Here is a 57,671-nt window from a genome sequence, read left to right as displayed (position 1 = left end):
GCGAATGGCCTCAGATGGCCACCGTCGAGGCCATCGCCGCCACCGGCTCCGGCGACCGCCAGGTCGTCCTCACCCCCGGCCCCGGCGGCCGGCTGCCCCTGGTCGAGCTCGACAAGCCCGTCTCCGTCCTGCGCGTGGAGGAGAAGGACGGCGGCGTGCACCGCGTCCACGGCCGCCCCTTCGTCCGCGAGCGCGCCGACGGCCGGACCTACCGCGTCGGCATGGGCGGCTTCTGGCAGGTCCACCCCCAGGCCGCCGACACCCTGATCCGCGCCGTCATGCAGGGCCTCATGCCCCGCAAGGGCGAGATGGCCCTCGACCTCTACTGCGGCGTCGGCATCTTCGCCGGGGCCCTCGCCGAGCGCCTCGGCGAGACGGGCGCCGTCCTCGGCATCGAGGCCGGCAAGCGCGCCGTCGAGGACGCCCGCCACAACCTCGCCGACTTCCCGCGCGTCCGCATCGAACAGGGCAAGGTCGAGCAGATCCTGCCGCGGACCCGCATCACCGAATGCGACCTGATCGTCCTGGACCCGCCCCGCGCCGGCGCCGGCAAGCAGACCGTCCGCCACCTCGCCGGCCTCGGCGCCCGCCGCATCGCCTACGTGGCCTGCGACCCGGCCGCCCTCGCCCGCGACCTCGCCTACTTCCGCGAAGCCGGCTACAAGCCCCGCACCCTCCGCGCCTTCGACCTCTTCCCGATGACGCACCACGTGGAGTGCGTGGCGATCCTGGAACCGATCCGCGACGAGGCCTGACCTGGGGTTTGCTGGTACGGAGCCCTGAGCGGCGAGGGCTGCGCGAAAGCCCGCTCGGCAATGCCACCCCGAGCGATCCCGCGACCACCTCGTCGTCCTCGTCGGCCAGGAGGTGGCCGGCCGGGGTCCGCTCGGCGGCCGGCAGCCTCGAGCCGCAGGCGAGGCCGATGCAATGCAGCCCTGGCCGCCCGACGGTAGTCTCGCCGGGCGGCGCAATCGGTGACTCCTCGGACACCGTCCAGGGGCATCAGGAAGCCGTCCGCTTCACGGACCGCCCCCTTCGCGACGAGCTCGTCCACGTCGCTCGTGAGCGCATCCCTGATATCAGGGCCCAGCCTTGTCCAAGCGAAGAAGCGTGCGACCTCGCGGAGCAGCTCCTCCCGGTGGACGCCCGGGCCTTGCTCGACCACGTGCCGCACGACGAGCCACCGCTCGACCGACGGACCTGCCCGACCTTGCGGGCCACAGTCGGCGGACGCCGCCGTCAACGACGCGGTTTTCATGCCCGGGCGCACACCGGGGGCCGCATCAGGAGGCGAGGAACGGGCTCGGTGCGCCGTGCCAGGAGACCCGCAGGACCTCACGTGCGCGAGTGCAGGCGACGAAGAGGAGGCTCAATTCGCCAAGCATGTCTTCCCGGTGCTGCTGAGCGTCCACTTCTGCGGGGGTCAGGGCTGAGGTCAGAGGGACGACGCTGTCGCTTACGCCGGCGACAGCGACGAATCGGAACTCCAGGCCCTTCATGCGGTGCATGGTTCCGATGGAGACGCCGTCGCCGGCCGCCTGAGCCGTGCCGAGGAGGCGAACGGGCAGATCTGCCTGTTCGAGGGCGTGTGCGATTTCCTTGCCCAGCTGGAGGTAGCGAACGGCCACCCCGATCTCGCTCGGTACCACCCCGCCGTCCACCCACTGGGCGATGTGCTTCACGAGGTCCGCGATCTCTTCGGCCCTGTCGGCAGACTCCTTCAACTCGGGTTCCCCACCGGTCAGTACAGACCGGTACCCGGCCAGGGTCTCCGTTCCGCCGTCCATGTCGTCCAGGCTCTGCCCGCTGAGCAGGGAGGCCGACCACTGCAGGATCTCGTGAGTGGTCCGGTAGTTGATGCGCAGCCGGTGGGACCTGCCTGTCACGTTCACACCGAGGCTCCGCAGGGACACCTTGTTGGCGTAGATGCGCTGGTGGGTGTCTCCGGCGATGAACAGGTCGTCGGGTCCGGGCGCGACCGCTGCCCGCAGCAGGCGCCACTGCGCCGGATGGAGGTCCTGGGCCTCGTCGATCACCACATGGCGGAACGGGCGGTCGGTGCGCGGCTCCAGCAGCCGTGCGGCCTCGGCGCACACCTGGAGGAAGGTCCACTCCCCGGCCTGGCGCAGTTCCCGTGTGAACGCCTCGACGGCGCGCCAGACCTGGGCGCGCCGCAGCGGACTCAGCGCGGTGCCCCGGCCGCTGCGCGATGCCTTGAGATACGCCTCGGGCGAGCGCAGGTCCTGGGCCAGGACGACCTGTCGCCACTCCTGGTCGAGGAAGGCGTCGCTGTAGTCGAGCCCGAGTCGGCGGGCGAGTCCGTTCCAGCGGGAGTTGATTTCCTTCTGGCTGGTCAAAATGGTCAACGGGCTGCCCCGGTCCTCGCGTACGAGCTGATTCGCGAGGGCATCGACATTGACGACGCGGATCTTCGCGCGCAGCGCCTCGTCCGGAATGAGCAGTTCGAGTCCGTGGTGCAGATCGGCTGCGAGGTTCCTGGTGAAGGTCGTCAGCAGCACCGATTCGTCGGGCGCATCGGCCGGCAACTGCCGGGCCAGGTGGAGAGCGCGGTGCAGGGCGACCACGGTCTTGCCGGTGCCGGGACCTCCTGTCACCCGGGCGGGCCCGTTGTAGGAGGGGTGGTACGCGATGCGCCGCTGACTGGGGTGCAGGAAGATCCGCCACGCGTCGAACGGCCGGGTCAGTACGTCCAGCAGTTCCTCGGGGCCGGACAGCACGGCGATGCGCCCCTGCGAGCGGGCCATGGCGGCGGCGAGTTCGTCCTCGGCGGGCGCATGCAGTGCTTCGGCGGCGGCGCGCTCGGCGTGCACGGCGACGACCTCGCGCCAGACGTCCTCCGGGGTCAGCCCCGCGGCCAGACCGGCGAGCACGTCGTACTGCTGCTCGGGAAGGATCTTGCGGAGCGCGTCGAGATGAGCCTCGGTGCTGAGGTTGCGCACGAGCGGGAGCAGGTCGGGGTCGATGCCGAGGCGCGTGAGTTCCTTGTCCGCGACGTCGGTGAAGAGCCGGCTTTCCACTGCGGTCGGCGCATGGTGCACGTCGGCGGCGGCTCGCTCCAGGGCGATGTCGTCCCGGAGTTCGATGCCCTGGGTGGCGGAGTTCACCGTCGCCCGGTGGCTCAGGGCCCAGGCGATGGCGTCGTCGTGCGCCATGACCTTCAGGAGGAGGAAGCTGTCTCCGGAGTCCGGGGCGAGGACGACACCGCGCATGAACTTGCTGATGCGGATGGTGCGGATCCGGGAGTCCCGGGGGTTCTCCAGTTTTTCCAGGTGGAGCCCGGCATGGCGGTGCTCGCGGAACTTGTCGAAGACCTCGTGGACCCGCTTCTGGATAGGCTTCTCCAGCTTGGCGAATTCCAGGAGGAAGTCCTTGTGGATTCCCAGTGTCGCCATGTGTGCCCCCGGGCCGTGCGTGATCCGACGTTTCGGCTGATCACCGTACGGTATGGGGCGACAATGGCAAGCCGGCGCCGGGGATTTGGGGAGAGGACGCGCGTGCACGCTCAGGAGACCACGTTCAGCAAGCTGGTGCAGGGGGAGCAGCAGTTCCAGGTACCGCTCTACCAGCGCACCTACAGTTGGCAGCGCGACGAGCTGCGGCAGCTGTGGGACGACGTGCAGGAGCTGGTCGAGGACCGTCAGGAGGGGCGGCCCGGCTCGGGGCACTTCCTCGGCTCGGTCGTGCTGGCGCCCGAGCGGGTCGCCGCGGGCGGGATGCAGCGCTGGCTCGTCGTCGACGGCCAGCAGCGGATGACCACCCTGATGCTCGCGTTCACGGCGCTGCGGGACCACCACCGGGACCGGGGCTCGGCGAAGAAGGCCGCCCGGATCAACGACCTCATCCTGGTCAACACGTACCAGGACGGCCACGACAGCTACCGGCTGCTGCCGACGCAGGCGGACCGCGAGGCCTACACGGCCTGCGTGGACAGCCTCCCGAAGGCCGGCGGCGCCGGGAACGTGGGCGCCGCCTACCGCTTCTTCGTCGCCGCCCTGGCGGACGGGGCCGAGAGCGGTGGTGAGACCTGGGTGGACGCCGTGGAGTCCGTGCTGGGGGAGTGCCTGTCGATCGTCGCGATCACTGCGGCCGAGGACGACAACGTCTACCGCATCTTCGAGTCCATCAACAACACCGGTGTCGGGCTCAGCCAGAGCGACCTGCTGCGCAACTACCTCTTCATGTGCCTGCCGAGCAGGGGCGAGGACGTCTACCGCAAGCGGTGGCTCCCCATGCAGGAGCTGCTCGGCCCCGCCCATCTGGAGCTGCTGGTCTGGCTGGACCTCGTCGTCGGAGGGAACAGCCGGGCCAGGCAGAGCGAGATCTACCGGGACCAGAAGAAGCGTCTGGAGCCGCTGAGCGGGGACGAGGCCGCGCTGGAGGCCGAGATCGCCCGGTTCTCCCTGCGCGCCGACCGCCTCATGCGGATCCTGGAGCCCGCGAGGGAAGCCGACCCCGGGCTGCGGGTGGTACTGGAGCGCCTGTCGCAGTGGGGCGGCCAGACCCACTACCCGCTGGCCCTGCACCTCCTCGACCTCGTGGACGAGGACAGGACCACGGCCTCGGAGGCTGCGGAGGCGCTCGGGTTCGCGGAGAGCTACATGGTGCGGCGCCTGTTCGCGGGCCTGTCCACGACGGGTAGCAACCGGGTGTTCATGGAACTCCCCAAGGAGCTGGACAAGGACGGCTCCCCGGCCGAGGCGGTGCGCCGGTTCCTTTCACGCCCGCGCACGGGCGCCCGCGTATGGCCCGGCGACGAAGCGGTCCGTGAAGCCGTCCGCACCCGCCCCTTCTACAAGACCGGCCGCAGCAACCAGCGTTTCCAGATCCTGCGCCGGCTGGAGGAGAGCTACGGGTCGAGCGAGCCCGTCGACTACGACAAGGCGCCGCTCACCGTCGAACACGTCCTGCCCCAGAGCCCGGCCCAGCAGTGGTTCGACCTGCTGGCCGAGGAGGCCGAGGACGGCGAGAGCCCCCAGGAGATCCACAACCTGCTCGTCCACACCCTGGGAAACCTCACTCTCTCGGGTGAGAACGCACGCCTTTCCAACCACCCCTTCCACCGGAAGCAGGAACTGCTCGACTCCAGTGCGCTGCGGATGAACCAGCACATTGCCGCACAGGCACGCTGGGGCCGCCGGGAGATCCTCGCCAGGGCCGACGAACTGGCCGACCGGGCCGTGGGGCTGTGGCCCGGACCGCTGGAGGAGGCCGTGCAGGCGGACGACGAGTGGGCGGGCTGGCGGGAGTTGAGGGAGATCCTGCTCGCCGTGCCGGCCGGGACCTGGACATCGTACGGTGAGCTCGCCGCCCTCATCGGCACCAGCGCCATCGCGGTCGGCAACCACATGGCGGCCAGGACCGGACTGCACTGCGCCTACCGCGTGCTGACCGCCGACGGCCGGATCGCGGGCGGGTTCCGGTGGACCGACGACCGGCACTCCGGAGACCCGAAGGACGTCCTGGCAGCCGAGGGCGTGCCCTTCGACGAGAACGACCGCGCCTCGAAGGCCCACCGGCTGAGCAGCGCCGACCTGGCGGTCCTGGTGGGCAGGGAGCTGCCGGAGGAGACCCCGGCGGGGCCGGCCGCACCGCAGGCCGGTGCCGACGAGGCCGGGACCCGCTTCGAGGCCCTGCTGCGCGCCAACCAGACACCGGAGGTCGTCGAAGGCGTCCTGGCGGCACTCCGCTTCTGGGAGGAGCAGGGCGGCCACCACGTCTACGGGAAGGCGAACGAGACCAGTTGCTTCCCGACCGTGGACGCCGGCGGGCCGGGTGCCCCGCGGGCTCTGTGGCCGATCGGCATCTACCCGGTGACGGGGACGGCGGAGGTCGTCTTCCAGTACCTCAAGCGGCGCCCGCCGTTCGACGACGAGCCGCTGCGCCGCGCCCTGATGGAGCGGTTCAACGCCATCGACGGCGTCGACCTCGCCGAGGCGAAGCTCGACCTGCGCCCTTCCTTCCCGCTGGAGGTCTTCGCCGCGCACGCCGAGGAGATCCGGTCCGTACTGGAGTGGTTCATCCACGAAGTCGCCTTGGCGGAAGCACGCCGTCCGATCGACGACGGCCCGGCGGTGTTCTGACCGGTGGCGGCCGGAGTGCCCCACCTGGCCGGATTCCGCCCTTAACGGAAGATCACTGCTCGGGTAGCCTGCCCGGGCAGTGATCGGTGTCACTCCGGACGTGGGTGCGTGGCGGGTGGCCTGCGACCGGAGCACGGGGGCGCATGGAGCACAACAACCACCAGGGCTGGTACGGAGAGACCTTCGTGGCCGCGATCGCCGCGGCGGCCGGATTCCAGGTGGCTGTCCCGTATCCGGACATCGGCAAGGACCTGATCCTGGGCCGGGACCACGAGGAGCCCGAGCTCGATGTCCAGATCGCCCTCCAGGTGAAGACGCACCGGGTGGAGAGCATCCTGGACGGGGTGACCGGGTTCAAGATCACACTGTCGGTGTCGCAGTTCAAGAGGCTTCGCGGCAAGCGGCAGGTGCCCGTCTACCTGGTCGTCGTGCTCGTGCCGAAGGACCCGGCGGACTACATCCGCACGGACGAGGACGCCCTCGTGCTGCGCCGCTGCGCGTACTGGGTCTCGCTCGAGCATCACGTCCCCGCACAAGCCGGCCGGGAGAGCGTCACTGTCACTGTTCCGCGCGACAATCTGCTCACGGTCGACGCTCTGCACGAGTTCTTCGCCCGGGCGTGTGAGGAGGTGCCCGCACCATGACCACGATCGGCGTACCCGAGGACGAGCTGGAGCGGCTGCGACCGCATGACGTCGCGCACTACCTCCGCAGCAGGGGCTGGCAGGAAGCCGGCCGAGTCCGCTACAGCCGCCGCTGGGAGAGGGACTGGGCCGGCCGGGCGCGGCGACTGCTTCTCCCCATGGACACCGACCTCGCGGACTTCGCGGACCGCATGGCGGATCTGGTCGGAGCATTGGCCGAGCTGGAGGCCCGACCGCCGACCGCCGTTCTCCAAGACCTGCGGGCGACCGGTCTCGACGTGCAGTACATCAGGACCATGCCGAGCACACCGTCCGGCACGATCCCCGTACCGGCGGGAGTGCTCGCCGTGACCAGCGCCAGGGACCTGCTGATGGCGGCGGCCTGCCACACCATCGAGCCGCGGCTCGTCCAGCCGCGCCGGAAGCCGCGCGCCGCGCGCGACTTCGTGGACAGCGCCCGATTCGGCCCCACCGTGCCGGGCAGCTACATCCTGAGCGTGCAGGTGCCGCTGCCGGAACGGGACCTGCAGCCGTCACTCTTCGGAGACGACCCGGAACCCTTCGCGCGGAGCGTCTCGCGCAGGATGTACCGGGCCGTGGCGGCGGCCCGCACGGCAGCCGAGGACGCGATGGACGCCGACGACTCGGCCCCCTTCGCGGATGCCATGGGGCAGGGCGTCTCCGCGGACCTGTGCGAGGCGCTCGCGGGCATCGGCGGGCACGACGACCGGGGCGCGGGCACAGCACACGCCTTCTCGATCGACTTCGCCTGGTCGCCGAGATGGCAGGTGCCGCCCATGGAATCCGTGGCGCCCTTCTCGCCACGCCTGGTGCACGCCCTGCGCGACGGGGCCCAGGACCTGCGCCGGCAGGAGCCGGAGCCCGGAGTGACGGTCATCGGCCGCTCGACCAAGCTCAAACGTGCCGCGGAGTACGGCCCCGGCGAGGTGACCGTGGAGGCGGTCGTGCTCGGAGTCGAGGGCGAGGTGGGCCCGAAGCGCCAGATCCACGTGAGCTTGGCGGAGGACGAGTACACCCGTGCCACCGATGCCCATGCGCAGGGCCGGACGCTCAAGATCGAGGGCGACCTCGCGCGCCGGGGCACCTACTACGAGCTGACTCGCATCACCGCCTTCGACGTGCTGTGACGGCCCGGCCGCATCCGGTGCACCGAAGTTCGACGAGCGTGGTCTGGCGGGCTTTCGTACGTGTTTGAATGACTGTGATTGACGTGCAAATCGCCCTCACGGGGCGGTATGGAGGGGCGGAGACCCGATGACGACGCCGACCACCGACCTGGCGGGGGTGGCGCAGCGGGCGGTACGCCGCCGCGCCGACGCGCAGGACCACACCGCCGTACCCGAGATCAGCGATCTCGTCGAGGTCCGCGGGCAGCGCTGGGTCGTGGCCGACGTCGATCACGGCACGGGTTCCGCGGCGATCAGCGCGCCCGGCACCCTCGTCACGCTCAACAGCGTCGAGGACGGCCGCTACAACGACACCCTCTCCGTCATCTGGGAGATCGAACCCGGCCGCCGCCGTCTCTTCGCCGGCTCCCTCCCCGAGGTCACTGCTGAGCGCTTCGACCCGCCGGAGCGCCTGGCCGCCTTCCTGGACGCCGTCCGGTGGTCCGCTGTCACCTCGGCCGACGTGCGTACCCTCCAGGCGCCCTTCCGTTCCGGTGTCGCTGTCGAGCCGTACCAGCTCGAACCCGTCTCCCGGGCCGTGGCCGCGCCCCGCGTGAACCTGCTCCTCGCGGACGACGTCGGCCTCGGCAAGACCATCGAGGCGGGCCTGGTCGCACTGGAGCTGATCCTCCGCAACCGCGCCCACAAGATCATGATCGTCTGTCCGGCCGGCCTCACCGTGAAGTGGCGTGACGAGATGGCCGAGAAGTTCGGCCTCGACTTCACGATCATCGACTCCGAGCGGGCCGCCGCGGTCCGGCGCACCCACGGCAGCGCCGCGAACCCCTTCAACATCCACCCGCGGTGCATCGTGAGCCTGCCCTGGCTGCGCGGCCCGAAGGCCCAGCGGCTGCTCGCCGAGGTGCTCCCCGCCCAGGACGCCGAAGCGGTCGTCCCCGGCAAGCGCGCCTTCGACCTGCTCATCCTCGACGAGGCCCACCACGTGGCGCCCTCCGCGCCCAAGCAGTACTACCCCGTCGACTCCCAGCAGACGAAGCTGATCCGCCGGCTCGCCCCGCACTTCGAGCACCGGCTATTCCTGTCGGCGACCCCGCACAACGGCTACCAGCAGTCGTACACGGCCCTCCTGGAGATCATCGACAACCAGCGCTTCGCACGCGGCGTCGAGCCGGACCCGGTGGCCGTCGAGGACACCGTCGTCCGCCGCCTCAAGACCGACATCCGTGATCCGAAGACCGGCAAGCGGCGCTTCCTGGAACGCGCGACCATGTCGCTGCCCGTCGAGTACACCGAGGACGAGCGCCGCATCCACGCCCTGCTCAAGGAGTATGCCCAGCTCCGCCGGGCCAAGCTCGGCACCCGCTTCAAGGGCGGCCGCAAGGCGGCCGACCTGGTCACCCTGCTGCTCAAGAAGCGGCTGTTCTCCTCGCCCGACGCCTTCGCCCGCACCATCGAGGTCTACCTGGAGACCCTGCGGAGCAAGAAGCAGCAGGCGGCCGAGGAGGTCGAGGACTGGCAGGAGACCTTCTTCGACGACTACGCGGACTACGACGACGAGCCCCTCGCCGAGGCCGAGGACGACGCCATCGCCCGCGCCACCACCCTCCAGCCCGGCACCGACGGCGACGAGTCGGCCCTGCTGGAGCAGATGCGCGACTGGGCCCAGCGCCACCAGGCGCAGGCCGACTCCAAGGCCCGCGAACTGATCACCTACCTGAAGGCCAACTGCCTGGCCGAGGGCGGGCATTGGCTCAACGAGCGCGTCGTCGTCTTCACCGAGTACCGCGACACCCAGATCTGGCTCCAGAACCTGCTGCGCGACCACGGACTCGGCGGCGACCGCGTCGCCCTCCTGCACGGCGGTCTGAACGCCGAGGACCGGGAGCAGCTCCGCCTGGCCTTCCAGGCCGAGCCCACCGAGAACCCGGTACGCATCCTGCTGGCCACCGACGCGGCCAGCGAGGGCATCGACCTCCAGCGGCACTGCCACCGGCTGGTCAACTACGACATCCCCTTCAACCCCAACAAGCTCGAACAGCGCATCGGCCGCATCGACCGCTACGGCCAGCTCACCGCCCCCGAGGTCGTGCACTTCGTCGGCAGCGGCTACGAGGAGAGCACCGACACCTACGAGGCCGACCTCGAATTCCTGGCCCGGGTGGCGGTGAAGGTCGCCCGCATGGAAGAGGACCTCGGCAAGGTCAACGCCGTCCTCGCCGACGCCGTGCAGCGCCGGATGACCGGCGACCTCGGCACCGACTTCGACGTGGAGCGCGCCGAGGTCTACGCCAGCCGCAAGGCCAGGAAGGGCGGCGGGAACGTCGCCGCCGAGCGCGACGCCCAGGCCCAGGCCCAGCGCCTGAGCGAGCAGGTCGCGGGCACGGTGGACTCCCTCGGCATCACCCCCGAACGGATCGCCCGCGTGGTCTCCACCGCGCTGCCGCTCGCCCGCCAGCAGGACATCCGGCCCGTCCTCGACGAAAAGGACGGCGCCGACGGCTTCTACGAGGTCCCCACCCTCACCGGTTCCTGGGAGCGGGCCTCCCACGGCCTCGCCGACAAGCTGCGCCCCGAGATCCGGCGCCCGGTCACCTTCGAGGCGGCCAAGCTCAAGGACAGCCATGGCAAGGACCGCGACGACGTCGTCCTCGCCCACCTCGGGCACCCCCTCGTCGCCATGTCCACCCGGCTGCTGCGCGCCGCTGTGTGGAACAAGGACCAGATCGACCTCGCCCGCGTCAGCGCAGTGATCAGCGACCACCCGGAGCTGGAGACGACCCTCGTCGGCGCCTTCGCCCGGTTCGTCCTCGTCGGCGCCGACGGCGTACGCCTGCACGAGGAGATCCTCCAGGCGGGCGGCTGGCTCCGCGAGGCCGAGGATGCGGGCCAGCCCCGCTTCAGCCGCCTGGAGAAGACCACCACGGTCCGCGACATCCTCGACGATGCCTTCGCCGACCACGCCACCCAGGCCGCCCCGGTCCTGCGCGGCAAGCTCGCGGATGCCTGGCCGCACGTGAGCGAGGGTCTTGTCTCGGCCCTGGAATGGCGGGCCCGCAACCGCCAGACCGCGCTGGAGACCCGTCTGGAGACCCGCCGCCGCGTCGAGGCCGAGCGGATCACCGCCCAGATCGACCGCTTCCGCGAGTCCCTGCGCCGGGCCATCGGCAACCCCGCGGAGCAGGAGGAGGAAGGGCAGCTGGAGCTGGCCTTCGACGAGGTCGAACAGCAGCGCCGCGACCGGGAGAACTGGGAACAGCGCCGGGACGCGCTGGAGAGCGAGAAGCAGCGCGAGCTCGCCGCCATCGCCGCCCGGTACGAGCGGCCCAAGGCCCTGCTGTTCCCCGTCGCCGTCGTCTTCGTCGTTCCCCGCCGGGAGGCCGTGAAGTGAGCACCACCCACCGTACGAACACGGGCCGCGGCAAGACCTGGAGCGGAGCCCCCGCCCCCGACGGCCGGCAGGACCACCTGGACTGGCTCAGCCTGGTCGACGTGTCCGGCCCCTTCCTGACCCTGCCCGTCCTGCTCAAGACCTGGCCGCAGCTCGACTCGATCGACAAGCCGCTGCGAGCCCGGCTACGCTACGAGCACGGCGTCTGGCAGTCGGATCCGGCGGCCGGGCAGGGGGCCTGGACGGACTTCGTCCTGAACGAACTCCTGGGCTGGGGCGACGCGCTGCGCGAGGGCACGGAGTTCTCCGAGGCACTCGCCGTGGACGTCCCCGAGCACGAAGAGCGCATCGCCCCCACCTTCGCCCTCCTCGAACCGGGCAGCACCGCCGAGGACCCGGCCGGACTCGTCGCCGACTGCGCCATCCTCGGCATGACCGTCCCCGCGGGCCGCCACCCGGCCCAGCGCATTCCGGGATCGGCCTGGGCGGCGACCCCGGTCGACCGCATGGCGCACCTGTGCCGCCACCACGGCGTGGAGCTCGGCCTGGTGACGGACGGCCGCTGGTGGACCCTGGTGTGGGCTCCGCGCGGTGGCGTCACGACGTCGGCGCTCTTCGACACGGTCGCCTGGACCGAGCCGGTCGAACGGGTCGTCGTACGCGCCTTCCTTTCGCTGCTGAGCCGGCGCCGCTTCTTCGCCGTCGAGGACGCGGAGATGCTGCTGCCGCTGCTGAAGGAGTCCCTGGACAGCCAGGAGGACGTCACCGACGCCCTTGGCGTGCAGGTCCGCCAGGCGGTGGAACTGCTGGTGGAGGCCATCGGCCGCGCCGACGTCACCGAGCGCGCGCGGGGTGGCAAGGGTCTGGCCGACGTACCAGCCCAGGACGTCTACCGGGGCGCCGTCGCCGTCATGATGCGGGTGGTCTTCCTGCTCTTCGCGGAGGAACGCGGGCTGCTGCCGAGCGACAACGAGCTGTACGTCCAGGCGTATTCGGCCGGTCGGCTGTGCCAGGAGCTGGAGGACCGGGCGCGGGAGACCACCGAGGACGACCTGGAACAGACGGGGGTGGGCTGGCACCGGCTCATCGCGCTGTTCAACGCGGTGTACGGGGGAGTGGACCATCCGGCGCTGCGGATGCACGCGTACGACGGCTCGATCTTCGACCCGAACTCCTTCCCGTGGCTGGAGGGTCGCGGCACGGCGGACGGTGACCCGACGGACCCGCTGCCCATCGACGACCGGACCGTCCTGCACATGCTCCAGTCGGTGCAGCACGTCTGGATCGGCACGGGCAAGAAGCGGGAACGGCGCCGGCTGACCTTCCGCACGCTGGACGTCGAGCAGATCGGCTACGTGTACGAGGGCCTCCTCTCGTACCGGGGCCGCCGCGCCGAGGACACCATCGTCGGACTCGTTGGCAAGGCGGGCATGGAGGCGGAGGTACTGCTGACCCGGCTGGAGGCGCTGGCCCGTACGGAGGGCGAGCGGCTGGGGGCGGCTCTGGCCGAGGAGTACAACAAGGCGACGGGGCTGGGCAGCCCGGCCAAGGTGACGAAGCTGCTGGAGCCGCTGTCGGATGTGGACCGGGCGGCGGCGCGGAGCAAGCTGCTGGCCGCGACGGGCAGCGACGCCGAACTGACGGAGCGGCTGCTGCCGTTCTACCGACTTATCCGGCGCGACCTGCGGGACTTGCCGGTGGTGATCGGCGCGGGCGGGCTGTACGTGACGGAGTCCTCGCTCCGGAAGAACACCGGTACGCACTACACCCCGAAGTCCCTTGCGCAGCAGGTCGCGGACGGCGCGCTGGAGCCGCTGGTCTACGAGTACGGCCCGCTTCAGACGGCGGACCGGACCCAGTGGCGGCCCAAGTCCTCGACGGACATTCTGAAGCTGAAGGTCGCGGACATCGCGATGGGCTCGGCGGCGTTCCTGGTGGCGGCCTGCCGCTACCTGGCGGGCGCGCTGGTGGAGGCGTGGAGCCGCGAGGGCGATGCGCGGGCCCTGGCCTACCTGGAGGCGGCGGACTCGTTGTCCGCGTCGGCGGTGGAGGCCGAGGCCGAGCCGGTGATGGTGGAGGCGCGTCGGCAGATCATCGAGCACTGCCTGTACGGCGTGGACATCAACCCGATGGCCGTGGAGATGGCGAAGCTGTCCCTGTGGCTGGTGTCGATGGACCGGGACCGTCCGTTCACGTTCCTGGACGACAGGCTTGTGGCGGGCGACTCCCTGCTGGGCATCACGTCGGTTGAGCAGCTGGAGGCCATGCACCTGGATCCGGTGCGGGGTCGGCGCATTCACGGCGACGGCATCGACTTCACGGGTGGTGTGCGGCGGGTCATCGCGGAGGTAGCGGAGGAGCGCCGCAAGCTGTCCGGCATCCCGGGCACGGGCTTGGAAGAGCTGGAGCGGAAGCGCGCCATGCTTGCGTCGGTGCGGGAGAAGACCCGCCAGGCGAGCGTCTTCGCGGATTTGGTGGTGGGCGCGGCGCTGGCTGGCGCGGGCCGGGCGGAGAAGGACCAGGACCAGCTGTCGTTCGCGGCGGTGACGGCGGCGCACGCGGTGTCCGACGTAGTAGATGACGAGGAGTTGGCGGCTGCCGAGCTCCGGCGCGCGGAAACGCTGGCGCGGGGGTGGCTGGCCACCGGCAAGCCGGCGGCCGCATTTGAGCGCGAGCCGGTGCATTTGCCGCTGGTGTTCCCGGAGGTCTGGGAAGAGCGGGGTGGGTTCGACGCCGTGGTGGGCAATCCGCCGTTCTTGGGCGGAACGATGATTAGTGGCGCCTCCGGCTCGGTCTATCAAAAATTCATCGGACAATATGTGGCACGGCGTGTTGCCAACCGGTGCGACCTGGTCGGCTATTTTGTATTGAGGGCTCATGAAATCGGTAATGCTGAGTGTCGAATCGGTTTCGTGGCAACAAACTCACTCTCACAAGGGGATACTCGCGAAGTAGCGCTGGATCAGCTCCTTGAGCGAGGGGTGGAGATTCAGCACGCAGTGAGCGGAGAGCCGTGGCCCTCCCGTTCCGCAGCGCTCGTGTATTGCGTGGTCTGGCTGTCTGTTGCGTCAGTAGGACCCGATGCCCGCAGGACGTTGGACGGTAAGCCTGTCCGCGGCATTGCCTCCACTCTTGATGAAGCGTCACGTATTCAAGGTGGAGCTGGTCAGCTGATCGGGAACTCGAAGATCTGCTACGAGGGAGTGAAGCTTGCCGGAACCGGGTTCATCCTAACAAAAAGCGAAGCTGACGAAATGATCCGCATGGACGGGCGGAATCGGGATGTCGTACTACCCTATCTGGCTGGCGAAGACCTCAACGGGAAGCCTGACCTATCGAGTGAGCGTTGGGTAATCGATTTCCGTGAGCGATCCGAAGAGGATGCGCGGTCATATCTGGCCCCCTTTGCTCATGTTCTTAAGTATGTCCGCCCCGATCGCGAGAAGCGGAACGATCTCACAGGGCGGAAATTTTGGTGGCGTTTTCTGCGATCGAGGCCAGCCCTCTTTGAGGCAATCTCCGGCCTTGATCGGATAATTATCATTACGAGGCATAGTAAGTCGGTGATGCCGGCCAGGGTTGCAACCGGTCAGGTTCCCAGTGAGGCGACCGTCATTTTTGCTTCTGATGACGCGGCCATGCTGGCCTGGCTCAGTAGTGCCCAGCACTACTGGTGGGCGACGACCTGGGCATCGACGATGAAGGGTGACCTGCGCTATACGCCCTCAGATATTTTGGAGACTCTGCCGCGTCCTGAAATGACGGATGACCTCCGCGGGCTTGGCAACCACCTCGATTCCTACAGAGGTGAACGCATGTTGACCCGCGGGATTGGCCTGACAGCAACATACAACCTCGTCCACGATGAGAAGTGTGCGGAGGAGGACATCGTTGAACTCCGCGAGATTCATCGCGCCATCGATGATGAGGTTGCCCGTGCCTACGGTTGGGACGATCTCCTGAGCCAGCCCGGCGCGCTCGACCACGGGTTCCATGACACCCGGCAGGGGCCCCGCTACACCGTCGGGCCGGTCGTGCGGCAGGAGATTCTTGATCGGCTGCTCGAAGAGAACCAGCGGCGCTACGCGGCCGAAGTCGCCGCTGGTCTGCACGACAAGAAGAGCGCCAAGAAGAAGGCGGCCCCTGCTCAGCGGAAGTCGAAGCCTCCGGAAGAGGAGCCGCCGAGCCTGTTCTGAGAACGGCGGCGGGGGAGCGGTGGGTCGGTCAGCGCCAGTGGCGTGCCGGTCCCCCGTCGGCGTTCCGGTCGCGGGCCACCTTGACCGCGACCCACGGGCCCAGAACGAAGACGTTCCCGTCCTCGAACTCCAACCGTTTCCGCCGCCCCCGCAACTCCCGTACATCCCGCACCCGGTGCGGGATACCGCCCACGGTGATCACATCGCCTCGGCGCACCCCGTCGGGCATGACCTCCAGGGTCTGCATCACGCGCTGCATGTCCGGACCTCCTAACGCCGAGGCGCAAGGCTTCGCTTGTTGGCCTCACGGACCTTGGCCAGGAGCGCCTCATGGCAGGCGACACCAACAGCCGCGATTTCGGACGAGTCGGTCTGCTCCTCCGGCTCGGGCGCCGCTGACTCCTCGGTCACTGGACGCTCTTCCTCAGAGCCGCCGCCAACTTCCACGCCACATCAGCCCGGCAGCACCCGAGTTCCACCAGAGGCGACAGGTAGTCGCTCGTCAGGGACACCAGATCGACCCCGAGCGACGGCAGTACCACGTCCACCCCCGCCAGCGCCTCGCGCAACTCGTCCCGTGCCGCCTCCGCCTCCCGCGTCTTCTCCGCCGAGCGCCCGCTCTTGCCCGCGTCCATGTCTGCTTGCCTCCTTGCCGATCACTGTCTTTCAGCGATGAGCATGGAGGCGTAGCGCTACGCTCACCAGGGGTAACGGTTTTCGGAGCAACGGAACGAAAACGGGAGTCGCCAGTGCCCGCACCAAAGGAACTCGACCCGAGCGCCTCCCTCGCCGCGCTCTACGGTGCGAAGCTGCGCAAGCTCCGCATCCGCGCCGGCCTCACGCAGCGACAGTTGGGCGACAAGATCCCGATCGCTCACAGTCGGATCGCCCAGTTCGAGCTGGGCAACGAGGTGCCTCCGGAGGACGTCAACCGCCGCCTGGATGAGTTGCTTGCCGCAGATGGCGACCTCGTCGACTTGTGGAGTCACGTCAAGCCGATGCCGCATCCGCAGTATGCGCGCAGATTCATGGACCTTGAGCCCAAGGCCGTCAAGATGCTGAAGTTCCTGTCGCAGGTCGTGCCGGGTCTGTTGCAGACGGAGGCGTACGCGCGGGCACAGATGCGCATCGGTGATCCCCGCGAGTCCGACGTGCGGATTGAAGAGCGAGTGCACGCGCGGCTGGCGCGGCAGTCGGTCCTCCACGGCGACAGCCCGCCGTTGCTCTGGTGCATCCTGGACGAAGCGGTTCTACGGCGGCCGATTGGGGGCCCGCTGGTGATGGCCGAGCAGCTGGACCGCCTGGTCGCCTGGGCCCAGACGCCGCATGTGGTCTTGCAGGTTCTGCCGTTCGCCGCAGCAGGTAGCCACCCCATGCTGTCGGGGTCGCTGACGATCATGAGCTTCAGGCGCGGACCGGATGTGGTCTACATCGAGGGCGTCCGCAGTGGAGAACTCCTGAAGGACGCGGGTGAAGTCGCTGAATATGCCCTTGCCTACGATTTGTTGCAGGCCAGTGCTTTGCCGCCGGACAAGTCACTAGCCGTCGTCCATGACTTCCTGGAGGAGTACCGAGCATGCGCACCACTCGAAGTGAGCTGAGCAAAGCCAGGTGGCGCAAGAGCACGTACAGCAACGAAGAAGGCGGCGACTGCCTGGAGGTTGCTGACCACATCCCCGGCGTCGTCCCCGTCCGGGACAGCAAGATCCCCGCCGGGCCGGTGATCCTCGTCGGGGACGTGGCCTGGAGTGCCTTCGTGCGGCACGTCCGAGAGGCGTAGGGCGGGCTGCTGCCGGGGCGCGGAATCCTGGACCCCGGTGCGGCGCGGCGCCCTTCAAAGGAACGGGAGAGAGCCCACCCAACCAAACCCGGGGCCCAACTCCGCTCGCCACACGATCGGGTGAAGGGCGCGACGCGCACCCTGACCGGTGGGGTACGGTCGGCCGCAGCAACCCCATACACGCAGACGGCCCCCGACAGGATTGCAGTCCTGACGAGGGCCTGACCGATCCGGAAGAGTAGAGCTTCCCGATAGCTGATCCGCAGTCTAACGCGGTCGCGCCCGCGCGCCCCGCGGATCCGATCCCCGCAGCCGCCCCCAGCGCCGGCGTGATCCACTTCCGTCACCGCCACACCGACCGGTTCACGGTCGTCGGCAACCACCTGGCCCAGCACGCGCACCTCTCCGCCGTTGCGATCGGGCTCGCCGTCTACATCCAGTCCGTTCCGGACGGCGTCAGCGTGACCGCCAAGGCCCTCACCCTCCGCTTCCGCGAGGGCGAGATCACCATCCGGCGCGCTCTCAACGAGCTTGAGCAAGCCGGGTATCTGGAGCGGCGGCGGATTCCGCTCGGCGGCGGCCGGTTCGCGACCCGCACCCTTGCGTACGACAAGCCCGGCTGTGCCGTAGTTCCCGAAGCCGCGCCAGTTCCGCAGCCACCCACTGTGCCCTGCACTGACCCCGAGCCCGCCCCGCCCGCCCCCACAGGACCGGCGGCGGGACCTCCTGGCCCGACTGCGGATGGTCGACGCCCGCCTGATCCTCTCGGTGCGGGACGTCCAGCGGCTGAGCCCCGCCGTCGAGGAGTGGCTCGCCCGGCATGCGACCACCGAGCAGATCACCCGCACCCTCACCGCCAACCTGCCTCCCGCACCGATCCCCATCCACCACCCGCCCCGCTTCCTGGAGCACCGGCTCACCACCCTCCTGCCGCCGCCCCTCCCCACCTCTGTGCCCAAGCCGCAGCGTCCACGGCCCGCGCCCCTCATCACGTGCGACGGCTGCGAACGCGCTTTCCGCAGCAACGTTCCTGAGGCCCGGTGCGGGGACTGCGGGCCCACGCCGGACCGGTCCGTCGCGTGAGTACGGGCGCCCGCTCCTGCCGGATCCGGGCTTTGCCCTGGTCAGGACAGGGGAGAACGGTGATCATGAAGTCACTGTCAGTGGGGGCCCGTAACGTCGAGCGAGTCAGTCACCGACCGTGGCCGCCCGCCCCCGTCTCTGGAGTGTCGCCCGACCATGACGTCCCCCGTGCCGTACGCCTCCACCTCCCTCGCCGACCTCCTGCCCGCCGTCCGCTACGCCGATCCGCAACTCCTCGCCGCCCGGCTGGAAGACGTACGGCTTCCGCTCGGCTGGTGGCACGCAACACCGTTGATGGAGATCGAGCGCGTCATCGGCGCCGAGGCGCTCAGCCACCAGGTGGCGCAGGCGCTGCGGTCCCTGTGGCCGCACGTGGAGCTCGGGGACGTGGTTCCCATACTGCGACTGCTCGGGAGCCCGGGAGTCGAGCCGGGCAAGACGGTGGCGCAGGTCGCCCGGGAGGCCGGGCCCGGGGTCGTGGACGGGGACCGGGTGCTCGCGGCGGTGTTCGGCTCGGTCCTCGACCGGCTGCACCAGCGCGGCGTACCTCGGGAGGAGAGCGAGGGAGCACGCGTACGGGACGCCGTGTCCGTGATCGCCCGGTGGCTGCCGGCGGACGCACCGGCCGAGGTGCGTACCGCGCTCGCCGTGCTCCAGGGGTTGGAGGAGCAGCCCGAGGACGAGCCGGTGCCGCAACCGGTGGCGGTGCCGGTGGCGGTCCCCGAGGCCGTCGAGGAGCCGGCCGGGGAGCAGCCCGAGTACGCGGAACTTCCGGCGCCGCGTGAGGCCTTCGACGACCACGAACCGGCCGTGGAGGCCGAGGAGCCGGACGGCGTCGACAATCCGGTTCCGTCGGCCGCCCCCGCGCTGATGGCCGAGCCGTTCGCCGCGGTGACGCGCCTGGTCGGCGGCTGGGACGAGCGCGCGCTCGTGATCGCCGGGCAGCGGATGTTCACCGACGAGCCGGTGAAGCTCCAGGACCTGGGCGAGCGGTTCTCCGTCAGCCGGGAGCGGGTCCGGCAGTTGGAGCGCGCCGTCGCCGACTCGCTCACGCAGTGGATGGTGGCCGACGAGGACGGCCGGGCCTTCGCCGGGCACCTGGCCGCCGTGGCCGAACGGCTCGGCACCGTCGGCCAGGTGGCCGAGGTGCACGCGCTGCACCCGGACCACGCCCGCACCGTGGAGGCGGTGGGCGTGCCGCTCGGGGACATCGTGGCGCGGCTGCTGCCCGGCGGGACGCTCGTCGGGACCTGGATCGTGCAGGGCGACGCCACAGCCCTGCGGGCGGTCATGCAGGAGGACCTGCTCGCCGCCTGCGGGGACATCCCGTTGGCCTGGGACGAGGCGGTCGCCCTCGGGCAGCGGTACGGAGTGCGTGGTGAGGTGCTCGCCGACTGGGCGGCCGACCTCGGACGCTTCCAGGTGCGGGACGGACGGCTGCTGTACTGGGGGCGTTCGCTCAACGACCGCGCCGCCGCCGTGCTCGCCCTGCACGGGGAGCCGATGTCCATGGAGGACATCCACGAACGGCTCGCCGACGGCAGCGCCATCAACAGCATGCGCAACCAGATCTGGACCGACGAGCGCTTCCTCCGCGTCGACCGCAACCTGTACGGACTGCGCGCGTGGGGCGGCGAGGAGTACCTCGGCATCCGGGAGATGATCGCCCGCGAGATCGCCAACTCGGGAGGGGAAGCCGAGGTGAACGCCATCGCCGAGGCCCTCAGCGCCCGCTTCGACGTATCGGCGGCATCGGTCCGCACCAACCTCGGTGGACCCGGCTTCGCCCGCACCCGCCGCGGCTGGGTCCGTGTCGCCGACCAGCCCGGCGAACAGGACGCGCCGTACGTGCCGCGCAACGACGTCGCCGGTACGCGACGCTGCTTCGTCGGAGCCGACGGACGCTGGTGGTACCGGGTGGAACTGACCGCCGACCACCTGCGCGGCTCCGGCTTCCCGGTGCCCGCCGGCTGGGCCGCCCATATCGGCGGAGCCCCGCACCGGGACCCGGTCCCGCTGCGCCACGAGGCGGGGGAGACCTCCCTGACCTGGCGCGCCCAGCCCACCTTCGGCTCGGTGAAGCCGCTGCTGGAGCACATCGGGGCGACCGCGGGCGACCAGGTCTTCCTCAACGTGACCGACGGCCACCTCAGCGCGCTGAGGCTGCCCACCCCGGCGGACGGACCCGGTCCCGACGGCGGCGCCGCCCGGCTCACCGGCTGGACGGCCGCGGTGACCCCGGCGGAGGCGGTGGAGGTGATCGCGCGGCGGATCGGCATGGAGCCCGGCCAGGAAGGCAGTGCGCTGCTGGAGCGGCTGGCCGAGCGCGGGGACAAGGACATCGCCGAACTGCTCGAACGGGCCTTGTCAGGGGCGGTACCGGCCTTCTGATGCCGGCGGTGCTCGATAGCATCGCAACCGTGACCGGCTGGCACGGTCCGGGCGGCGTCGGCCGCGCTGTGGGGAGGGGCCCGCGAGGGCACCGCGCGAGGGACGGAAGAGGGATGCACTGATGGCGACGGGCAAGACCGCCGAAGGGGCGGGGAGCGGGAGCGGCTCCCTGGAGGAGGACCTCCTCCAGCGGGTCCGCGAGGTGACGCAGGACTTCGTCCCGGCGTCCTCGTACGAGATCCGGGACGACCTGGGCGAGCTCATCAGCCGGGACCTGCTGGGCCCGTGGGACGGCCCGGACGAGGAGTTCGACCACCGGGCGGCCGGCCCCCGCGACCGGTACCTCGTCGGGCGGATCGGCCCGAAGCGGGCCCTGAGCACCACCCTCGCCGCTGCCGACGAGCAGCTCCTCGACGACTCCGACGGGGAGGGCGACGGCACCGACCAGGGACTCCCGGAGCGGCTCACCGCCCAGAACGCGGGGCGCATGTGGGCCTCGTCGATGGGCCTGATGTTCGCCCTCCCGGCGACGGACGACGCGGCGGCGGTGACCGTACGGGTGCGGTGGGGGCAGTACCACCGCTCGCAGGTCCTGAACGACGAAGGCGTCGCGCGGTCCACCTGGACCCGGGAGCAGGTGGAGAAGCTCGTCACCGTCCCGGTCGACGGAGCGCCCCGCCAGGTCCTGCCGCTCACCGCCGATCAGGAGGACGCCCCCGGCGTGCGGCTGGTCGCGGAGGTACGCAACCGATCGGGTGCCGCGGGACCGAGCCGCGTCGTCGAGCTGTCGCTCGTCAACGCGCAGGACGAACCCCAGCAGGCCAAGGACGCGGCCTGGCTGTTCCAGGCCGAGCTGCACGTCACCGCGGCCGACGGCGGGGCGCCGGTCTTCCTGCCGATCTCCGACCCGCTGGACGAGGCCGAGGAGGCCGCCCAGGACGGCCTGGGCGCGGCCGACTTGGAGGAGCAGCACCTGACGCTGCTCTACCGCAACCACCTGAAGCACGCGGCCGGCCGCAACGTGGCCGTGGCGGTCGCCATCGACAAGGGCGAGCGCCGCGCCCACGCCCTCACGACCACCTGGCTGCCGGTCCACGACGTGCCGGCCACGATCGCCCCGACCGGGGCCGACGCGCAGCACCTGGACGGCATCGAGCTGTCCATGGACGAACTCGCCGTGCTGCCCCCGGCCGCGCTGAGCGAGGCCCTGGCTCCGCTCGCCAACGGCTACAGCGCCTGGCTCGACGAGCGCGAGGCGCAGGCGGAGCAGCTGACCGGGGCGCTGCGCACCAGCGCCCTCGACGCGGTGTCCCGGGCCCGGGACGTCGCCGTCCGGATCACCCTCGGCGTGGACGCCCTCGCGGACCCCGAACGCCCCGAGGTGCTGGAAGCGTTCCGCTTCGCCAACCGGGCGATGGCCCTCCAGCGACGCCACACCACCATCGCCGCCCTGCGGGAGCGGGAGGGCCTCACCTTCGAGGAGGCGAAGGAGCGCATCGGCGCCAAGAAGAAGGCGGAATCCGCCTCGTGGCGCCCGTTCCAGCTGGCCTTCGTCCTCCTCAACCTCCGGGCGCTCGCCGACCCGACGCTGAAGGAGCGCGAGGCCGGTCCGGACGGCATCGTCGACCTGCTGTTCTTCCCGACCGGCGGCGGCAAGACCGAGGCCTACCTCGGGCTCGCAGCCTTCACCTTCGCCATCCGCCGCCTCCAGGGGACGATCGGCACGGGGGAGGACGCCCGCAGCGGCGAGGCAGGAGTCGCCGTGCTGATGCGGTACACCCTGCGGCTGCTCACCGCCCAGCAGTTCCAGCGGGCGGCGGCGCTGATCTGCGCCGCCGAAGTGCTGCGCCGCGAGGCCTACGACGGCGGCGACGTCCGCTGGGGGACCACCCCCTTCCGGATCGGCCTCTGGGTGGGCGGCGCGGTCTCCCCGAACAGTTTCGACGAGGCCCAGAAGCAGATCGCGGAGGCCAAGGACAACGGGGACGGCAAGGGCGCCAAGGTGCTCCAGACGCTGGCCTGCCCCTGGTGCGGCTCCGCACTGAGTGCCCAGCGCGACCTGCACGCAGACGACGACCTGCGCCGCATCCTGCTCTACTGCCCCAACGGCGAGGGCAAGCAGGCCTGCCCGTTCTCGCAGCGCCGCTCACCCGGTGAGGGGCTGCCCATCCTGACGGTGGACGAGGAGATCTACCGGCTGGCCCCCAGCCTGCTGATCGCCACCGTCGACAAGCTGGCGCAGCTGCCCTGGCGCGGTCAGGCCGGCATGCTGTTCGGGCGGGTCTCCGACCTCTGCCCCAGACACGGCTACCGGCACGCGGACCTCGACACCCGTACCAAGTGCGGGGACAAGCACCAGGCCAAGGGCAAGCACCCGGCCGTGAAGAGCGAGCCGGTGACGCGGCTGCGCCCGCCGGACCTGATCATCCAGGACGAACTCCACCTGATCTCGGGCGCGCTGGGCACCACCGTCGGCCTCTTCGAGGCGGCCGTCGACGAGCTGTGCGGCTGGCAGGCGCAGGACGCCTACGGCACCACCGTCCGCGTCGGCCCCAAGATCGTGGCATCGACGGCGACGACCAAGCGGTCCGCGGACCAGATCAGCGGCGTCTTCGCCCGGAAGTCGGCGATCTTCCCGCCCCAGGTCATCGACATCGGCGACACCTTCTTCTCCCAACAGGTCGAGCTGTCGAAGGTAGCGCCGGGGCGGCGCTACCTGGGCATTTGCGCCCACGGCGTCCGTATGAAGCAGGCCGAGATCAGGGTCGCCGAGATCCTCTTCCTGGCCGGCCAGACCCTCTTCGACCGGCACGGCAAGCCCGCCGACCCCTACATGACGCTCGTCGGCTACTTCAACGCCACGCGGGAACTCGCCGGTATGCGGCGCTTCCTCGACGACGACATCGCCACCCGCGTACGCATCCACGGCACCCGCAAGGGCCTGTCGAACCGCCTCCTGCGCCGCACGGAGATGCTGTCCGTCCAGGAGCTGACCTCGCGCATCTCCTCCGCGGACATCACGGAGGTGCTGTCCCGGCTGGAGGTGTCCTTCGACGAGTCCATGGACACCACCGTGCGGCGGCAGGCGGTCGCCGACGAGCTGCGCGAGGCCGCCCAGCACAAGCAGCGCATCGACTTCTCGAAGCTCGGGCTGCGCAACGAGGGCACGGGAGCGGTCGACGCGGTGATCGCCACGTCCATGCTCCAGGTGGGGGTCGACGTCTCCCGTTTCGGCCTCATGATGGTCGTCGGCCAGCCCAAGAACACCGCCGAGTACATCCAGGCGTCCTCGCGCGTGGGCCGCACCGCCGAACGCCCGGGCCTGGTGGTCACCCTCTACAACTGGACGCGGCCGCGCGACCTGGCGCACTTCGAGAACTTCGGGCACTACCACGCCACCTTCTACCGGCAGGTCGAGGCCCTCTCCGTCACCCCGTTCGCCCGCCGGTCCCTGGACCGGACGACGGCGGCGGCGTGGATCGCGGCCGTGCGCAACGCGACCACGCCCCACTCCCGCAACCACAACGCTTACGACATCGACCTCGACGGCCCCGTCGCGCAGCAGGTCACCGGGCGGTTCCTGGCCCGCGCCGAGACCGTGGGCGGGCCGCGCGCCCGCAAGTACCTCGCGGAACGCATCGAAGTCCTCAAGGACGCCTGGGCGCACAAGAAGCAGGGCTCCGCACGCCTCGGATACGAGGAGGCGGCCTGGCAGGGCCAGCGGCTCAGCGGGCTGCTCAACAGGGCCACCGGCGCCACCTGGGACGAGCTCACGGTCGCGCAGTCGATGCGCGAGACGGAGAACGAGATCAACCTGCTGGTGCCGGGAGCCGGCCTCTACGACGTGGTCGGCGGAGCACCCGCATGGAGCTACGCGCCCGGGGCGGGCCAGTCCGGCGCCGACGGCGAGGACTCGCCCGAGGGAGACGAAACGGGCGCCGTACTGGACGGCAAGGCCGCCACGGCAGGCGGGCAGGGGAAGAAGGCGTGAGCATGACGGACAAGACACAGCACCGGCGCCGGGTCGGATCCGTACGCCCCAGCCACCTGATGTACACGGGCGGTGTGGGCGCTCTGGTCGACCTGCCCAACTTCGCCGTCCTGGTGCGGGGCATCGACGACTGGCAGTACGACGCGTTCGAGTGGGCGGACCTGAAGGAACCGCGGCTGCTGCGGGCCGTCAACGGCCTGATAGGAGACCCGTACGGCGCCCAGGTCACCCAGTTGCGGCCCGCGCCCTGGACGGACGGCACGGACAGCGACCCCAACGGCCCCGCATCCCGGGTCGGCGTCCCCGTCCTGCCCTTCCCCCAGTGGCTGCGCTGCACCGCGTGCAACGCCCTCGGCGGCCTCGACTCGAAGATCTTCAAGTTCGAGAACGCCAAGCCCCGGCGCCCCGACCAGGCGCGCTTCTTCCACGACAACTGCACCGCCAAGCGCAAGGGCAAGCGCCCGCTCGCCGTCGCGGCGCGCTTCGTCCTGGTCTGCCAGGCCGGACACCTGGACGACTTCCCGTACGCGTCATTCGTCCACCGCGGCGGGAACTGCGCGGAGGCCAGCCACCCGCGGCTGGAGATGCTCGACCACGGCGGCAACCAGGCGGCCAACGTCAAGGTGCGCTGCGTGAACTGCTCCAGCGAGCGCAACATCCGCGACGCCATGGGACAGCGCGGCGAGATCACCCTGCCCCACTGCCGGGGCCGCCACCCCCACCTGGCGACCTTCGACCCGGCAGGCTGCAAGCAGCGGCCCAAGCCGCTCGTCATCGGCGCCTCGAACCAGTGGTTCGCGCAGACGCTCAGCGTCCTGGCGGTGCCGCCGACCAGCGGCAGCGCCCTGCAGGGCAAGGTGGAACAGCTCTGGGAGCAGCTGCAGAAGGCGAAGTCGCAGGAGTTCCTCGACATGGTCTGGGAGCTCCCGCAGTTCAAGCCGCTGCACCGGTGGAGCCAGTCCGAGGTGTTCGAAGCCATCGAGGCACACCGGGCCGCGGGCGACGAGTCCCAGTCCTCGGAGGCCGTCTCCTACCCGGACCTGCTCACCCCCGAGTGGGAGATCTTCACCAGTCCTCAGCTCCCGGAGCCGACCGAGGACTTCGCGCTGCGCGATGTTCCCGTCCCGCCGGCCCTCGATGGGGTCTTTTCCCACGTCGTCCAGGCGGAGCGGCTGCGGGAAGTACGGGCGTTGATCGGGTTCACCCGGCTCGACGCCCCGGACCCGGAAGACCCCACTCTGGTGGCCCGCGCACCGCTCTCCCGCAGCCGCGTCCCCGCCTGGGTGCCGGCCAGCGAGGTGCGGGGCGAGGGCATCTTCCTGAGGGTCTCGGACGAGCTGATGGCCGACTGGGAGCAGCGGGTCGCCGACACGGCGGCGCTCAGGGCCCACCGCGACGCCTACGTGGAATTCCGCCGCAACCGCTACTCGGGCCGTGTCGAGGACACCGACGACCCGTTGCGGGGCTGGCCGGGCGCGCGGTACATCGCGCTGCACACGCTGTCTCACCTGCTGATCCGGGCCATCTCGCTGGAATGCGGCTACTCCTCGGCAAGCCTCTCCGAGCGGATCTACGCAGGCCGCGAGGACGACCGGCGCACCGGCATCCTCATCTACACCGCGGTCCCGGACGCCGAAGGGACCCTGGGCGGTCTGGTGGCCCTGGCCGAACCGGAGAAGTTCAGCAGGGTCGTGCGGCGAGCGCTCCACGACGCCGAGCGGTGCTCCTCCGACCCGTTGTGCGCCGACCGGCTGCCCCGGCCTCCGCATGAGGACTTCCTGCACGGCGCCGCATGCCACGTCTGCCTGTTCGTGTCCGAGACCACCTGTGAGCGCGGCAACCGCTTCTTGGACCGGCGGTTCATAGTGCCGATCGACGACCCGGACCTCGTGCTCCTCAAGGGCCTCACATGAAATGGGCGCGACTGCTCAAGGCCGCCGCGGAGGCGGAGGCGGCCGCAGGGGTCCTCGCACTGGGCGCACTGGCCGACGGCATAGCCGCCGGACGGCCCCGGGCCGCGCTGCTCACGGTCCGGTCGGCCTCCGCCTACACGGAGGCCGCGGCTGCCGTGCTCGACGCGATGGACGCGGACGGCCTGTCCCGGGCGGAGGCGGCAGCCTGCCTGCACGGGCTGGCCGCGGGCTACGCGCAGCGCGACCGGGAGCAGGAGGTCTCCCTGGTGTGGAGCGGCCCCTCCTCCCACCGGGTGCCCGTACGGTCCACGGACCGGGCGCTCCTGGGGCTGATCGCCGAAGCACGGACAGAGCTGATCCTCATGACCTACTCCGCGCGGCGGTACCCGCCCCTGACCCGGTCGTTGCAGGATGCCGCGGCCCGGGGCGTCGGTATGGACATCGTCGTCGAGACGCTCCAGGGAGCGGGCAGCGCCCTGTCCGGCGACGAACCGGCGAGCGCGTTCACCGATGTGCCGGGAGCACGCCTGTGGCACTGGCCCCTGGACAGGAGGGCGGAGCCCGGGGCCAAGACGCACGCGAAGCTGGCCGTCGCCGACCGGAAGGCGCTCCTGACCACGAGCGCCAACTTCACCCAGTCCGGAGTGGACCGGAACATCGAGGCCGGAACGCTCGTCCGAGGTGGCTCCGCGCCGGCTCGGGCCGCGGAACACATAGCGGAGCTCCAACGCACGGGAGTCCTCCAGCGCTACTGGTGACGTCCAGCGGGCCGGGACCCCCTTCAGAACCGATGCCCATGAAGTCGTCAGACACCGTCCGCGGGCATCAGGCAGCCGTCCGCTTCACGGAGCGTCCCCTTCGCGACGAGCTCGTCCACATCGCTCGTCAGCGCATCCCTGATGTCAGGGCCCAGCCGCGTCCACCCGAAGAAGCGTGCGACCTCACGGAGCAGCTCCTCGCGGTGGACGCCCGGGCTCTCCCCGACCACGTGCCCCACGACGAGCTGCCGTTCGGCCGACGGGACCTGGCCGACCTTACGGGCCACGGTCGGCGTCGGAGTGCGGGCGAAGGCCAGCTCCCGGCCGGGAACGTCATACGCCTCGTTGACCCGCACGATCCGGCCGGCGGACGCGGTCCTCCGCAGCGCGCGGCGGACCGAGTCCCGGATCACCGCGCCCGCCCTTGCAATGCCCCACGCCGAGCGGACCCGGGCGACGATCAGGTCCTCCGTCATCGGCCCCTCGGCGTGGATCACCGAGAGGGCGACGTCGGCGACGACTCCCACGGCGTCCGGGTCCTGCAGTTCAGCGAACGGCATGCCGTGCCGCACGGCGGATGTGACCCGCAGGTTCACCAGTTGTACGTCGACGACCTCCTCGTACGCCCTGCTCCACGCCGGCGGCCCGTCGTCCACGGCCACGAACGTCACCACCTGCTCCGCTTCCACCGCCGCATCCGGCGCGGCAGGCCCTTCAACGGGCGGTCCCTCGCCGGACGGCTCCTCCGCCGTCACCTGGAACGGGTCCCGCGCGCACGCCTCCTCCACCGCGGCGCGCAGGCGCGCCATCGCGTCCCGGCGGCTGCGGTACCAGTCCGTGCCCCAGATGCGGTGCAGGTTCCAGCCGAGGTCCCGGAGTACCGCCTCGCGCAGCCGGTCGCGGTCGCGGGCGGCGCGCGAGGAGTGGTACATGACGCCGTCGCATTCGATGCCCAGGGCGTAGCTGCCCGGGGCGGCGGGGTGCCGTATCGCCATGTCGATGCGGAAGCCGGCCACGCCGACCTGAGGCTGTACGGAGTAGCCCCAACCGCGCAGGACGCCCAGGACATCCTCCTCGAAGGGGCTCTCCGGCTCGGCGTCCGGGTCCGCCGCGGCCGTTTGCAGGATGTGGGGGCCGTGCTCGGCGTACTGGAGGTAGCGCTTCAGGTGCTGGACGCTCTTGTTGGCGCTGTCGGCCAGCTCGGAGCCGTGGAAGGACGCGACGACCTCCATGCGGCGCCGGGCGCGGGTCACGGCGACGTTGAGACGGCGCCAGCCGCCGTCCCGGTTGATGGGGCCGAAGCTCGCCTGCAGCTTGCCCTGGTGGTCCCGGCCGTATCCGACGGACAGGATGATGACGTCGCGTTCGTCTCCCTGGACGGTTTCCAGGTTCTTGACGAAGAAGCCGTCGAGGCGGTCTTCGGTGAAGAAGCGATCCAGGTCGGGGCGTGCGTTCCGTGCCTTCTGGACGGCTTCCTCGATGGCCTCCGCCTGTGCCTTGGACAAGGCGACCACACCCAGGCTGAGCTTCGGGCGGGTGGCGAAGTGGTGGATCACGCGCTGTGCGACCGCTGCCGCCTCGCCGGGATTGTCGCTCCGTCCGCCCCGGTCGTAGACACCGTCGGCCTTGAAGAACTCGACGCCGAGGTCGGGGCTCTGCTCGTACGCGCCCGGGAAGGTCACCATCGTGTTGTCGTAGAAATCGTTGTTGCTGAAGGCGATGAGCTTCTCGTGGCGGCTCCGGTAGTGCCACCTCAGGGGCAGGCCTCGCAGTACGCCACTGGCCTTGCAAGCGTCGAGCACGGACTCGAAGGTGTCCGCGGCCTCCTCGTCCCACTCGTCATCGTCGTCGCCGTCGCCGCCGGCGCTGAAGAACGAGGTCGGCGGGAGCTGGTTCTGATCGCCGGCCACGATGAGCGCACTGCCGCGGTACACCGAATTCACCGCATCCTGCGGCAGCACCTGGGAGGCTTCGTCGAAGATGACGACATCGAAGCGGAAGTCCGGCGGCAGGAACTGGCTGACCGTCAGGGGGCTCATCATGAAGCAGGGCTTGATGAGTCGCACGACGTCCCGCGTCTCGGCCAGAAGCTGACGTACCGGCTTGTGCCGGCGCTTCAGTTGTGCCTGACGGCGCAACTCGGCCGCGGGGCCGATGTTGGTCCGGCGCGGACGTCGGGCGTTGCATGCCGCGATGACCTCGGCGTGGGCCGCCTCCACGAGGGCCTGGTCCGCATCTCGGAATCGGTCGACGAGCTGATCGCGGTCCGCCGCCCGCACGGGCTTGAGCCGGGCGTCGAGTGCGAGGCGCCGCTCGATCCAGGCTGTGAGCACCGCACGCTCGACGGAGGCGGGGAAGTCCTCTGCGGACACGCCGCGCTGCGCCAGCTGGGAGGGCAGCCCGTCGAGACCGTACCGCCGCAACTGCGTGAGGGCCTCTGAACACAGGGTCCATGCTTCGGGACCGAACGGGTCGTGGTCCAACCGGGACAGGACGGTTGCGGCAGCGGGCAGCGACTCCATCAGCTCGCGATTCAGGAGACGGCCGCGCTGCACCTCGAAATGCTCCACGAGGTAGTCCCGCTGGCGCCGCCAGTCCTCGTGGCGGTCCGCCACCGAGGGGTCGGCGGGAGCATCCAGCATCATCCGGGCCGCTGGGGCGGACAGCGGCGCTCCACGCCCTCCGTGTGCTGTGCGGCGTACCCGCTGGGCCCAGTCCAGGGCGTCGAGGACGGCTCCCTTGTCGGTCCCCGCCCCCTGGTAGAGGCCACCGAGCAGCTCCTCGTGACGCGGATCGTCCTCGGTGAACCGCGTCTCGGCCGCCCGGGCGTCGATCACTGCCGTCACCGCCTGGCGAGCCCGCACGAGGGACAGCCCGCAGTCGGCGTCCGCGACACGCCCCACAGCGCGGAGGAGTTCGGCCGCGTCCTCGAAGGGTTCGACGTGGGCGCGCAGCCAGCGTGCCGCGTCGTACAGAGGGGCGGCGAGCAGATGCGCGCCGGCGCCCGTCAGATGCGGCCGGGCGGCGTACTCCCGCCAGGCATTCAGGTCGGTACGCAGCTGCGGCTCCGCCTGCTGCACAACGGCGTGCGGTGCGGGACGTTCGTCTGCGAGGAAGCCGGCCAGCCGCGAACGCCGAACGGGATCAGCGAGGGTGTCCGGCGCCAGCCGCTCGACGGTGTGAGCGGCTGCCAGGGCCTCCTGCAGTGCTCCACTGTCGAGGCCGGCGTGCGCCGCGTACCGACCGAGCAGCTCGCGCTGCTCCTCGTCGACGCCGGCTCCCGGGGCCGCCTCGTGGACCGCCCAGGCTCGCAACAGGAGTCGGAGCACGCCGCGCTGTCCCGGTGCTGTGGCATGGGAGTGCGCACGCAACTCGGCGGGATCGGTGTCCAGTCCCCGGTACCAGGAACCGCAGAGGAGTCGGTGCGTGTCCTCCTCGGCCGTGAACCCGGCCGTCTGCCGCTGACCCTCGTGAGCGGCGCCGATCGCCGCCCGTGCGCCGGCGAGCGTGTACTCGAAGTCCCCTCCGTCGTCGCGACGGCCGACGGAGGCGACCGTGTCGATGACGTCGACGGCCCGAGCGAGCGGATCCACGTGGTGGCGCAGCCAACGGGCGGCGTTGGCCAAGGAGCACTTGGTGAGCTCGTCCGCGACAGCTGCAAGGCGGGGTCGCGCCAGGTCCCGCCGCCAGATACCCAGATCCTCCGTCAGGGACCGACCGTGCTCCGCCAGGTGTGCGGCAGGGGTGTGGCCGTCCGCGACCTGGGCGGCCAGCACGCCGCGACGGTGCGGGTCCGGCACCGTGTCCGGCACGAGCCGGTGCACGGATTCGGCGTGCGCCACCGCGGCCTCCAGAAGGGCCGCGTCCGGCAGGTCCGGACCCGCGTAGCGTCCGAGGAGGGCGGCATGCGTACGGGCCAGAGACCGCAGGTGGTCGTGGGCGGCGCGCCAGGCGACGGCGTGGGGCAACCGGGCGTACAGCTCACTGCGCCACGATCCCGCGATCGTCAACGCACCGAGTGCCTTGCGGTCCGAGCGCACCGAGCCAGAGAGCAGGCCACCGAGGCCACGTGAGCCTTCGGACAGGCGGCCGATCAGGTCCGGCAGGCCCGGGGACAGCGTGATCTCGGGCCGGAAGACGTCCTGCGCGGCCTGCTCGGCCTCACTGAGCCGACGGGCGGCCTCGGTGATCTCCGCGCAGACTTCGCGCACGCGGGGCATCACCTGAGGGTCGAGCCACGAGTCCAGCATCCTGGGGGAGGCGTGTGCCAGCTCTCCGAGGGCGGTCAGCTCCTCGGCCTCCTGCGTGCTCTCCGGCCGGTCACGTCCGAGCAGCCGAGCCATGGCTGCGGCATGCCGATCGGCCGATTCGAGGGTCGCGCCCAGGTTGGTGTACCAGTCGGAGAGATCCGCGGCCTGCATACGGGTCAGAGGGCTCAGGTCCAGGCCGGCCGGCCCCAGTCCGGCAAGGGCCTGCTCGGAGGCCGGCGGGTCCGCGCCGAGCGTGGGGGGAATCGAGTCCCAACCGGGGCCGGCCTCCATGGTCGCGTGTGCCCGTGCGGACAGAACCGTGTCGCGTCGTGCGAGGAACGCGCCCAGGGCATCGGCCACCACGTTGACCGCAGCCCGGTCCGCCTTGGTGGCCCCCCCGGGCACGATCCATCGTTCGAGGGGCCGGTGGGCTGCTCCCGCCAGTGCGACGACGTCGCAGAGGTCTTCCGCCGCGGCGGTGCTGCCCGGAACGGTCAGCCCCATCTGCTGTGCGATCTCGGCCAGGCTGCGATGCGTACGCTCCAGACCGTCCGCGGTGTTCTCGAACTCGCGGGCCAGCTCGTTCGCGCGGTCCTCCGACAGCCCGGACGGATCGAGACCGGCCGGAGCGAGAGTGGCCAGGGCGCGTTCGGCTTCGCCCGGCACCGGGGTGAGCCGTGGCGAGAGTTCCTCCCAGCGGGCCCCTGCCTGGGAGTGAGCCGCGGCCCGGGCCCGGACCACCGTCTTGAGAGTGGTGAGGAAGGCGTCGACCGGGCTCTCCACCGCATCGGCGAAGTCGGAGCCGGTAAGCCACGCTTCGGGCACCGGGCGGCGTGAGCCGATCAGCTCGAGGAGCTTGATGAGCCGGCGAACGCCGTCCTCCTCCTCGATCGGCTCGCCGGCCTGCGCGAGATCCTGGTAGCGCGTCAACGTCGCGGCAAGCCCGTCTCGCGCGGCCATGGCCTGGTCGAGTGCCTGACGCGGATGGGGCATACCGGGCGTGAGGCCGCGCCAGGGGAACGACGGGTCGGCGACCGCCTGCCAGGCGCCGGCAATGGCCTTCGTCGCCTCGACGACGGTGCGCAGGTCCTGGGCGCTGAGTGCTGCGGCGTCGAGCAGCTTCTGCTGTGCGGAGCGGCCGTCCGATTCCGAGGGCAGAAAGGCCACGTGTGCGTCGGACAGCTGCCCGACCCTGCCGATCACGTCGTGCAGGCTCCGGCCCAGCGGTTCGCTGATCTCGTTCATCGCCTCGGCGTAGGCACTGAGGGCCTGGCGGGCCTCGCGGGCCCGGGCGACCGCCTCCTGGGAGAGCCGTGGGGCCCGCGGCTCCTCCTCAATGGCCCTTCCGAGCTCCTGCGCGACGGCTCGACGGCTGGTGTTGTGGCTGTGCAGGGGCAGCGCGTACGAGTCGAGTCCGACGGACTTCAGCCGGTCCAGTACCACGTCGAGCGCGGCAGCCTTCTCACTGACGAACAGCACACTGCGGCCCGCGTGCATCAGACCGGCGATCATGTTGGTGATCGTCTGACTCTTGCCGGTGCCCGGCGGGCCGTCGAGCACGAAGGACTGCCCGGCGACAGCGGCCGCGACGGCCTGACGCTGCGAGGCGTCGGCGTCGAGGACGAGCGGGCTGTCCTCCGGCGGGCTGAGCTCGTCGATCCGGTCGGCGTGGATCTCCTCGAACTCAAAGCGGTCCGAGGCCAGTTCCGCCTTGGGGCCGAGCGCGACCGCTCGTACGAGATCGCTGCTCAGGATGCGAGCCTCGTTGTCCAAAAGGTCCTGGTACATCGACTCCTTGTGGGAGGCGAAGAGCGCCAGCACCACGCGCCGCGAGACTGCCCACCCCGGTTTGCCCGCCACTGCGGCTGTGACCGCGTCGATCACGGCGTCGAGGTCGGTCGGGTCCTGTTCCGTAACGGGCGACCAGTCGATCAGGAACTGCTCCAGCTTGACCCTGAGAGCGGGGTTCAGGCGCGGCTCCTCGTCGTCGTTGGCCACCAGGCGGACCCGCCCGTTGTTCAGCCGCTCGATACGGACAGGAAAGAGGAGGAGCGGCGCATCGCTGCTCGTCGATGCGCCGTCCTCACGCCAGCGGAGGATGCCGACACCCAGCTGGAGCGTCCACAGACCGTAGTCGTTGAACAGCTGGGTGGACTTGCTGCGCAGGCTCGTCAGCGCGCGGAGGAGCGCCGGGGCCGTCGTCTTCTGGGTGACGATCCCGTACGCGGCGCCGCGCCGTTCGGCGAGGGGCGCTTCCGACGGGGCGCCATCGGAGTCCTGGGCGTCGGGTTCCTCGGCGGGCAGCGGTGCGAAGTCCCAGCCGCGCTCCAGGCCGTCGATGAGCTCCTCGGCCGGTGGATGCGCAATCTCCAGGGTCGCCGCCTTGGTGTGCCGGAAGTTGAGGAGCCGGTTGCGGCCACTCAGATCGACGAGTGACGTACGCCAGTTGGCCAGGATCGCTTTGAACCGTTCCAGCTCTTCACCGCCGCCGAAACCACCCGCGTTCGCCACACTCGTCCTCGTTGTCGTGTTCGCTCGCCGAGGCCTGGGAGGAACTGCGTTCCCCGATGGCCACACGAGGAGAGCTGCTCCCGGGAGAGCGCCGCCCCGGCTGCTCCAGACCCGCCGATGTCCTGATTGGAGAATCCTACGACTCGGCCCCCATGGCGTGAAGAAGGATTCCGCCCCATCCTGACACCGCCATCAGCGACGCGATGCGTGTTCTGCGCATCAACTCGACCACAAGGTCAGGCGAAGAGCCGGTCCAGGAGGGCCGGGCCCGCCGCTACCCGCCAGGCCGGGAGGCGGACTGCTCGGGTCACCGGGGCGGGCTTTGCGCCACGGCCGCCGGACGGGAGACCGATCAGCAGGTCGCCGCGGGCGTGGGTGAGGCGCAGGTGGCGGGCCGGGTCTTGACCGGGTGCGGGGCCCGTGTCGATGAGGACCGCCGTGTTCTCGCCGTTCACCGTGAACACCAGGTCCACGGTGTGGCCGCCGACCACCGCCGCGCGTTCCAGATCGCTGATGCCGAGAGCGCCGAAATATTCCTGCAGTTGGTCGGCCAGTTCCTCGCGAATGGCGGGCCCGTGCGTCGGGCCGGCGTCGATGTCATCGTCCGTCGACGCTCCGCTGCCCAGCACTGTCGAGCGGGCCGCGAGCAGGGCCGGCAGGCCCGCCTGCCCCTGCCAGAAGCCCTGGCTCCCCACCGTGATCAGCTGCGACCTGGCCCGGGTGACCGCGACGTTCCAGAGGTTGACCTGGCTCGCGACCCAGTGCGTGGTCTTCGGAGGGGTGTTGTCCGTGGCGACCGGGCTCAGCACCATGACGTCGCGCTGACCGCCCTGGAAGGCGTGGACCGTGCCGACCCGGACCCGGGTCTCGCCGGCCCAGGCCCGGGAGAGGGCCTCCTTCTGGGCGCGGAAGGGTGTCACCACCCCGACTGTGGCGTCCTCGGGCAGCCGTTCCAACAACTCGTCCACCAGCTGTCGTACCTGGTCCGCCTCGGCCTGGTTGCGCCAGGACCGGCCACCGCTGCCGGCCGCCGACTCACCGAACGGCACGTCCACCCAGCCGAGCACCGGAACCGGTTCGGCCACCCCCGCCGGATCGACCGGGGGAACCTGCCTCCGGACATCGGTGAGGACCTGCAACTGGCCGGCGTAGCAGTAGCCGTTCACCACGTCAGCGATCTGCGGATGGCACCGGTAGTGCTCGTCGAGCAGCAGTGCGGCCTCACCGTGCTGCGCCGCCGCGTGGTACGAGGCGTACACGTGGTAGGCCAGACGGCGGTCCTCCAGTTGTGCTGCGGTCAGGCCCGCGCGAATCCGGGCCTGCCGCTCCTGCTCCGGACTGATCCCGGGAATGTGCCCGAGCTGCATAGGGTCGCCGATGATCAGTGCCCGTTTCGCACGGAACAGCAGCGGCAGTACCGACGGGATCGAGCACTGGCTCGCCTCGTCGATCACCACGAGGTCGAAGAGCTTGGGGGCGAGCTCGAGCTGGCGCACCGAGTGCGTGCTGATGGCCCAGGCCTTCAGATGTGCCATCAGATTGCGCTGGCTCTTCTGGACACCCGAGCGCCTGCGCAGTGTCTGGAGCCGCTGGTTCATCAGCGACCGCCCCCGCGCCACGGCCTCGGCGGCCACGGACTGCGCAAGCTCCTTCGACACGGCGGAGGACGCGTCGGAGCTTTCCAGCCGGGCCCGCTTCAGTGCTTCCTCGTCCCAGGCCAGATGCGCGGGTACGAGCTCCCGCAGGGTCCGCTCCACCGCCACGGCCTCCGCGAGTCCGAGCAGCAGCTCGGGCGGGACCTGGCGCTCCGAGGACCAGGCCGGCCACGAAGCCCCGGGTCCGTCGTTGCCGGACGCAGCCATGAAGGCCCTGAGGGCGCGCCCTCGGCGCCACCCGCCGAGTGTCAGCCATCCGGCACGGGCAGCCCTCCGCGCGCGCTCCTCCCAGCGGGCGAGAGCAGCCCGTTCCTGTGCGGACCAGGTACTTTCCAGCAGGCGTACGGGGAGCGCGAGAGCGTCCGCCCGACGGGCCCGCTCCCGGACCAGTTCCAGCAGGCGAGCCTCCTCGCCGATCCGCCCCGCCGCCTCCGTCCGGAGAGCGGCCGCCCGCGCGTGGCGGTTGCGCAGCTCACCTGCCACGGTCGCGGACCCCCGGGGCGGTGACTCGACCGGTTCGGCCAGCAGTGCGGCCAGCTTCTCGGCCTCCCGTTCCCGGGCTTCCACGTTCCCGGTCCGCATGAGCAGGCCGGGCGAGATCTCGGCGCACCGCTCCGCCACCACGTTGACGGCCTCGTTGTTGGTCGAGGCGACGAGAACGGACTGGCCGGCGGCGACGGCGGTCGTCACGACAGCCGTCACCACTTCGCTCTTGCCGGTACCGGGCGGGCCGGTCGCTACGGTCAGCCGGCGGGTCATCGCCGAGGAGATCACCTGCTCCTGAATCTCGTTGCACGGGCCGGGGGTCACGACCGTCACGGCCGTCACGTCATGATCCGTGCCGGTGCGACGGTCGTCGCCGGCGAGTAGTGCTTCCAGCGCGGTGCCGGCGATCTGGCCGACGCGCGTGGACATCTGGAGCAGGTTGTCGACCAGCCCCTCGGTCGCGACCCGCTCCATTCCGGAAGGCGCCAGCAACACGGCGGCGTTGTGGGCACCCGGTCGCAGCGAGTCCATCACCGACCGCTCGCTGAGCGAGGCGAGGTCGAGGGGTTCCAGCTCCGGAACCCCGAGATCGGTCAGGAGCTCGCGCACCGCCTTGACCATCTGGGTGCCGTTGCCCTCCTGCCAGCTCGGCTGCCAGTGGGCCAGCAGTTCGGCGGCCTCGTCGTCGGACAGCAGCTCGGTGATCACCCCGGAGTGCAGCGACGGTACCCCGCTCGGTCGCAGCAGGTCGCGGCCGCTCTCGTCCGGGGCGAGCTCCATCGGCTGGACCAGCAGCGGCGCGATCCGGACCGCCGCCCGCCTGCGGCCGTCCCCGCCGTGCTCGGGAAGGGTGATCGCGGGATAGCCGTACCAGTATTCCTGGAGCCCGGCCCCGTCGGCCTGCGCGCCCGTGCTCTTCGGCTTGGGCAACTGTCCCGGGGCGGGGAAGGAGTGTTCGAGCCCGGACTGGATCGATTCCGGGCCCTGGCCCAGGAGGAAGTACGCGGAACCCCGGCCGCTGTCGCGGTCGGGCAGCATCCCGGTGGCCGCCTGGGCGCCGAGACAGTGCGCGTAGTACCGCAGCAGCCGCTGAGGATCGATGCCGTTACCGGCGTCCTCGGACGCCAGCCGACGTGCCTTCAGCAGTGCGGGAGAGACCTCGGTCCGGGTGTCGGCGGCGGCATCGCGCGGCGCTTCGGGAAGGCGTACGGGGCGGGCTACCGAGCGGGCGAAGGGAAGCGAACGGGTGGCCCTGATCGTGGACTTGGTCGGCCGCTGCTCCTCGGGAACACCCTTGATCACCATTTGTGCGGTCAGGTACTCGAAGAGGTCGTCCGGGGTGATCCAGCCGCCTTCCTTGATCCGCCCGCTCCTCAGGCCCTCCACGATCTCCCCGGTGAACCGGGAAGTGCCGAGGGAGGAGCCTTCCGGAGCCATGGCGGACGCGGCCTGGAGCGCGTCGGACGCGGTGATGAAGTACACGCCGCCAGGGCGGAGCAGCGTACTGGGCGCGGGCGGCGCAGCGGTGTCCGCACCGCCCTTGGCCGTCCAGCCCTGGACGACGGACCCGCTGGAGCAGCAGTCCAGCAGGACCAGTTTGGACGAAGCCCGGCAGGACTGCAGCATCCGCTCCAGGAACTCGGCGGGGACCGCCGTGCCCGGCAGGTCGTCCGGATCGGCGTCCCGGGTCAGGAAGTACAACTGCCCGTCGGCCTCGCAGAACTGGCCGTGGCCGCTGAAGTACAACAGGGCCGTCTCGCTGGACTGTCGCTCCTCCAGGAACTGCTCGACGGCGTACAGCATTTCGGCGCGGGTCGGCTCGGCGACCATCGCGCAGTCGTTGTACATGCCGATCTCGGTGCTCTCCAGCACCGCCCGCATGTAGTGCAGGTCCGCCCGGACGGGCGGCAGGTCGTGGTAGCGGTCGCTGTCGTACGTGGATACGCCGATGAGCATGGCGTACCGGTCGTTCTCGCTCACTGCGCGCCCGGACCCGCCTCGCCGCCGCCCTCGCCCTCGTCCCGGGTCTCGGCCGCACCGCCGGCGAGAAACCGGTCGATCAGTTCGCTGTCGGCCCGGGTCTCCTTGCCGGACACGCGAAGCGTCGCCCCGTCCGCCCGGGTGATGACGACGGTCCGCTGGGGGACGCGGGCCAGCCACACTTGGATGCCGGCGGCAACGAGAGAGCCCCCGCTGAAGACCAGCCCGATCAAGTCGGTGACCGGGCCGCCCTTGAGGGACTCGTCCTCGGCCCGGGGCTGCGGGATGTCGAGTGCGGCATCCCCATCGACCTCGGCGAGGACGGCGAGCAGCTCGCGAGCCTCGCGCCGGGCGCGCAGCGGGTCCTCGTCGACGATGGCGATGCGGTGACCGACGGCGGCCGGGTCGGTGGTGGTGCTCACGCTTCTTCGTCCCCCTGGATCTCCCGTGCGGCGGACACACGGAAGGGGGAGGGTACCGAGGACCCCCAGCAGCGAACCCGTCATTTTCCGAAACCTGCTGGTCATTGGCGTGAAACAGCCAGCTCCGGCTAGACGGCCTTACTGGGCGGAGCCGGCCGCGGCGCCGCGCTGCCCCGGACCCAGGTGTCTACTGTTCACGACTTCGCGGGCCGCTCGTGTGCGAACGCGGCTTTCCCACGCGGCCAACGCATACAAGGAGACCGCTGCCGCACGAGACAGCTCGGCGGCCGCTGACGCTCGTATGACGCACGACGCCCCAGAAGGGGGGGCGGTGTGGGCGCTGAACTGCCAGTTCGTTGGCCGCCTGCATTTCCACGCCTTCTCGATGACGCGCCACGTGGAGTGCGTGGCGATCCTGGAACCGATCCGCGACGAGGCCTGACCTGCCGTTTCTCCGGGTGGGCGTCTTGAGTCGCGCTTCGGGGGCATGCGCTTACCGGTCCCGGGCATCGGGCGGGTCCGAGAGCGCAGTCCCGGGGCCGAACGGCCGGCCTTCGGCCAGGACCAGGCGGACCGAGCGCAGGGCGCTCAGGCCGCTCAGGGGGTCGCCCTCGACGACGACGAGGTCGACGCCGTTCGCCGCGTTGCGGCGGACGGCGCTGCGGATCGCGGCTTCGCCTGCGACCTCTCCGCCGAGGAACCAGCAGTGCCCGCCGGGCGCGGTCAGCGGCGTTCCGGCGGCGAGGACGCGCGGGCGGGGCTTCCGGCCGGACGTGATCTCGTCCCTCAGCCGGACCGCCGGCCCTCCCCGGTAGCCGAGGTCACGAACGGTCGTCCCCCCTGTGGAGAGGAGCTGCTCCGCGCGCATCGCCCTTCCCGCGGAGAGCTCGGCGTCGGAAGCGGTGTGCAGGGTCTCCGCGGGATCCGACCCGGCGTCGAGCGCGAGGTGGACGTGTGCGTCGAAGAGGCCGGGCAGCAGCGTCCCGTTGGGAAAGCTGAGGCGGGAAACCGTGGGTTCGACGCGTGCGTCGACCTCTGTGCGTGGTCCGGCGTCTACGATCACGCCCTGCCGACCGTGGACGGCTCCGTCGAAGACGACCTCCCACCGGGGCCGGCGACCATCCGCCCCGCCGAGATCACGGCGTGCATCATGCGCCTCCCTGGTGAGCCCGCAGCCGGTCCGAGAGGGCGACAAGCTGTCTGACGTCGTCGTCGAGGTCGTTTCCTCGGGGCAGGGCCACGGCAATGGCTCGTCCGGGTACGGGGGTTCCCGCCGTGTACGCGGCCGGCACCTCGCGAACGTGTACCGCTGCTCGGCCCGGTGGGAGCGATGCCGAGAGTTCCATGGGAGCCTCCATGTCTGCCGGATAGGGGCTGACCCCAAAGGGGTAGGAAGCATGGACCTGGCCCTGGGCCTGCGCACCCACGCGCCGCACCTCGACCGACTCTGGTCCGACTCACGGCTTGCGGAACTCGGCCTGGTCGACGGGCAGTGCCTGTCAGACCTGTGCGCGCGCCCGGCCTCCGCCGAACTGGACGACGGCGCACTGCTCACCACCGTGGCCTGCGAGCTGTGGCTCCGCAGCCTGGAACACGAATAGCAGAGACAGGAGATTCTCATGGGTTTCAAGCTGTACGACCACATCTCGATGGTGCCCACCGAATACGGATCGGTCCTGCTCGACGAGCGCACCGGCGCCTACTTCCAGCTGAACCCCACGGGCACGGACGTGGTGACCGGTCTGATCGAGCAGCACGTCGCGGCGCACCTCGCGAGGAAGCTCGTGGCCGAGTACGACATCGCCGAAGAGCAGGCCGCCTCCGATGTCGCAGCGCTCATCGCCCAACTCCGTGATGCGGAGCTGGTCCAGCCGTGAGCGCCGAAATGACCGTGCCCGACCGGGAGCCGGGCAGCTTACGGCGGCGGGTGAAGGTGAGGACCGCCGTCCTGGCCGCGCTGCTCCTGGCGCGCATGCCCCCGCATCGGATCCGCTCCGTCATGCGGCTGGCGGCGGGCGGCTCCCGACAGGCCGAGTACGAGACGGCGGACGCCCACTACCGTGCCGTAGCCGCCGCCGGCCCCCGCTGTGCCGGGTGGCGGGGATGTCTGCCCCGGTCGATCGCGGTGGCGCTCCTGTGCCGGGCCGAGGGCAGGTGGCCGGACTGGAACGTGGGTGTCCGCCGGACGCCGCCCTTCGCGGCACATGCCTGGCTCGAAGCGGAGGGAAGGGTCGTCGCCGAGCCGGGGACGCCGACGGCATACGGCGTGCTCATCCACGTGGGGGCCGCGGATGTCTCCTAGTCGGGACGCGCCCGCGCCCGTGGGCCTCGCGGCACTCCTCCGTCTGCTCCGGCCGCACCGGGGGCTCGTCGTCGGCGCGGTGGCTCTGGTCATCGCCGCCGCCGTGCTCGGTCTCGTGCAGCCGGTGCTCGCCGGCCGGATCATCGACCGCGTCCGCACGTCCGAGCCCATCGCCGGCCTGGTGCTGACGCTCACCCTGCTCTTCGTGGCGTAGACACTGATCGACACGGCCGGCCGCTACCTCCTCGAACGCACCGGCGAGAGCGTCGTGCGCAGGCTGCGGCAGCTGCTCGTTCGGCGGCTCCTTCGCGTGCAGTTGCCCGTACTCCACACCCATCGCAGCCGAGATCTGATCTCCGCACCACCGGTGACACTTCGGCACTCCGGGACAGCGTCACCCGTGGTCTGGTGGAGATCACGGTGGGAGCACTCACCGTCGCGGGCGCGACCACGCTCATAGTCGCCATCGACCCCGTCCTGTTCCTGGTCGTGATGGGCGTCTTCGCCGTCGCTGCGCTGGGGGTGACCGTCGGACTGAACCGCATTCGGGAAGCGGCGGAGCAGTCTCGGGCCGCAGTGGGTGTGCTGACCGCGGATCTCGAAAGAAGCCTGTCCGCGATCCTGACCATCCGCATCCACCAGGCGGAGAAGCCGGAGACGGACCGGCTCCTGGCTTCAGCCGACGCGGCGTTCGACGCGGGCGTCAGAGGCCCGCGCCTGGCGGCGACCGCCCAGCCCGCGATCCAGCTCGCCGCGTCCGGCTCCTTCCTCCTCGTACTCGTGGTCGGTGGCATGCGCGTCGCCTCCGGTGAACTGGAACTCGGCGACTTGGTCGCCGTCCTGCTGTACGCCACCTACCTGGTGATGCCCCTCGGCAACCTGCTGGAAGGCCTCACCACGCTCAAGCGGGCCCTGGGAGCCCTCCAACGCGTGCAGGAGGCGCTGGATCTGCCCACCGAGCCCGACGAGGGCACGCCCGGCGCGATCGTCGTAGCCGTCCCGGGCGCACCAGCGCTCGCCTTCGCTGACGTCCGCTTCTCCTATGAGGGCAGACCCGCGCTGAACGGAGCCGGTTTCGAGCTTGCTCGCGGGTCGAGGACGGCGTTGGTCGGCACCTCCGGATCAGGCAAGTCGACGATCCTCTCGCTGATCTGCCGGCTCTATGAGCCGACCAGCGGCACCATCAGCTATCTCGGCCACGATGCAGCCGACTTGACCCGCGTCCGATGCCGTCAACTCGTGTCGCTCGTCGAGCAGAATGCCCCGGTGCTCCACGGAACGATCCGGGAGAACCTGTGCATGGGTCGTCCCTCGGATGCGGCCGAAATGGACCGGGTGCTCCGCCAGGTCAACCTTCACGACTGGGTCGAGACCCTGCCCGACGGCGTGGACACCCAGGTGGGCGAGCACGGGTCGCAGCTGCCCGGCGGCGAGCGCCAACGCCTGGCGATTGCGCGGGCTCTGCTGCCCCGGCCCGCTCTCCTGCTTCTCGACGAGCCGACCTCCAGCCTCGATGCGGAGAAGAGAAGACGGTGATGGACGGACTGCGCCGGCTCCACGGGGACTGCGTCACAGTGCTGATCGTCGCTCACCGCCTCTCGACCGTGCGCGATGCCGACCGCATCCTCGTCGTCGACGAGGGCGAGGTGGTCGCAACGGGCAGCCACGACGAACTGGTGCACACCAGCGAGCACTACCGGCTCTTGCTGGACACCCGGATCACGGACGACGAACACACGGACCTCTCGGGAGTGCAGAAGTGACCGCCGACCTCGAATTCGCCGAGGCGGTGAGCGGACTCGCCCCCATCGCGCTCCGCGCTGCCGCCACTCTGCGGATGGCCGACCACATCGCCGCAGGCCACGACACCGTCCTCGCGCCGGCCGAGCGAACGGGCACTGACCCGGACCTGCTCGGTCGCGTGCTCCGGTTCCCGGCCGGCGCGGACATGTACACACTCGTCAACGTCGTCCACAACTGGAACGACGAACAGACCGCCGCCCAGCTCTGCGAGCTCGCGGGCGAGGCCGGCATGGCGTACCGATCGACGATCGAGACCCCGCCGGGACTGCGGCTGCTCGTCTTCAGCAAGTGACGTTCCCAGCAAGTGACGTTCCTGAAGCCCCGAGGTCCGGGCGGGTCAGTCCGTGTGGCCCAGGGCGGTGCGGGCCGTCAGGCGGAAGTCCTTGATCGTCTGGTACAGGGCGCGTTCCCGCTCGGCGGCCAGGGCGAGGTCTCCGGCCCTGGACGTGGTGTCCCCCGCTCGGGCGTGCTCCGCGAGTCGCCGCATCACCTCCGAGAGGGCGGCGGAGGCGTGGGTGATGCGGGCCGCGGCCTCGGCGACCGATGCCGGGCCTTCGAGGATCACGACCTCGCCGGCCCGGTGGACCTCCCGGGCCAAGGTGACGAAGCGGACGGTCTTCGCCTCGACGTCGGGCAGGTCGGGTACGGGCGGACGCAGCGCGTTCAGGACGGCGTCCATGGCGATGTCGCGGTCGTGCAGCGCGCTGAGGTACCCGGCGTAGGAGTCCCGCCGGTGTTGACGGGTCCACTGGGCGTGCTGGGACCGGTCCTGCGCACGGCCGTTGACGAGCGTGGCGGCCAGGGTGGCGAGGGAGCCGATGGCGGCGCCCAGCAGCGCGGCGAGTCCTGAGTCCATGGGGCCCAGTCTGCCTTCCGTGCTCTGCGTCGCCCGCTCCGCGTCGTTCGTTCGGGATCCCTTCCTGTCCGAGTTCCCCGGTTAGGTGGGCGGACGGGAGCGCCGTCGAGTGGGGTGTGGGCAGGCCCCGGCCGAGGGGGAGTCGGTCTCGGCCGGGACCTGGTCTCGGGGAGGCGCGGTCAGGCGCGGGTGAACCAGCGGGCCTGCTCCGCGTCGGTGACCGTGCGGCGTTGGTGGTCGAGTTCGAGCTGTGCGAGCTGCGTGTAGTGATCGACCACCGCCTTGCCGAAGGCCGCATCGGCCACCGTGCTGTGCCGGAACGCGGAGCGGGCCTGGTCGAGGGTGAGAGGCAGCAGGGGTGCGTCGGTGGCCTGGTAGGCGTTGGAGGTGCACGGCGGCGGGGCTTCGAGCTGCTTCTCGATGCCGTGCGTGATCGCTGCGACCGCCGCGGCGAGCGCGAGGTACGGGTTCGCGTCCGCGCCCGGGACCCGGACTTCCAGGTGCAGACCCGGACCGTGACCGACGACGCGCACCGCACAGGTCCGGTTGTCCCAGCCCCAGGTCATCCGGGTGGGGGCGAACGAGTCGGGCGCGAACCGTTTGTACGAGTTGGTGTTCGGCGCGTACAGCGGTGCCAGTCCGGGCAGTGCGGCCAGGAGCCCCGCGACGGCGTGCTCGCCCGTCACCGAGAGACGGCCGTCCGGATGGTTGAGGACGGGCCTGCCGCCGCGCGTCAGGGAGATGTGCAGGTGAAGGCCGCTGACCAGGCCGGTCCGGGGGGAGGCCATGAACGTGGCCGTCATGCCGGACCGGCCCGCCAGGGTGCGCGCCGCGTGTTTGAACACGAGGTGGTTGTCGCAGGCGGCCATCGCGGGGCCGTACGGGAAGGTGACCTCGACCTGTCCCGGCGCCCCCTCCGTCTTGACCGCCTCCACGGGCAGGCCCGCCTCGCCCAGCGAGCCCTGGAGGCGGCGGAAGTACCGGTCGGCCTCCGGCGCGTGGTCGAGGGCGTAGTCCAGGTTCTCCTCGGTCACGGGCACGAGTCCCTCGTGATCGACCCGGGCACCCGGGGTGTGGATGCCCCGGTAGAGCACGAACTCGGTCTCCAGCCCCGCCCGTGCGTGCAGTCCGTGGGCGGCCAGGCGGGTCAACTGGTGGCGGAGCACCTGCCGGGGAGCGACCTCCACGGGATCCTCGCCCGGGGCGACCGCGTCGCCCAGGATCAGCGCGGTGCGCGGCAGCCACGGCAGGCTCCGCAAGGTCGAGGCGTCCGGTACGACGGTCATGTCCTCGTATCCGCTCGCCCACGAGGTCAGGGCGAAGCCGTCGGAGGGCGTCATCTCGGCGTCGGTGGCCAGGATGTACGCGCACATCTCGGCGCCCCCGTCGAGGACGCGGTCGAGGAAGTGCCGTGCCCCGTACCGCTTGCCCTTCAGGCGGCCCTGGAGGTCCGGTACGGCGAGGAGGACGGTGTCGATGCGGCCGGCGTCGACGGCCACGCGGAGTTCGTCGACGTACGACGCGCGGGCCGAGCGGTGGTGGACGCTCGACAGGACGGCCGAGGCCGAGGCGTCGGGCGAGGGTGAGGGCGGGGCATCGGGCAGGTCCGAGGCGGACGACGGATCCGGGGCGGACGTCGTCGTGGCGGGTGCGGGTGCGGGTGCGGGCGTGGTGGCGGGCGCGGGCGCGGGTTCGCTTCGGCCCGTGTCATCCGGGCCGTGCGCCGGTTCGGCGGAGGCGGGGTGTCGGTCGGTCATCACACGACCTCGTCCTGGATCTTGGCCATGTCCGAGCCGGCGTCCGCGGAAGCGGTCGGCACCGTGTAGTTCCTCCCGGACTTCCGCCACCACAACGCGGCCAGCACGAGCACCACCACCAGGGCGACGGGCGCGTAGTTGAACGTGGTCACCGACACGAACCCGGATTCCGGGCGGCTCTGGGGCAGGCAGAACAGCACGGTCACGAACGTCACCCATACCACGGCGATCACGCCGACGGGTACGCCCCAGCGACCCAGGTTCCATGGGCCGGGCTGGAACCGGTGGCGGTTGCGGATCCGCAGGTAGATGGGGATGGCGTACGCGGGGGTGATCCCGATGACGTTGATCGCCGTGACGGCAGCGTACGCGGTCGGGCTGTACAGCGAGGGAAGCGCCAGGACGGCGGCGACGGCGACCGACAGCCACACGGCGCGCGTCGGGGTGCCCGTACGGGCGTCGACGTGGCGCCACAGCCGCGATCCGGGCAGGGCGCCGTCACGGGAGAACGCGAACACCATGCGGCTGGCGGCGGCGGTTTCGGCGTTCCCGCAGAACAACTGTGCGACGATCACCATGAGCAGCAGGGCCTTCGCGCCCGCGACCCCGAGGGCGTCCAGAAAGATCTGGGCCGGCGGCACCCCGGTGGCCGTGTCCTGGGTGGCGGCGTAGTCCTGGATCGCGAACGTCAGTCCGGCGAGCAGCACGAACCCGGCCAGCCAGGACCAGCCGATCGCCCGCACGATCCCGCGGGAGGCGGAGACCCTGGCGTTGGTGGTCTCCTCCGACAGGTGGGCGGAGGCGTCGTACCCGCTGAAGGTGTACTGCGCGAGCAGCAGCCCGATCAGCACCACGTACAGCGAGCTGGACCAGCCGGTGTGGTTGACGAACTCCCCGAACACGAAGGACGGCGACTGGTGGTGTGAGGGCACCAGAGCCAGTGCCCCCACGATCACGGCGACCCCGCCCAGGTGCCACCACACGCTGATGGAGTTCAGGATGCTCACCAAGCGGACGCCGAACAGGTTGAGGGTGGCGTGCAGGGCGAGGATGCAGAAGTAGATCACCATGATCTTGCCCGGTGTGGGGACGAACCCGAACTGCAGGTTCAGGAACGCACCGGTGAACAGCGCGGCGCCGTAGTCGATGCCCGCGATCGCGCCGAGCAACCCGAGCAGGTTCAACCAGCCGGTGTACCAGCCCCACTTGCGGCCGCCGAGTTGCTCCGCCTGGTAGTAGAGGGCTCCCGAGGTGGGGTACGCGGAGGTGACCTCGGCGAGGCCGGCGCCGACGAGCATCACCATGGCCCCGACCGCGATCCAGCCCCACATCATCACGGCCGGGCCGCCGGTGCCGAGACCGAACCCGTACAGCGTCATGCAACCGCTCAGTACGGAGATCACGGAGAAGCTGATGGCGAAGTTGCCGAACGGACCCATGCGGCGGGTCAGCACCGGCTCGTAGCCCAGCTCCCGCAGGAACGCGTCATCGGCCGAGTCGCCGGTGCCGCGGTGAGGTGGGCGTATGCGCATCACGGAACATCCTTCATGAAGGTGGGATCGGGGTGGAGCGGACATCTGCAGGAGCGGGCAGGGTGGGGAGGGGCATGGTGGAAGGGCGGGCAGGGGCGCGGTGGGGAGGGGTGCGGCCGGGTGGCGCGCGGCGGGGAGGGGCACGGCCGGTGGGGCGCAGTTGGGTGGGGGTGCGGCCGGGCGGGGGACCACATGAGCCCGCGACGGGAGCGGGGCCGGGGCGACCGCCGACGGGCCGGGCGGTCAGTACCGGGGTGCCCCCCGGTGGCCGTGGGAGCGGGCGAAGGCGGACGACTCCCTACGGGCACGCAGCAGGAGTGCCTCGCCGCCGTCCGCACGCCGGGGGTCCTCGTGGACGGAGGCCCACGGCTCGCGGGTGGCGAAGGCGCCCACCGCCGTGAACACCTCGGCGGCCTCCACGAACCGGTGCCCCGCCCACAGGGCGTACGCGAGGTGGTGCAGGTCCGCCACGGAACGGGGCGCCGGATCCGGGTGGGCGAACCAGTGGTGGAACGCGTCGAGGGTGTAGCGGATCGTCGGCTCCTCCGCCCACTGGTGTCGCCACAGCGGATCGCCGCGCTCTGGGAGCGCTTGCTGCCGCCCCTGTTCGACCAGCGCGTACAACGGCAGGAGCAGCAGTGGGGAGCCGGCCGGTGCCCAGGAGGCGACCCACCGGCCGAAGTCGAACACCGCGGCGAGCGAAGCCGCCGGCGGCACCTCCCGCGCCAGGATGAACTGGAGCACGCGGTGGAACGCCTCCCGGTTGTAGGGATCGCGCTGGCCGACACCGTGCAGCAGTCCCCACGGCCCGCTCGGCAACATCGGCTCCCCGGAGTGCTCCCGGTGCTCCCGGCGCGTCTGCCGCCCGTCGAGCCGGGCGAGGGCGAGCAGGCACACCCAGGGCACCGGGTCCCGCGGTTGCCGGCGTGCCGCCAGCAGGGCCGCGTTGCGGGCCGCCCCCTCCAGTGCCGCCGTGCTCGCGTGCCGCTGCTGATGGGCGCGCAGCGCCCGCTCCACCCCCACGCGGGCCCGCATCACGTGCGCGTCGTGGTTGTCCGGCTCCTCCGCCAGCCACACCCCGACCACATCGGAAGGGGCCGCGGTGACCGCCAGGACCTGCGTGCGCGAAGTCCGCAACGCCCAGTGTTCGCCCGTTACGGACAGCAAATCGCGGGTCGGCTGCCAACGGCCCGCCTGTAATTCGACGAGTGCGAAACCGAGCGCCTCGTCGGTTCCGGCCGGGTGGTACACCGGGCGGGTCACCGCACCCCACCGTCGGCTCGTTCGTGGCCCCCTGTGGAGGTGCGGCGGGGTCGGCGGCCTCGGCCCTCCGTCGCACCGTCGAGGAACGGCGTGGATCTCTCGGTCATCGATGGAATCCTTGGAAGAGGGGGACGGTGCGGCCGGCCCGGACGAGCCGGCTCCGACCGGGACGTGAGCCCGCCGAGCCCACCCGCAAGTCGGGCCACCGGCTGGGCGCGCACGGGCGTGTGCGACGGAAGCACCAGGTGGAGTCGGGGGAACGGCCTCACGAGCCCGCACCCGGCGCCGCCTCGGCCCTTCCCTGTCGACGGGAGGGCGAGCGCCGCGAAGGGTGCGTTGGTGAAACGTTCCGTCATCAAGGAAGTGCCTCCTTCTCCGTTCTCCTGAAGTGCCTCGCCCACGGTCGTCCGAGTGCCCGAAAGCCCGCATGGTGATTCCCTTTGCCGTCCGGGTCGCAATCCGGTGAAACAAGACAAAGGGGTGGGTTGGTGACGGAGGTGCCGTGGAGTTCAACCGCTTTTCGAATGAGGCTGATTGAGGCACAAGGGTGACCGGGAATCCCCCGGTGCGCACATTGCACAAGTGATATCACTGAGGTGATCTCAGTCGTGTGCGGGCTGCACCGTTGCCCGGCGCGTTTCGCTCAAGGGGGCATCAAGTGGTTCGGCGGACAGTGCGAGACTGCGAACGGTGCGGCTGCCGACTGAGCCGGTACAACCCGGACGGGAGTTGTTCCGCCTGCACGCGATCCGGCGCCCCCGAGGAGGCTTCCTTACCCGGAGTACCGGAGAGGGTATGGCAACACGCCGACGTCCGACACGCCCTCGCGGAACTCGATTTCGGCCTGGCCAGCCGTCTCATCAGGGAGCGGGGGTCCCTGCGTCAGGAGGACGTCGCCAGGCTGACCGGCCTCAGTCAGGCGTTCCTGTCGATGCTGGAGTCGGGTCGTCGGCGGCTCACCAACATCGACAAGATCATCGAATTTCTTGAAGGAGTCGGCGCGCCGGCCGGGCTCGTCCGGATACCGCTGCGTCGTCCGTCGGTGGCTTCGCCGCCACGGTCCGTCGAACCGCCCGCCGCCGCACTCGCCCCGCACCGTGCGTGGAATTCCGGCCTTCGGGTGCCGCTGCCTGCGCTTGCGCCTGCGCCCGTGCCTGTGTCGGCACCGGCACGGGAAGCGGTGGGCGCGGGCGATGCGGCGGAGCGCCGGGAGTTCCTCGTGGCGAGCGACAGCGCCGGTTTGCGGGAGGCCGCCGACCGGTTGCGCGTCACGGCCGCCGGCGCTGCCGGTGACGCCCGCGCGGAGTCGCGGGACACCCGCCCCGATCCTTTCGAGTACCTGCTGCGAGCGGGGTCGTCCACTGCCGACGAGAGGGCTCCGGAGGGCGCACCGGAACCCGCGTCGGCGGCTGTTCCTGCGGCTGTTCCGGCGGTCCTGCGGGCGGCGCCCGGGTGCGCCGAACCGGCGAGGTGCGCCGACCGCGCGCCCCTCCTTCCCGTCGGGAGGCAGCGGTCGCCCGTCGCCCCGGGAGACCCGCGCCGACGGGACGGGCCGGTCCGGCGCCTCCTCGCCGCCCCGGCGTGGTCCGAGCGGCCCGGTGCCGCAGGCGTCGGGGCCGGTGGGAGCGGCTGTGGCGCAGTGGAAGGCGAAGGGGAGGCGGCTGCGGCGGGGGAGCGAGGAGCTGCGCGGGTGGATGGGGAGGGGCTTCCGGTGGGTGTCCTCGCCGTCCGGGAGGACCCCGTCGGCGCCCTCGCGCCGCTCGCCTGAGGTGCGGTGCGCGCCGGGGCCGGGAGCTCCGTGCCGTGGTCGTGGCAGTGGCCGGCCGTTCCTGCCTGAGCGGGCACCGGCATATGTCGGTGGGTGACCTAGCATGGAGGGATGAGTGAGCGCGCGATGCAGGAGCCGACGCTGTTGTTGTTGACGGCGCTGGCGGACGAGCCCCGGCACGGGTACGCGATCGCCCGTGAGGTCGAGAAGATCTCCGGGGGACGGGTCAAGATGCGCACCGGCACCCTGTACGGGGCGCTGGAGCGGCTCCTCGGACAGGGACTGATCGAGGTCCACGAGGAAGAGATCGTGGACAGCCGGCTGCGCCGGACCTACACGCTGACCTCCGCCGGACGGGCGGGGCTGGCGGCCGAGGCCGAGCGGATCGCCGCGACCGCGCGCGAGGCCGCGAGGCGTCTCGGGGTGGCCGGGGTGCCGGGCGTATCGGGGGCGCAGGGTGTGTCCCGGGTGGTCGGCGGAGCGGCTTCCGCATGAGCATGCCGTTGCTGCGCCTGTACCCGCCACGGTTCCGGCGGGAGTTCGGTGCGGAGATAGCCGAGTTCTATTACGAGAGCACCCGGGAAGCGAGCCGCAAGGAGCGCTTCCGAGAGGCGTACGACATCGCCGCGCACGCCCTGCGGATGCGGCTGGGGCTCGGTTCGGCACAGCGGGGCGGTCGGGCCTTCGCGGCCGCCGCGCCGTTCGCGCTCGCCGCCACGGCCTCCTTCGCCGGGTTCAACCTGCTGTCCCTGGTCGCCGACTGGCGGCTGAGCGGCAACCCGGACTTCCTGGTGCCGCTCAGTTACGCGACCGGCGTCTGTCACCTGGTCGCGCTGCTCGGCGCGGTCCTGGCGCTCGGCGGCCGGTTCGCCGGGGCCCGATGGGCGGCGGCCGGGGTGCTCGGCTACGGGCTGACCCTCGTCCTGCCGAGCCTGCCGCAGGTGGTGGAGGATCCGGGACCGCACCTGGGGTTCCTGCTGCCGCAACTGCTGGTCGCGTCGATGCCCCTGGCCTGCCCGCCCGATCTGCGGCCCGTGGCCCGGGTCCGCAGCGGCACCGGGGAGGTCGCCCTGCTGCTGTGGGCGCCGCTCCTCATGGTGCTGCTGGCGCTGGTCGACGTGACGGGGATGGGTCTCATCGGGTACTGGCGGTACGGGATGCCCGTGCTGGCCGCGCTGGTCCTGGCGGGCCGGCCCGCGCTGCGGGGGATCCGCACCGCCGGGCAGTTCGTCCTCGCCGTACTGCCCTTCGTGGTCACCGGGTACTTCGCGAGCGTGGTGGACCAGGACGAGGTGCTGCCCGTGCTCGCGCTGGTCGGGGCGGGTGCCGTCGTGCTGGCCCTGTGGCGGGGCCGCGGTGCAGACGCGGGGACCGGTGACGGCACGGACGGGGACCGGGCCGCGTCCGCCTGAACCCGGCGGCCTCGTCCCCGTCCGCGTTCGTGCAGGTGCCGGGGTCCGAGTGGCGCGGGCGGGTGCCGCAGAGTGTTGACGGACCCGCAGGGCCGGGCCGTCCCCGTGGGGGAACGGCCCGGCCCTCGCCCCGGGGGGTGGGGCGGTCTCGGTGTCGCGGCCGGGCTCAGCCCGCCGTGACCCTGATCTTGGACTGGCCGTGGCCCAGCTCCTCCCAGTCCTCCATGAACACCGCGGTCAGCCCGTGCCGCGCCGCCAGCGCGATCAGCGTTTCCGTGCGGTAGTAGAAGTCCTCCCGCAGCACCTGGTGTTCGGCACCGGTGGTGCGGTCGAAGGTGAAGTCGAAGTGACCGCCGGGCGCCAGGATGCGGCCCACGTGGGCCAGGCACTCGTCGATGACCTCGACGGGCGAGTGTGAGAACACGCTGTGGGCGTGGACCACGTCGAAGTGGCCGTCCGGCAGGAAGTCCAGCGTGAGGTTCTTCGTCAGCGTCAGGTGCGGGACCTTCGCCTGGAGACCGTACGAGGCGAGCGTCTCCTTGGCCGAGATCAGGATCTCCGGCGAGATGTCGATGCCGTAGTAGTGGCCCGGGTTGAGGTAGTCGATGAACAGGCGGCCCGCGCGGAGGTTGCCGCAGCCGATGTCCAGCATCCGCTTGCCCGGCTCCAGGCCGTGCCGCAGCAGGTAGTCGAACTGCATCTCGCCGAGGGCGAGCCAGCGGTCGTGGCTCTGGCTGCCGACCGCCGCCTCGGGGTTGCGGCGGGTGTCCGAGGCCATCACGGCACGGTAGTAGCTGACGTGGTCGGGGTGCTTGAAGGCCAGCCAGCGGTCGCGGGCGGCCCGCTTCAGATAGGGCGCGATGCGCTCCGGCCTGCTCGCGGCGTGCCGGAGCTTGTGGGTGAGGGTCTCGCGGTTGGCGGTGAGGTTCTTCTTGCTGGCCACGTCCTGCTCCGTCTCTGGCGTCATGCGCCGGTGCCCCGGCACGCGGTCGTGCCTGACCGTGCCCGGCGCGCGCCGGGCTCATGTCGCCACTATATGCCGTTCACCGGCATATATAAATCGCGGGAGGGTCGGAGGGGTGGTGTGTGTGGGCGGTCACGGCCGGAGCGCCGCCTGCAGGCACTGCCGGACGTCGGTGGCTGTGGCTGTGGCTGTGGCTGTGGTCGTGGCCTGGCCTGGCCTGGCCGGGAGCGGGGCGGATGGGGTGAGGAGTCGCAGCGGTGACGGGCCCTGTAAGGGGTGCCGGGGCGGGAACGGCGGCCAGGGCGCGGGGGACGCCGGTCGGGGAGGGCGCGTGGCGGGAGCGCGGATCGTGGGGAGAGCGAGCGTTGAGAGTGGGCGAGCGGCGCGCGTGGGGCCGGCGAAGCCCGGGGCGCGGGCATCCAGAGCGGCGGCGGCCGCCGGGTAGCGGGCGGGAGCCGCAGGGCCGCAGGGCGAGAGGGTGGCGGGGCGCGTCCAGGGAGGGATCGGCCCGCGTTCCGTCCGTACCGTCATGGGGCCGCCGGCCCGGGACGCTCTGGGCGCCCAGGGAGGGCCCGGCTTCGCAACCGAATCCCCTGTGGGCGAAGGCGCGTACGCCACCGATCGGTGCGCGGCCGACGGCAGGTGGGCGGCCCCTCGCCGCCCGGGACCGCCACCCTGCGTGGCCGAGGGCCGTGCGGGCCGGCGCATGCGCCCACCGGCCCGCTCCTGCTGCCGCTCCCGCGCCCCGCTCCGTGTCAGAGCTGCCGCTTGAACCCGACGTGCGAACCGGTGAAGCCGAGCCGCTCGTAGAAGCGGTGGGCGTCGGTACGGGTCGCGTCCGAGGTCAGCTGTACGAGCTGCGCCCCGCGGCGCTCGGACTCCTCCACCGCCCATTCGACGAGTCGGGCGCCGAGCCCCTGGCCGCGTTCGGAGGCGTGTACGCGGACGCCTTCGATCAGGGTGCGGGTGGCGCCCTTGCGGGACAGCCCAGGGATCACCGTGAGCTGGAGGGTGCCGACGACCTCGCCCTCGCGGTCCGCCACCGCGATGAGCTGGTTCGGATCCTGCCGCAGGAGTTCGAAGGCGGCCAGGTAGGGGGTGAGGTCGTCGGGGGACTCGCGGGTCGCGCCGAGCGGGTCGTCGGCCAGCATGGCCACGATGGCGGGCAGGTCGGCCTCCGTGGCCGGGCGGATCTCGATCTTGGTCATGGCGCGGATGCTAACGGCGCGCCCCGGCCGACGACCAGGGCCGCCCGCCCCGCACGCGGGCCCCACCGGCGTCCGGAGTCCTCAGAAGTCCTCAGAAGTCCTCAGAAGTTCTCGGAGGTCCTACGGATCCCTCCTGATTCTTCCGGAGGCATCCGTAGGGTTCCGCTCCCGGCCCACCGTCGGCACGGCGGACGCGCCGGGCTCAATGCCCGCTCTGCCCGCCGTGCCCGCTCCGCCCGCCGTGCTCGTCATGTTCGCCGTGCCCGAACACCCGGTCCGCCAGCAGCGTCAGCCCGCGGACGATGCGCTGCTGGTCCAGGCCGAGCCGGTGCCGTTGGTACTGGTACACCTCGGGGGCGAGCGGGCTCAGCAGCAGGTCCACCGAGGCGTCCGGGTCCTCGCAGCCCGCGTCCAGCAACAGGGACCGGACGTGCGCCCGCCAGAAACGGTAGGCCCCGCTCCGGAACCGTCCCGCGCCCCCCTCGGCCCCCAGCGCGAGCGGCAGGTGCCGCTCCAGCAGCTCCGCGCTCGCCGCGTAGAAGGCGGCCAACCGCTCCCGCGGCGGAGCCCCCGGCCCCAACGGAGGCGGCCCGTACGTCAGCTTCTCCTGAAGGGTGCGCTCGTGCTCCTCCAACAGGGTCACCGCGACGGAGGAGGGGTCGGGGAACCTCCGGTACAGGGTGGCCCGCCCCACCCCGGCGGCCCGCGCTATCTGGTCCATCGTCACCGCGCGCGGATCCTGTTCGGCGAAGAGCTGCTCGGCGGCGGCGAGGATCTGAGCCCGGTTGCGGACGGCGTCGGCGCGGCGGTGGACCCGTCCCGCGGCCCGTCCCCCGACCCCCGAGGGGCCGCCGGGCAGGCGTGATTCCTCGCCGTCATCCATGGCCAAGACTTTACGCGTCGCGGGTGCGCCGGGTCCGACGGCCCCGAACCGAACCTGACGCCGTGTCGGTGTTGGGCTGAACGGGTGAAACGCGAGAAGATGCGTGGATGCACAAGAAGAGTGGGGCCGAGGTGAGCCGGTGAGCAGGTACGACGTCACCGACGAACAGTGGGAGGGGCTGGCCCAAGTGGTGCCCCTGCGCAGCCGCAACGAATGGCCGTCGAGAGTCGACCACCGCACCATCGCCGGATCCGCCGACGAGTTCGCGGCGCGACAGCGTCGCTTCGTCGTCCTCCGGGTGCAGGTCTTCGCCGACGCCCGCGAAGTGGCCGAATACCTGGTCGCGCAGATCCCCGTCCTCCTGGACCTGACGGGCGCGGACACCGAAGTGGCCAAGCGGATCCTGGACTTCAGCAGCGGCGTCGTGTTCGGACTCGGCAGCGGCATGCACCGCGTCGACCGCAACGTCTTCCTGCTCGCACCCGCGGGGACCGAAGTCGAGGGCATCGCCGCGGCCGTCGTCCCCCGATCGTAGGAAGACCGGCAGGACAAAACGGTTCATCGGGGCGGGGGGTGCGTAGCGTCCCGCGCATGACCACCCCCCGCCCCGTCGGCCCGCCCGCGCGCCCGGCGCACCACCGGCCCGCCGTCACCGAACTGCGCCTGTCCTCCTACAAGTCCCACCGCGGCGCCGTCTTCCCGCTGGCCCCCGTCACCTTCTTCGCCGGACCCAGCGGCAGCGGCAAGTCCAACGCCCTCGACGCCTACGCCTCCCTGGCCCGACTCGCCTCCGGAGCCGAGCTCTCCGAGGTCTTCCCCGACCCCGCCGCCTGTGTCCCCGAACGCGCCGCCCCCGACTCCCAGGGAAGGCGCGGCTTCCGCATCGGATGCACCGTCGACGGCCCCGCCGGACCGGTCCGTCTCGACCTCGCCGTCCAGGCCGAACCCGAGCTCCGCATCGTCGGGGAACGACTCACCACCGAGGACCAGACCCTCCTCAGCACCGCCTTACGCGACCCCGGCCGCCGCTCCGTCCAGGCCGCCTGGTTCACCGGCGGCAACGTCGGCGTCACCCGCGCCCCCCTGCCCGACGACCGGCTCGGCACCGCCCTCCTCCCGCTGCGGGTCGCGGGCAGCACCGCCGGACAACGCCACGTGCTCGCCGCCGCCGAGCAACTCGTCGTCGCACTCAGGGCGGTGTTTCCCTGCGATCCGCAACCACGCTCCATGCGCGACCCCGTACCGGCCGGGACCGGCCGCCTCACCGGCGGCTGCGAGAACCTCGCCGAGATCCTCGGACGCACCCGCAACGAGTGCGTCACCCGTCACGCCGCCCTGATCGAAGCCGCCCGCACCGGCTGCGCCGGCCCCGTCACCGACCTCAGCACCCAGGACCTGCCCGACGGCCGCATCAGGGCGGTGCTCGGCCGCGGCGGTGACTCCACCACCCCCTTGGGTCGCCTCGCGGAAGGCGAACTGCGCTTCCTCGCACTCGCCCTGGTCCTGCTCACCGGTCCCGGGGTGCTCGCCGTGGACCCGGCCGCCGAGCTCCTGCCCGCCCAGCAGGCCCTGACCGTCCTCGCGGACGGCCTCGACCGCGGCCTCGACGACCGACAGACCGCCGAACTGCTCCGCCTCGCCCTGCTGTGCTGCGCCCGCGGCCACGTCCGGCTCGCGGGGACCATGGGCGCCGGGGCGGCCGCCGGAAAGGCCCGTGAGGTGGACGGGGTGTCGGTGGTAGACCTGACCGTGTGAACGCAGCAGAGGCAGCAGGGGCGGAAAGCACCGCAGGAGCTACGGACGGGGCCGGTTCGGTGGACGGGACCGCGGTGACGGACATGGCCCGGGCGGCGGACGTGACCGGGACGGCGGACGTGGCCCGGGCGGCGGCGTCGGCGAGCGGGCCGGACGCGGCCCGGGCGGCGGGTTCGGCGAGCGGGTCGGGACGGGTGGCGGACGGAGCCGATCCGGATCCGGATCCGCGCGCGGACGGGGGCGGAAGCGCCGTTGTCGGTGCGGGGGCCGGCCCGGAGCCGGTGCCGGCTTCCGCGCCGACCCTCGCCGAACTCCAGCTCCGGCTCGTCGAGTTCGCGGCGGCCCGGGGCTGGGGGCCGTACCACACGCCGAAGAACCTGGCCGTGGCCCTCAGCGTGGAGGCCGCCGAACTCGTCGAGATCTTCCAATGGCTCACCCCCGAGCAGTCCGAGAGGATCATGGAGGACCCGGAATCCGCCCACCGCGTGGCCGACGAGGCGGCGGACGTCCTCGCCTACCTGCTCCAGTTCTGCCAGGTCCTCGGCGTGGACCCGCTCCGAGCCCTCGCCGCCAAGATCGAACGCAACGAGACCCGCTTTCCCGTCCCCGCCGAAGGGCCGGCACCCCCCGAGTAAGGCCGGAATCAAGACCACCGTCACTCTTCGGAGTGACGAACTCGTCCACAACCGCGATTGTGTCCACAGATTTCCGAATACCCCTGGCTTTACAGCCCCATTGCCCTCACTCTGGGTAGTGGTCCAGTGACGGCGTCCCGCCGGACTGGGCGCGTCACGCAGCAGGACGGGGGACGGCTCATGGAAGCGGTACGGCTCATCGCGGCCGGCCGCCATGCTCTGGCACAGAGCCGGGCGGCATTGGACATCGTGGTCGAGGCATGGCAGGCACAGGCACTCGCCCAGGCGATCGGAGGCTGGCTGGCGGTCACCGGACCGCCGGAGCTCAGAGGAGAGGCGAGAGGACTCGGCGAAGCGGGCGGCCGGGGATGCGGGGTCCTGGACCGGCCGGCCCTCGTCGGGGCGGACCACCGGGGCGGGGACGCCGTGCCCAGAGCGGCGCAGCTCACCGCTGTCTCCGACATACGCCAGGCCCTGCTGGGACTGGGCGCCCTGCTCGGCGAGGTCGGGATATCCCTGGTCGGGGTGGCCTGCGCCACCGACGAGGAGGGTCTGTACTGGCAGTGCATCGAAGCCATCGACGCCGCCGACGAGTCCAGCGACCGGGTCCGCGGCATCCTGCGCAGGCTCACGGTCCGGGAGCAGGGAGGGGCCTCAGGCGCGGCCCGGGACTCCACCGCGGCGACGTGACCCGGCCTGTGCCGGGCCGCGACGGCACCGACCGGCACGGCCGGGCCCGCCCGTCCCCACGGAGTCCAGGGCGGGGGCGTCCGGCCAGGGCTCGGTCGACTCGGCCCGCCCGCCGGGCTGGAGCACGACCTCCGGCGCGCGGACCT

At 71.3% G+C, this 57,671-nt stretch carries 42 protein-coding genes and 1 pseudogene (1 of these 43 running past the window's edge); 29 read left to right on the top strand and 14 right to left on the bottom strand.

All coding sequences use genetic code 11. The features are described from left to right. Window positions 1–755: the 3' portion of a class I SAM-dependent RNA methyltransferase gene (locus ABTZ17_RS10965; RefSeq protein WP_352195246.1), read on the top strand. 577 nt of this gene lie to the left of the window's left edge; the window shows 755 of its 1,332 coding nt (coding positions 578–1,332); the start codon falls outside the window, past its left edge; the stop codon is at window positions 753–755. Between the two features lie 528 nt (window positions 756–1,283). On the opposite strand, the gene ABTZ17_RS10960 is transcribed toward ABTZ17_RS10965, so the two are convergent. Further along, window positions 1,284–3,413, bottom strand: a complete 2,130-nt coding sequence (locus tag ABTZ17_RS10960) for a UvrD-helicase domain-containing protein (protein WP_352195245.1) — start codon at window positions 3,411–3,413, stop codon at window positions 1,284–1,286. Between the two features lie 102 nt (window positions 3,414–3,515). On the opposite strand from ABTZ17_RS10960, the gene ABTZ17_RS10955 reads away from it, so the two are divergent. The 5 genes from ABTZ17_RS10955 to ABTZ17_RS10935 all read left to right on the top strand — a co-directional run bounded on the left by ABTZ17_RS10955 (window position 3,516) and on the right by ABTZ17_RS10935 (window position 15,477). Then, entirely contained in the window at window positions 3,516–6,101 is a 2,586-nt protein-coding gene (locus tag ABTZ17_RS10955) for a GmrSD restriction endonuclease domain-containing protein (protein WP_352195244.1), read from the top strand. A gap of 143 nt (window positions 6,102–6,244) precedes the next feature. Further along, window positions 6,245–6,745, top strand: a complete 501-nt coding sequence (locus tag ABTZ17_RS10950; RefSeq protein ID WP_352195243.1) for a DUF4365 domain-containing protein — start codon at window positions 6,245–6,247, stop codon at window positions 6,743–6,745. Then, window positions 6,742–7,893: a hypothetical protein gene (locus tag ABTZ17_RS10945; RefSeq protein ID WP_352195242.1), complete on the top strand. Its 1,152-nt coding sequence runs from the start codon at window positions 6,742–6,744 to the stop codon at window positions 7,891–7,893. The genes ABTZ17_RS10950 and ABTZ17_RS10945 overlap by 4 nt, the downstream gene beginning before the upstream one ends. A gap of 127 nt (window positions 7,894–8,020) precedes the next feature. Further along, window positions 8,021–11,281 (top strand): DISARM system SNF2-like helicase DrmD, encoded by a 3,261-nt coding sequence (gene drmD / locus ABTZ17_RS10940; RefSeq protein WP_352195241.1) that lies wholly within the window; start codon window positions 8,021–8,023, stop codon window positions 11,279–11,281. After that, complete coding sequence (locus tag ABTZ17_RS10935; protein WP_352195240.1) at window positions 11,278–15,477, top strand: DNA methyltransferase; 4,200 nt, start codon at window positions 11,278–11,280, stop codon at window positions 15,475–15,477. Before drmD ends, ABTZ17_RS10935 begins: the two co-directional genes overlap by 4 nt. Window positions 15,478–15,505: 28 nt before the next feature. Here the strand turns inward: ABTZ17_RS10935 and ABTZ17_RS10930 are convergent, their stop codons facing one another. After that, window positions 15,506–15,736 carry a hypothetical protein gene (locus ABTZ17_RS10930; RefSeq protein WP_352195239.1) on the bottom strand — a complete coding sequence of 77 codons (231 nt, stop codon included), beginning with the start codon at window positions 15,734–15,736 and terminating at the stop codon, window positions 15,506–15,508. Between the two features lie 148 nt (window positions 15,737–15,884). Next, complete coding sequence (locus tag ABTZ17_RS10925; protein ID WP_150259950.1) at window positions 15,885–16,112, bottom strand: hypothetical protein; 228 nt, start codon at window positions 16,110–16,112, stop codon at window positions 15,885–15,887. A gap of 114 nt (window positions 16,113–16,226) precedes the next feature. Here ABTZ17_RS10925 and ABTZ17_RS10920 point away from each other — a divergent pair, with 114 nt between their 5' ends. The 7 genes from ABTZ17_RS10920 (at window position 16,227) to drmC (ending at window position 27,393) form a co-directional block, all read left to right on the top strand. Further along, window positions 16,227–17,078, top strand: a complete 852-nt coding sequence (locus ABTZ17_RS10920; RefSeq protein ID WP_352195238.1) for a helix-turn-helix domain-containing protein — start codon at window positions 16,227–16,229, stop codon at window positions 17,076–17,078. Then, complete coding sequence (locus ABTZ17_RS10915; protein WP_352195237.1) at window positions 17,054–17,257, top strand: DUF397 domain-containing protein; 204 nt, start codon at window positions 17,054–17,056, stop codon at window positions 17,255–17,257. The genes ABTZ17_RS10920 and ABTZ17_RS10915 overlap by 25 nt, the downstream gene beginning before the upstream one ends. 741 nt (window positions 17,258–17,998) lie before the next feature. Then, on the top strand, window positions 17,999–18,340 hold the full coding sequence (locus tag ABTZ17_RS10910; protein WP_352195236.1) for a hypothetical protein: 342 nt from the start codon (window positions 17,999–18,001) through the stop codon (window positions 18,338–18,340). A 156-nt stretch (window positions 18,341–18,496) separates the two neighbouring features. Continuing rightward, on the top strand, window positions 18,497–20,731 hold the full coding sequence (locus tag ABTZ17_RS10905; RefSeq protein ID WP_352195235.1) for a hypothetical protein: 2,235 nt from the start codon (window positions 18,497–18,499) through the stop codon (window positions 20,729–20,731). Between the two features lie 121 nt (window positions 20,732–20,852). Then, window positions 20,853–24,722, top strand: coding sequence for a DISARM system helicase DrmA (drmA, locus tag ABTZ17_RS10900; protein ID WP_352195234.1), 3,870 nt, complete (start codon window positions 20,853–20,855; stop codon window positions 24,720–24,722). A 2-nt stretch (window positions 24,723–24,724) separates the two neighbouring features. Then, window positions 24,725–26,635 (top strand): DrmB family protein, encoded by a 1,911-nt coding sequence (drmB, locus tag ABTZ17_RS10895; RefSeq protein ID WP_352195233.1) that lies wholly within the window; start codon window positions 24,725–24,727, stop codon window positions 26,633–26,635. Further along, the gene (gene drmC, locus ABTZ17_RS10890; RefSeq protein ID WP_352195232.1) at window positions 26,632–27,393 is read left to right on the top strand and encodes a DISARM system phospholipase D-like protein DrmC; all 762 of its coding nucleotides are present in this window, start codon (window positions 26,632–26,634) and stop codon (window positions 27,391–27,393) included. The genes drmB and drmC overlap by 4 nt, the downstream gene beginning before the upstream one ends. A gap of 47 nt (window positions 27,394–27,440) precedes the next feature. On the opposite strand, the gene ABTZ17_RS10885 is transcribed toward drmC, so the two are convergent. The 3 genes from ABTZ17_RS10885 to ABTZ17_RS10875 all read right to left on the bottom strand — a co-directional run bounded on the left by ABTZ17_RS10885 (window position 27,441) and on the right by ABTZ17_RS10875 (window position 38,697). Continuing rightward, window positions 27,441–34,154, bottom strand: a complete 6,714-nt coding sequence (locus ABTZ17_RS10885; RefSeq protein WP_352195231.1) for a DUF3320 domain-containing protein — start codon at window positions 34,152–34,154, stop codon at window positions 27,441–27,443. A gap of 236 nt (window positions 34,155–34,390) precedes the next feature. Further along, a complete protein-coding gene (locus tag ABTZ17_RS10880) occupies window positions 34,391–38,275 on the bottom strand; it encodes a caspase, EACC1-associated type (protein WP_352195230.1) in 3,885 nt (1,294 codons plus the stop codon). After that, the gene (locus ABTZ17_RS10875) at window positions 38,272–38,697 is read right to left on the bottom strand and encodes an effector-associated constant component EACC1 (protein WP_352195229.1); all 426 of its coding nucleotides are present in this window, start codon (window positions 38,695–38,697) and stop codon (window positions 38,272–38,274) included. Before ABTZ17_RS10875 ends, ABTZ17_RS10880 begins: the two co-directional genes overlap by 4 nt. Before the next feature lie 301 nt (window positions 38,698–38,998). Here ABTZ17_RS10875 and ABTZ17_RS10870 point away from each other — a divergent pair, with 301 nt between their 5' ends. Then, the gene (locus ABTZ17_RS10870) at window positions 38,999–39,139 is read left to right on the top strand and encodes a hypothetical protein (protein WP_352195228.1); all 141 of its coding nucleotides are present in this window, start codon (window positions 38,999–39,001) and stop codon (window positions 39,137–39,139) included. A gap of 51 nt (window positions 39,140–39,190) precedes the next feature. Here ABTZ17_RS10870 and ABTZ17_RS10865 read toward each other — a convergent pair whose 3' ends face one another. Further along, window positions 39,191–39,760, bottom strand: a complete 570-nt coding sequence (locus ABTZ17_RS10865) for an amidohydrolase family protein (RefSeq protein WP_352195227.1) — start codon at window positions 39,758–39,760, stop codon at window positions 39,191–39,193. Between the two features lie 334 nt (window positions 39,761–40,094). Between ABTZ17_RS10865 and ABTZ17_RS10860 the strand changes: the two genes are divergently transcribed. The 8 genes and pseudogenes from ABTZ17_RS10860 to ABTZ17_RS10825 all read left to right on the top strand — a co-directional run bounded on the left by ABTZ17_RS10860 (window position 40,095) and on the right by ABTZ17_RS10825 (window position 43,094). Continuing rightward, window positions 40,095–40,298: a hypothetical protein gene (locus ABTZ17_RS10860; RefSeq protein ID WP_352195226.1), complete on the top strand. Its 204-nt coding sequence runs from the start codon at window positions 40,095–40,097 to the stop codon at window positions 40,296–40,298. 18 nt (window positions 40,299–40,316) lie between these two features. Continuing rightward, window positions 40,317–40,574 (top strand): lasso peptide biosynthesis PqqD family chaperone, encoded by a 258-nt coding sequence (locus ABTZ17_RS10855; RefSeq protein ID WP_352195225.1) that lies wholly within the window; start codon window positions 40,317–40,319, stop codon window positions 40,572–40,574. A 50-nt stretch (window positions 40,575–40,624) separates the two neighbouring features. Then, on the top strand, window positions 40,625–40,999 hold the full coding sequence (locus ABTZ17_RS10850) for a lasso peptide biosynthesis B2 protein (RefSeq protein ID WP_352195224.1): 375 nt from the start codon (window positions 40,625–40,627) through the stop codon (window positions 40,997–40,999). Continuing rightward, window positions 40,989–41,213, top strand: coding sequence for a hypothetical protein (locus tag ABTZ17_RS10845; RefSeq protein ID WP_352195223.1), 225 nt, complete (start codon window positions 40,989–40,991; stop codon window positions 41,211–41,213). Before ABTZ17_RS10850 ends, ABTZ17_RS10845 begins: the two co-directional genes overlap by 11 nt. Before the next feature lie 155 nt (window positions 41,214–41,368). Then, window positions 41,369–41,860: pseudogene (locus ABTZ17_RS10840) on the top strand (ABC transporter transmembrane domain-containing protein); the annotation flags it as partial. 3 nt (window positions 41,861–41,863) lie between these two features. Next, window positions 41,864–42,535: an ATP-binding cassette domain-containing protein gene (locus ABTZ17_RS10835; protein ID WP_352195257.1), complete on the top strand. Its 672-nt coding sequence runs from the start codon at window positions 41,864–41,866 to the stop codon at window positions 42,533–42,535. Next, window positions 42,535–42,762, top strand: coding sequence for a hypothetical protein (locus tag ABTZ17_RS10830; RefSeq protein ID WP_352195222.1), 228 nt, complete (start codon window positions 42,535–42,537; stop codon window positions 42,760–42,762). The genes ABTZ17_RS10835 and ABTZ17_RS10830 overlap by 1 nt, the downstream gene beginning before the upstream one ends. After that, on the top strand, window positions 42,759–43,094 hold the full coding sequence (locus tag ABTZ17_RS10825) for a hypothetical protein (protein ID WP_352195221.1): 336 nt from the start codon (window positions 42,759–42,761) through the stop codon (window positions 43,092–43,094). Before ABTZ17_RS10830 ends, ABTZ17_RS10825 begins: the two co-directional genes overlap by 4 nt. Window positions 43,095–43,139: 45 nt before the next feature. Here ABTZ17_RS10825 and ABTZ17_RS10820 read toward each other — a convergent pair whose 3' ends face one another. The 4 genes from ABTZ17_RS10820 to ABTZ17_RS10805 all read right to left on the bottom strand — a co-directional run bounded on the left by ABTZ17_RS10820 (window position 43,140) and on the right by ABTZ17_RS10805 (window position 48,210). Beyond that, a complete protein-coding gene (locus ABTZ17_RS10820) occupies window positions 43,140–43,658 on the bottom strand; it encodes a proline dehydrogenase (RefSeq protein ID WP_352195220.1) in 519 nt (172 codons plus the stop codon). Between the two features lie 179 nt (window positions 43,659–43,837). Then, entirely contained in the window at window positions 43,838–45,415 is a 1,578-nt protein-coding gene (locus ABTZ17_RS10815; RefSeq protein WP_352195219.1) for a glutamine synthetase family protein, read from the bottom strand. Further along, window positions 45,415–46,947, bottom strand: a complete 1,533-nt coding sequence (locus tag ABTZ17_RS10810) for an amino acid permease (protein ID WP_352195256.1) — start codon at window positions 46,945–46,947, stop codon at window positions 45,415–45,417. Before ABTZ17_RS10810 ends, ABTZ17_RS10815 begins: the two co-directional genes overlap by 1 nt. A gap of 243 nt (window positions 46,948–47,190) precedes the next feature. Continuing rightward, a complete protein-coding gene (locus ABTZ17_RS10805) occupies window positions 47,191–48,210 on the bottom strand; it encodes a hypothetical protein (RefSeq protein ID WP_352195218.1) in 1,020 nt (339 codons plus the stop codon). A gap of 610 nt (window positions 48,211–48,820) precedes the next feature. On the opposite strand from ABTZ17_RS10805, the gene ABTZ17_RS10800 reads away from it, so the two are divergent. The 3 genes from ABTZ17_RS10800 to ABTZ17_RS10790 all read left to right on the top strand — a co-directional run bounded on the left by ABTZ17_RS10800 (window position 48,821) and on the right by ABTZ17_RS10790 (window position 51,390). Then, window positions 48,821–49,978: a helix-turn-helix domain-containing protein gene (locus ABTZ17_RS10800; RefSeq protein ID WP_352195217.1), complete on the top strand. Its 1,158-nt coding sequence runs from the start codon at window positions 48,821–48,823 to the stop codon at window positions 49,976–49,978. Window positions 49,979–50,089: 111 nt separating this feature from the next. Beyond that, complete coding sequence (locus ABTZ17_RS10795) at window positions 50,090–50,473, top strand: PadR family transcriptional regulator (protein WP_352195216.1); 384 nt, start codon at window positions 50,090–50,092, stop codon at window positions 50,471–50,473. After that, window positions 50,470–51,390, top strand: a complete 921-nt coding sequence (locus ABTZ17_RS10790) for a hypothetical protein (RefSeq protein WP_352195215.1) — start codon at window positions 50,470–50,472, stop codon at window positions 51,388–51,390. The genes ABTZ17_RS10795 and ABTZ17_RS10790 overlap by 4 nt, the downstream gene beginning before the upstream one ends. Window positions 51,391–51,556: 166 nt before the next feature. Here ABTZ17_RS10790 and ABTZ17_RS10785 read toward each other — a convergent pair whose 3' ends face one another. The 3 genes from ABTZ17_RS10785 to ABTZ17_RS10775 form a co-directional block, all read right to left on the bottom strand. Next, complete coding sequence (locus tag ABTZ17_RS10785) at window positions 51,557–52,333, bottom strand: class I SAM-dependent methyltransferase (protein WP_352195255.1); 777 nt, start codon at window positions 52,331–52,333, stop codon at window positions 51,557–51,559. A 776-nt stretch (window positions 52,334–53,109) separates the two neighbouring features. After that, complete coding sequence (locus ABTZ17_RS10780; RefSeq protein WP_352195214.1) at window positions 53,110–53,562, bottom strand: GNAT family N-acetyltransferase; 453 nt, start codon at window positions 53,560–53,562, stop codon at window positions 53,110–53,112. A 202-nt stretch (window positions 53,563–53,764) separates the two neighbouring features. Further along, window positions 53,765–54,445, bottom strand: a complete 681-nt coding sequence (locus ABTZ17_RS10775; RefSeq protein ID WP_352195213.1) for a TetR/AcrR family transcriptional regulator — start codon at window positions 54,443–54,445, stop codon at window positions 53,765–53,767. A gap of 139 nt (window positions 54,446–54,584) precedes the next feature. Between ABTZ17_RS10775 and ABTZ17_RS10770 the strand changes: the two genes are divergently transcribed. From ABTZ17_RS10770 to ABTZ17_RS10755, 4 genes are all read left to right on the top strand, one after another. Further along, window positions 54,585–54,980 (top strand): cell division protein SepF, encoded by a 396-nt coding sequence (locus ABTZ17_RS10770; protein WP_352195212.1) that lies wholly within the window; start codon window positions 54,585–54,587, stop codon window positions 54,978–54,980. Between the two features lie 56 nt (window positions 54,981–55,036). After that, window positions 55,037–56,200 (top strand): AAA family ATPase, encoded by a 1,164-nt coding sequence (locus tag ABTZ17_RS10765; protein ID WP_352195211.1) that lies wholly within the window; start codon window positions 55,037–55,039, stop codon window positions 56,198–56,200. Between the two features lie 281 nt (window positions 56,201–56,481). After that, on the top strand, window positions 56,482–56,835 hold the full coding sequence (locus ABTZ17_RS10760) for a nucleotide pyrophosphohydrolase (protein ID WP_352195254.1): 354 nt from the start codon (window positions 56,482–56,484) through the stop codon (window positions 56,833–56,835). A 180-nt stretch (window positions 56,836–57,015) separates the two neighbouring features. Continuing rightward, the gene (locus ABTZ17_RS10755) at window positions 57,016–57,525 is read left to right on the top strand and encodes a DUF6099 family protein (RefSeq protein WP_352195210.1); all 510 of its coding nucleotides are present in this window, start codon (window positions 57,016–57,018) and stop codon (window positions 57,523–57,525) included. The last annotated feature ends 146 nt before the right edge of the window (window positions 57,526–57,671 follow it).

The sequence above is a fragment of the Streptomyces sp. NPDC097619 genome, from assembly GCF_040302735.1.
Classification (GTDB): Bacteria; Actinomycetota; Actinomycetes; order Streptomycetales; family Streptomycetaceae; genus Streptomyces.
The sequence above is the reverse complement of the archived record's forward strand: the minus strand, read 5'-3'. Positions and strand labels throughout refer to the sequence as shown.

What these genes read in the sequence shown, in the direction of transcription:
- ABTZ17_RS10960 (WP_352195245.1), bottom strand. Translation starts at nt 3,413, where the DNA reads ATGGCGACACTGGGAATCCACAAGGACTTCCTCCTGGAATTCGCCAAG.
- ABTZ17_RS10950 (WP_352195243.1), top strand. Translation starts at nt 6,245, where the DNA reads ATGGAGCACAACAACCACCAGGGCTGGTACGGAGAGACCTTCGTGGCC.
- ABTZ17_RS10945 (WP_352195242.1), top strand. Translation starts at nt 6,742, where the DNA reads ATGACCACGATCGGCGTACCCGAGGACGAGCTGGAGCGGCTGCGACCG.
- drmD (WP_352195241.1), top strand. Translation starts at nt 8,021, where the DNA reads ATGACGACGCCGACCACCGACCTGGCGGGGGTGGCGCAGCGGGCGGTA.
- ABTZ17_RS10930 (WP_352195239.1), bottom strand. Translation starts at nt 15,736, where the DNA reads ATGCAGCGCGTGATGCAGACCCTGGAGGTCATGCCCGACGGGGTGCGC.
- ABTZ17_RS10925 (WP_150259950.1), bottom strand. Translation starts at nt 16,112, where the DNA reads ATGGACGCGGGCAAGAGCGGGCGCTCGGCGGAGAAGACGCGGGAGGCG.
- ABTZ17_RS10915 (WP_352195237.1), top strand. Translation starts at nt 17,054, where the DNA reads ATGCGCACCACTCGAAGTGAGCTGAGCAAAGCCAGGTGGCGCAAGAGC.
- ABTZ17_RS10910 (WP_352195236.1), top strand. Translation starts at nt 17,999, where the DNA reads ATGGTCGACGCCCGCCTGATCCTCTCGGTGCGGGACGTCCAGCGGCTG.
- ABTZ17_RS10905 (WP_352195235.1), top strand. Translation starts at nt 18,497, where the DNA reads ATGACGTCCCCCGTGCCGTACGCCTCCACCTCCCTCGCCGACCTCCTG.
- drmA (WP_352195234.1), top strand. Translation starts at nt 20,853, where the DNA reads ATGGCGACGGGCAAGACCGCCGAAGGGGCGGGGAGCGGGAGCGGCTCC.
- drmB (WP_352195233.1), top strand. Translation starts at nt 24,725, where the DNA reads ATGACGGACAAGACACAGCACCGGCGCCGGGTCGGATCCGTACGCCCC.
- drmC (WP_352195232.1), top strand. Translation starts at nt 26,632, where the DNA reads ATGAAATGGGCGCGACTGCTCAAGGCCGCCGCGGAGGCGGAGGCGGCC.
- ABTZ17_RS10870 (WP_352195228.1), top strand. Translation starts at nt 38,999, where the DNA reads ATGACGCACGACGCCCCAGAAGGGGGGGCGGTGTGGGCGCTGAACTGC.
- ABTZ17_RS10860 (WP_352195226.1), top strand. Translation starts at nt 40,095, where the DNA reads ATGGACCTGGCCCTGGGCCTGCGCACCCACGCGCCGCACCTCGACCGA.
- ABTZ17_RS10855 (WP_352195225.1), top strand. Translation starts at nt 40,317, where the DNA reads ATGGGTTTCAAGCTGTACGACCACATCTCGATGGTGCCCACCGAATAC.
- ABTZ17_RS10845 (WP_352195223.1), top strand. Translation starts at nt 40,989, where the DNA reads ATGTCTCCTAGTCGGGACGCGCCCGCGCCCGTGGGCCTCGCGGCACTC.
- ABTZ17_RS10835 (WP_352195257.1), top strand. Translation starts at nt 41,864, where the DNA reads ATGCCCCTCGGCAACCTGCTGGAAGGCCTCACCACGCTCAAGCGGGCC.
- ABTZ17_RS10830 (WP_352195222.1), top strand. Translation starts at nt 42,535, where the DNA reads ATGGACGGACTGCGCCGGCTCCACGGGGACTGCGTCACAGTGCTGATC.
- ABTZ17_RS10820 (WP_352195220.1), bottom strand. Translation starts at nt 43,658, where the DNA reads ATGGACTCAGGACTCGCCGCGCTGCTGGGCGCCGCCATCGGCTCCCTC.
- ABTZ17_RS10815 (WP_352195219.1), bottom strand. Translation starts at nt 45,415, where the DNA reads ATGACCGACCGACACCCCGCCTCCGCCGAACCGGCGCACGGCCCGGAT.
- ABTZ17_RS10810 (WP_352195256.1), bottom strand. Translation starts at nt 46,947, where the DNA reads ATGCGCATACGCCCACCTCACCGCGGCACCGGCGACTCGGCCGATGAC.
- ABTZ17_RS10795 (WP_352195216.1), top strand. Translation starts at nt 50,090, where the DNA reads ATGAGTGAGCGCGCGATGCAGGAGCCGACGCTGTTGTTGTTGACGGCG.
- ABTZ17_RS10790 (WP_352195215.1), top strand. Translation starts at nt 50,470, where the DNA reads ATGAGCATGCCGTTGCTGCGCCTGTACCCGCCACGGTTCCGGCGGGAG.
- ABTZ17_RS10780 (WP_352195214.1), bottom strand. Translation starts at nt 53,562, where the DNA reads ATGACCAAGATCGAGATCCGCCCGGCCACGGAGGCCGACCTGCCCGCC.
- ABTZ17_RS10775 (WP_352195213.1), bottom strand. Translation starts at nt 54,445, where the DNA reads ATGGATGACGGCGAGGAATCACGCCTGCCCGGCGGCCCCTCGGGGGTC.
- ABTZ17_RS10765 (WP_352195211.1), top strand. Translation starts at nt 55,037, where the DNA reads ATGACCACCCCCCGCCCCGTCGGCCCGCCCGCGCGCCCGGCGCACCAC.
- ABTZ17_RS10755 (WP_352195210.1), top strand. Translation starts at nt 57,016, where the DNA reads ATGGAAGCGGTACGGCTCATCGCGGCCGGCCGCCATGCTCTGGCACAG.